This window comes from Bradyrhizobium sp. Ce-3, from assembly GCF_022835695.1.
GTDB lineage: Bacteria > Pseudomonadota > Alphaproteobacteria > Rhizobiales > Xanthobacteraceae > Bradyrhizobium.
This window is the reverse complement of sequence record NZ_BQUV01000001.1, coordinates 1199740-1257252: the sequence shown is the minus strand read 5'-3', so window position 1 is coordinate 1257252 and position 57513 is coordinate 1199740. Positions and strand designations below refer to the sequence as shown.

The window sequence follows — 57513 nt, the reverse complement described above, 5'->3', positions numbered from 1 at the left end:
GCCGGCCACGCCGGCTTCCAGCTCGCGGCGTCGCTGCGCCAGGCTGGCTTCGCCGAACGCATCGCCCTGCTCAATGACGAAGGCCATCTGCCGTATCAGCGGCCGCCGCTGTCGAAGGCCTATCTGAAGGGGACCGGCGGGCCCGAGACCCTGATGTTCCGGCCCGAGAAATTCTACCACGACAACAAGATCGAGCTGATCACCGATCGCGCGCACGCGATCGACCGCAACGCGCGAAAGGTGGCGCTCGCCTCCGGCACCTCGCTCGACTACGGCCATCTGGTGTTCGCGACCGGCGCGCGGAACCGGCTGCTCGATATTCCCAACGCCAAGCTCGACGCAGTCCGCTATTTGCGCATCCTCGACGAGAGCCAGGCGCTGCGCGACTTGATCGCACCCGGCATGCGCGTCGTGGTTATCGGCGCAGGCTTCGTCGGGCTCGAATTCGCCGCCACCGCGCGGGCCAAGGGCCTCGAGGTCGACGTGGTCGAGCTGGCCTCCCGCGTGATGGCGCGGGCGGTGACCGCGGAGATTTCCGAATTCTCGCAGGCGCGCCACGCTGCGGCCGGCATCCGGATCCATCTCGGCGTCCAGGTCACGGCGATCGAGGCCGATGGCGCCAGGGTCACCGGCGTCAGCCTGAGCAACGGCACGCATATCCCGGCCGATCTCGTCGTGGTCGGCGTCGGCGTGCTGCCGAATGTCGAGCTTGCCGCCCAGGCCGGGCTGCCGGTCGCATCCGGCATCATCGTCGACGAGCATCTGCTGACCGCCGATCCCAATATTTCCGCGATCGGCGATTGCGCGCTCTATGCCAGCAAGCGGTTCGGCGGATCGCTGCGGCTGGAGTCGGTGCAGAACGCGACCGACCATGCGCGCTGCGTGGCGTCGCGGCTGACCGGCAAGACCGAGGTCTATGACGGCCTGCCGTGGTTCTGGAGCGACCAGGGTCCCGACAAGCTGCAGATGGCTGGTCTCACCACCGGCTATGACCGCGTCGTGGTGCGCGGCGACCGTGCGGCGGGCGCGTTCTCGGCGTTCTGCTATCGCGGCGACAAATTGCTCGGCATCGAGTCGGTCAATCGCGCCGGCGATCACATGTTCGGCCGCCGGCTGCTCGGCGCCGGCGGTTCGATCACGCCGGAGCAGGCGGGGGATCCCGGGTTCGATCTGAAGGGTGCGCTGGCGCAAATGTAAGCCGTCGTCCCAGCCGAGTGCGCGATTGCGCACGGAGCCTGGACCCATACTCCGCAGCCTACGTTGTGAACGGGACTAGTCGTTCCGGCGCCGCACAACAATTAAGATTTGTGGTTATAAGTCCCGGCCTGCGCCGGGACGACGGGTGGAGAGAGCGGCCTTCACCTCTTCGACCGTCGGCATGGACGGTGCTGCGCCCATTCGCTGCACGCAGATCGACGCAGCGATGTTGGCGTAGGACATCGCGGCCTGGATCGGCTGTCCCTCCGCGAGCAGGGCCGCGACCGCTCCGACAAAGCAGTCACCTGCGCCGGTGCTGTCGACCGCCTTGACGGCGCGGCCCGGATCGACGTGCATGTTGCCGTTGACGAGGGCCACGATGCCGCGTTTGCCCAGCGTGACGCAGACGATCTGATCGTCGCGGGCTTGCAGCAATCGCGCGGCTTCCATGAAGGTCTCGTTTTTGTCGCCGTCCTTGAGCTCGCGCCCGGTCAGAAGGCCGAGCTCGGTCTCGTTGAGGATCAGGACGTCGACCAGATCGAGCAGGGCCTTGTCGGCCTGTTTCGCCGGCGCCGGATTAAGGATCGTGGTGGCACCGGCGGCGCGGGCGCGGCTGAAGAATGCGGCGATCGTCGGCAGCGGGATCTCGAACTGGCTGACCGCGACGTCACCCTTGGCGAGGATCGGTGCCGCCACATCATCGACATCGACCAGTCCGTTGGCGCCCGGCACGACGACGATCGTGTTGTCGGCATTGGCAAGCGTGATGATCGCCGTGCCCGAATGTGTGCCGCCGGTGTCCTTGACGAAGGAGAGGTCGACGCCTTGCGCGGCAAGGAAGGTTCTGAGCTCCCGGCCGAACGCGTCAGTGCCGAGCCGGCCGATCAGCGTGGTCGGCATGCCGAGCTTGGCCGAGGCCACCGCCTGGTTGGCGCCCTTGCCGCCTGGAAAATACAGCACGGCCTCGCCGGCGACGGTCTCGCCGATCCGCGGATGGCGCTCGGCGGTCGCCACCACGTCCATGTTGATGCTGCCGGCGACGAAGACGCGCCCCATGGCCTAGCCCCATTCACTATTGTCAGGCCTCGGTGCGGAACTCCTGCTTGACCGCCGCGATATCGGCGAGCGTCGGCAGGCCGGCTTCGTTGCCGAGCTTCTGGATCTTGTAGGTCGACGCCGCACGCGCGAACTTGAAATGCTCATGCCAGCCTTTGCTCGGATTCGAGAGGTAGGAATAGATGTAGGCGCCATGGAAGACGTCGCCGGCGCCGTTGGTGTCGATCACGCGCTCGCGGGGGATCGGAAACGCCGGCAGCGTGCGCACCGTGCCCGCCTCGTCATACCAGAGCAGGCCGCGCTCGCCCATGGTGACGCCGCCGACCTTGCAGCCGCGGCTCTTGAGATAGTCGAGCATCTGCTCCGGCGTCTTGTCCATCTGCTCGCACAGCCGCTCGGCGACGATCGCAACGTCGATGAATGCCAGCAACTCGTGGGTGTTGGTGCGCAGGCCGCCGCCGTCGAGCGAGGTCAGGATGCCGTCCTCCCGGCACAGCTTCGCATAATGGATCGCGGCATCCGGCTGGTGGCCGTCGATGTGAAGCGCACGGCAGCCCTTGATGTTCAGCAGCGGAAAGGGGTGGATGTGCTGGTCGTCGCGGCAGCGGACGATGGCGCGCTTGCCGTCATGGGGCATGATGAAGGACAGCGAGGACGAGTTCACCTTGCGCGGGTGGAACGAGATGCCGTAGCGGTCGGCCATGTCCCAGAACATCCGCCCCAGCCAGTCATTGGCCATGGTGGCGATCAGGTCCGGCTGGACACCGAGCTTGGCGCAGCAGAACGCCGCGGTCACCGCGTTGCCGCCGAACGACACCGCATAGGCGTCGGCGACGTGCTTCTCGTCGCCGACAGGCATGTGATCCGTGATGAAGGTGACGTCGATATAGGTCTGTCCGATGAAGAGAGCCTGCATTCGCTTTCCGTCGTCGCTTGGGTGGGCCCGGCCGACGATGAGAGTAGCACCGCTGGTCGGCTGATATCGCTGAAATTATTCGCAACCCTGCTTGGTTTACAGCTAGAGATGATGGAGCCGCCGGGCCATTCTGGCATGCGGCATAACGGCCGGCGCCAGTCCGTGGTTCCGGGGAGCGTCAGGGAGAGCACAATGACGGCAGATTCGGGGAGGCAGCAACCATGATCACCGGTCTCGATCACGTCGTCGTCCTGACCGGCGATATCGCCGCTGCCGGCGCCGCCTACGAGACGCTGTTGGCGCGGTCGCCGGCCTGGCGCAACAGCGGCGACGGCGCCGACCGTGTGCTGTTCACGCTCGACAACACCACGCTGGAATTGATGGCGCCGCGCGGCGACGACGAGGCAGCCCAGCGCGTCCGCAGTGCGCTGGTCACGCAAGGCGAGGGGCTCGCGAGCCTTTGCTTCCGCACCAGCGATATCGCCAGGACACACCGCAGGCTCGAGCGGCTGACGCTGAAGCCCGAACCGGTCGCCGAGGTCGAGAGCCGCGACGAGGCCAGCGGCACCACGCTGTCGTGGAAGCGCACCCGCGCGGCGACCGACGCGACGCGCGGCGTGCGCATGTTTTTTATGGAGCGCGAGCAGGAGCGGCCGCTGTCGGTGCGCACCACGCCGGCTTCGATCACTGCGATGGATCATGTGGTGGTCTCGACCGCCGACCCGGAACGCGCCGCCGCACTCTATGGCGCGCGGCTCGGGCTCGACATGGCGCTCGACCGCTCGCATCCGGAGTGGGGCCGACTGATGTTCTTCCGCTGCGGCGACCTCGTGGTGGAGGTCACGCACCGGCCGGGCAAGGAACACAACAAGGCGCAGGTCGATACGCCGGACCGGCTGCGCGGGATCTGCTGGCGCGTCACCGACATCGATGCCACGCGCGCGCGGCTGCTTGCCGCTGGCGTCGACGTCTCGGAGGTTCGCACCGGCCGCAAGCCCGGCACGCGCGTGATGACGGTGCGCAACGGCACATGCGGCGTGCCGACGCTCCTGGTGCAGCCCTCGCAGGGCAAGCCAGACTAGGCCGCGTTCGTTCTGCGTGTCGTCACGGCAGCGGGCGCGGAGGGGAAATGATTTTCTCGTCATTCCGGGGCTCGCGAAGCGAGAGCCCGGAATCCATCAAGCAACATGTTCCGTGGATGGATGGATTCCGGGCTCGTGCTGCGCACGCCCTCAGGTGCGCAATTGCGCACCGGGGAATGACGAAGGCGCGAAATATTCCCGCATGGCTGTCGCGACAACATTCGTTCTCAAACGGCGCGCGTCATGCTACACTCATCAGTTCAGCATCACCGGGCGATCGATTTTGGCGAAGGCAAAGCGAATACAGAGATGGCAGCGTGACCCCCAGGGGATGCGGCTGCGGATTCTCGAGGCGGCCAAGCAGGAATTCGCCGCCCATGGCCTCGCCGGCGCGCGGGTCGACCGCATTGCGGCCAATGCGGACGCCAACAAGCGGATGCTGTACTACCACGTCGGCAACAAGGAGGATCTCTATCTCGAGGTGCTGGAAGGCGCCTACGAGAAGATCCGCAGCGAGGAGCGCACGCTCGATCTCGAGCATCTCGATCCGCCCGAGGCGATCGGGCGCCTGATCGACTTCACCTGGAACTATTTTCTGCGCAATCCCGAGTTCCTGGCTTTGTTGAACACGGAAAACCTCGCCAAGGCAAAACACCTGAAGCGCTCGACCAAGGTCAAGTCGATGCACTCGCCGTTCGTCGAGATGATCCGCACCGTGGTGACGCGCGGGGTCGAGAGCGGCGATTTCCGGGTCGCGGTCGATCCGGTGCAGCTCTATATCTCGATCGCCGGGCTGGCATTCTTCTACCTCTCCAACAGCGCCACCTTGAGCGTGATCTTCGGCCGCGACCTGCTCAAGAAGGACGCTCGCGACGAACGCCTTGAGCACATGACCGCGCTGGTGCTGGCGGCGCTGACCGGCAAGTCTACCGCAGCGTTCGGCGGGGCCATGCCGCTTCTGCGCTCGGCAGAACACCGGGTGGTGTGAACGCGCGCCAGTTCCCCGTAGCCCGGATGCAGCGAAGCGTAATCCGGGAGGGCTCTCGCTGCGGATGGCCTGTCCCGGATTTCGCTGCGCTTCATCCGGGCTACGCAGCCCTTCATCGATAAAAATCTCGCCTGACGAAATCAGCATGTTCCGCCGTGATTTTGTCGCGTGCGAGGGGCTGGACAGTATTTATCCAACGGGTTAATTTCTAGCCGAACAACAGAGACTGCAAAGGGAGCGTGACGTGGCGGAGGCAAAGAGCCCTTCGGGCCTGTCGAAGGTGCTGAATGCGGCGTGGGTGCGCCCGTTCCTGTTCCTGGTCGTCATCGTGGCGGCGTGGGATCTCTCGATCCGGCTGTTCCACATTCCGGCCTATCAGATCCCGTCGCCCGGCGACGTCGTCGCGGTGCTGATCAGCGATTGGCCGGAACTGCTGCGGCAGTCCTGGCCGACCACCTACGCGACGATCTGCGGCTTCCTGCTCTCGGCGCTGTTCGGCATTCCCACAGCGATGCTGATCGCGGGCTCGAAGACGGTCGAGAGCTACGTCTATCCGCTCCTGGTGTTCTCCCAATCGGTGCCGAAGATCGCGATCGCGCCGCTGTTCGTGGTGTGGTTCGGCTTCGGCATCATCCCGAAGGTGATCTCCGCGTTCCTGCTCGGCTTCTTTCCCGTGGTGGTCTCGGCGGTGCAGGGCTTCAAGTCGGTCGATCCCGACATGGTCGATCTGGCGCGTGCGATGCAGGGCAGCCGCTTCAAGGTGTTCTGCGCGGTCAACCTGCCGCACGCGATGCCCGCGATCTTCTCCGGCCTGAAGGTCTCGGTGACGCTCGCGGTGGTCGGCGCCGTCGTCGGCGAGTTCGTCGGCTCCAATTCCGGCATTGGCTATGTGATGCAGCGCTCGATCGGCACTTTCGACCTGCCAACGATGTTCGCGGCATTGGTGATCCTGGCGCTGCTCGGCGTCATCCTGTTCTGGATCGTCGACCGCATCGAGCGGCTGGTGATCCCCTGGCACGTCAGCCAACGCGCCGACATCAGCTTCGCTTCCTAGCGCAGCAATCGAACAAGCGGCTCATTCAAGGGCCGGGGACAATCAAGGGAGAACAACCATGAAGCGTTTGATTGCGATCGCAGGCGCCGCATTGGCCTGGACCGCGCTTGCGGTGGCGCCGGCGTCCGCGGCTGACAAGGTCGTGCTGATGCTGAACTGGTACGTCTATGGCGAGCACGCGCCGTTCTATTACGGCAAGGCCAAGGGCATCTACGCCGCAGAAGGCATCGATCTGGAGATCCAGGAAGGCCGCGGCTCGGCTGCGACCACGCAGGCGGTCGCCGCAAAGACCGCCGATTTCGGCTATGTCGACGTGCCCACGATGATGCGCGCGGCGGTGAAGGGCGCACCTGTCATCGCAACCGGCGTGCTGTTGCAGACCAGCCCGATGTCGGCGATGGGCTTCGTCGACAAGAACATCAGGAAGCCGGAGGACATCAAGGGCAAGACGGTCGCGATCACCCCTGCGGATTCGATGACGCAGATCTGGCCGCTGTTCCTGAAGAAGACCGGGCTGAAGGAAAGCGATTTCACCACCGTCGCCGGCGACGGCCAGACCAAGCTCAACGCGGTCATCAACGGCCAGGCCGATCTCCTGCTCGGCTACGTCATGGACCAGTCGATGAAGATCAAGGACGCGACGGCTAAGGACGTCTATCCGATCAAGTTCGCCGACTACGGCATCAACATGGTGTCGTCGGGCATCATCGCGAACTCGGATTACGTGAAGGCCAATGCCGACCTGGTCCGCCGCTTCATGTCGGCGACGACAAAGGCGGTGGAAGCCGCCGAGAAGGATCCGAAGGCCGCGGCGCAGTCGATCCTCGACGCCAATCCGAAGGGCGGCAAGATCGACACGCTGACCCAGGGCTTCGAGCTGACGATTCCGCTCTATCGCACGGCGGAGACCAAGGACAAGCGGCCGTTCCAGGTCACCGACCAGAACATGACCGAGTCGGTCGATCTGATGGTCGAATATGGCGGCCTCGACGCCAAGGCCAAGGCCAATCCGAAGGCGTTCTACACCAACGACTATCTGCCGAAGGGTAACTCGTGAGCAGTCACCCCCCGCTGTCGTCCCTGCCGAGTGCGCGATTGCGCACAGAGCAGGGACCTATAACCACAGACCGCAATTGTTATGGAAGGTCTCTACCTAAGTGCCCGAACGAGAAGCCGCGGCGTATGGGTCCCTGCTTTCGCAGGGACGACGGGTGGAGAGGGCTGTGATGAACCCTGCAACCAAGCCAACCGATATCAACCAGCCAGCAGCCCATCTCCGCCTGGTATCGGACCGCGCCGCTGGTGCTGCGCCCGGGATCACGCTGTCGGGCGTGTCGAAGACCTACCGGTCGCGCGACGGCGATGTGCCGTCGCTGCGGCCGCTCGACTTCACCATCAATGACGGCGAGTTCTTTGTCGTGGTCGGGCCTTCCGGCTGCGGCAAGTCCACGCTGCTCAAGATGATCTCGGGCCTGCTGCCGCCGACATCAGGTGAGGTGCTGGTCGACGGTGAAGTGGTGACCAGGCCGCATGGCAATGTCGGCATCGTGTTCCAGAACGCCCTGCTGCTACCGTGGCGCAACATCCTCTCCAACGTGATGCTGCCGATCGACATGAAGCGGCTCGCCCGCGACAAGTATCTCGCTCGCGCCAAGGCGCTGCTGAAGCTGGTCGGGCTCGAAGGCTTCGAGAAGAAGTTGCCCTGGCAGCTCTCCGGCGGCATGCAGCAGCGCGCCTCGATCTGCCGCGCCCTGGTGCATGATCCCAAGATCATGCTGATGGACGAACCGTTCGGCGCGCTCGATGCCATGACGCGGGAGCGGATGAATGTCGAGCTGATGCGGATCCAGCGCGAGACCGGCAAGACGGTGCTGCTGATCACGCACTCGATTCCGGAAGCCGTGTTCCTCGCCGACCGCGTGCTTGTGATGACCGAACGTCCGGGCGCGATCGCGGCGATCTACGACGTGCCGATGCCGCGGCCGCGCTCGCTCGAAACCATGTCCGATCCCGTCTTCACCGAACTGGTGCAGCGGATCCGCAAGCATTTCTTCACGCAGGGATCGCTGGATTAACACCCGAGCCTTCGATGTCGCCTCGCCTCAAAGTCAATGATATCGCCTTCTTCGAACGGCCGCTGGCCTTCGCGCGGCCGTTCCGCTTCGGCGCGGTGACGATCACCGCGTCGACGCAGCTGTTCGTGCGGGTCGAGATCGAGGTGGAGGGCAAGGGCCGCGCGACCGGCGCCAGTGCCGAGATGCTGGCACCGAAATGGTTCGACAAGCGGCCGCATCTGACCGAGGCGCAGTCGCTCGACGGGCTTCGCCGTTCGCTCGCGATCGCGCGCGAGCTCTATCTGGCGAACGAGAGCTTTGATACCGCGTTCGGCCTGCATGCCGCGTGCATCGGGCCGCAGGTCGCGGCCTGCACTGCGGAGGACATTCCGCCGCTCGCCGCCGGCTTCGGCCCGGCCGAGATCGACAAGGCGATCCTGGATGCGCTGTTGCGCGCGACCGGCGTGAATGTCTTCGACGGCATGGCCGGCAATATTGCCGGCATCGATGCACGGTTGACGCCCGATCTCGACGATGTGGCGATCGCGCGGTTCCTGTCGGCGCGCCGGCGGCTCGATCGCGTGGCCGTCAGGCACACGGTTGGAATGGACGACAAAGTTGAAGGCGAGGGCGGTGTGGCCGACCGCAACGAGAACGCCGGTGCGCGCTATTTCAAGCTCAAGCTGAACGGCGATCCCGCCCACGACGCCGCGCGGCTGGCGCGGATCGGCAGCGAGCTCGCAACGCTGCCCCACGCCGTCAAGGTGACGCTCGATGCCAACGAGCAATATACCGACCTTGCCGCACTGAGCACGCTGGTCGACCGGCTCGATGATGACGCGGCGCTGCAGCCGATCGCGGCAAACCTGCTCTATATCGAGCAGCCGATGCCGCGCGATATCACGAAGGCGGCGCCGATCTGGCGGCTTGCCGCGCGCGACTTCATCATCGACGAGGCCGATGATTGCTACGATGCGTTCCCGCAGGCGCGGGCGCTCGGCTATCGCGGCATTTCCTCGAAATCGTGCAAGGGCATCTACAAGGCGATCATCAATGCCACGCGCGCGGCGGCATGGAACGCCGATGGCAACGGCCGGTATTTCATCAGCGGCGAGGACCTGACCTGCCAGGCCGGGCTCGGCGTGCAGCAGGACCTTGCGCTCGGTGCGCTGATCGGCGTCCCCCATGCCGAGCGCAACGGCCATCATTACGTCGACGGCTTTGCCGACACCCCGGCCGATGAGGCCGATGCGTTTCTCACCGCGCATCCCGATCTCTATGCGCGCGCGGGCGGCAAGGTCCGCCTCGCGATCCATGACGGCGATCTCCTGACCGGATCGATCGCCGCAGCATCAGGCTTTGCCAGTTCGGTCCATCCGGATTGGTCCACCATGCAGCCGCTCAAGCGGCCCACACCACGCCTTTCGCAGGAGCAGATAGTATGACGACCAAACGCCTCGGCCTGATCATGAACGGCATTACAGGCCGGATGGGTCTCAACCAGCATCTGATCCGCTCGATCGTCGCGATCCGCGAGCAGGGGGGCGTGCTGCTCGCGAACGGCGACCGCATCATGCCCGATCCGATCCTGGTCGGTCGCGACGCCGAGAAGGTCGCCGCGTTGGCAAGGCGCTACAATATCGAGCGCCACACCACCGATCTCGATCGCGCGCTCGCAGACAAGGGCGACACCGTGTTCTTCGATGCCGCCACCACGCAGGCGCGGCCCACACTGCTGACCAAGGCGATCAATGCCGGCAAGCATGTCTATTGCGAGAAGCCGATTGCGACCAATCTGGAGGAGGCCATCGCGGTGGTGAAGCTCGCCAACGCCAAAGGTCTCAAGCACGGCACAGTGCAAGACAAGCTGTTCCTGCCGGGCCTGAAGAAGCTCGCCTTCCTGCGCGACTCCGGTTTCTTCGGCCGCATGCTCTCGGTGCGCGGCGAGTTCGGCTACTGGGTGTTCGAGGGTGGCTGGCAGGAGGCGCAGCGGCCGTCGTGGAATTACCGCGCCGAGGATGGCGGCGGCATTATTTTGGACATGGTCTGCCACTGGCGCTACGTGCTCGACAATCTGTTCGGCGAGGTCGAGAGCGTGGTCTGCATCGGAACGACCGATATTCCCGAGCGCTACGACGAGAAGGGCAAGAAGTATCAGGCGACCGCCGACGATTCGGCCTACGCCACATTCAGGCTGAAGGGCGGCGTGATCGCGCATATCAACATGAGCTGGGTGACGCGGGTCTATCGCGACGACCTCGTCACCTTCCAGGTCGACGGCACCCATGGATCGGCGGTGGCGGGCCTCACCGACTGCGTGATCCAGGCGCGCCAGGCGACGCCGCGGCCGGTGTGGAATCCGGACGAGAAGCGGATGCACGATTTCTATGCCGACTGGCAGAAGCTGCCGGAGAATGTCGTCTACGACAACGGCTTCAAGGAGCAGTGGGAGATGTTCATCCGCCACGTCTGCGAAGATGCGCCCTACAAATGCACCCTGCTCGAAGGCGCCAAGGGCGTGCAACTTGCCGAATGCGCACTGAAGAGTTGGAAGGAGCGGCGCTGGATCGACGTCGCCCCGATCGTGGTCTGAGAGGGACTTTTGCCATGAACAAGCCAGTGCTGCCGACGTCCTCCCTGTCGCTGAAGCTGCCGACCGCTGACGGAGGCATCGAGACCTATCGCCTCGCGGCGTCGCGGACCTTTCCGACGAAGCTCGAGGGGACGCTCAATCGTGTTGCGTTCTCGGCCGCCCATGTGGTCGCCGATCCGCGGGCCGACGTCGATCCCTGGCTGACCGCTGCGATCGACTGGGACAGGACGATCGCGTTCCGCGAGCACGTCTGGGACCTCGGCCTCGGCGTCGCCGAGGCGATGGATACCGCGCAGCGCGGCATGGGGCTGGATTGGCCGGCCTCGCTGGAATTGATCCGGCGCTCGGTGAAGGCGGCGAAGGCCAAAGGCAACGCGCTGGTGTTCTCCGGCGCCGGCACCGATCATCTCGCGGTGGAGCATGCCAAATCGATCGACGACGTGATCCGTGCCTATGAGGAGCAGATCGCAGCGGTCGAGAAAGCCGGCGGCCGCATCATCCTGATGGCCTCGCGCGCGCTGGCCAAGCTCGGCAAGAATCCGGAGGATTACGCCAAGGTCTACGATCGTGTGCTGTCGCAGGTCCGTGAGCCCGTGATCATCCACTGGCTCGGCGACATGTTCGATCCGGCGCTGTCGGGCTATTGGGGGACGGCGGATCTCGACAAGGCGATGGATACGGCGGTTGCGATCGTCAACGCCAATGCCGCCAAGGTCGACGGGGTCAAGGTCTCGCTGCTCGACATGCAGCGCGAGATCGAGATGCGGCGGCGGCTCGATCCGCGGGTGAAAATGTATACCGGCGACGACTTCAACTATGCCGAGTTGATCGCCGGCGACGACAAGGGCTTTTCCCACGCACTGCTCGGTATCTTCGATGCCATCGCGCCCGCCGCGTCCTATGCGCTGTCGCGGCTCGCAGCCGGCGACGAGGCCGGCTTCCACGGCGTGTTGGGACCGACGGTTCCGCTGTCGCGCCACATCTTCAAGGCGCCGACGCGCTTCTACAAGACCGGCATCGTGTTCATGGCCTATCTCAACGGGCACCAGGATCACTTCACGATGGTCGGCGGGCAGGAGAGCACGCGCTCGACCCTGCATCTCGCCGAGCTGTTCCGGCTCGCCGACAAGGCCGGACTGCTCGCCAATCCGGAACTGGCGACGCAGCGGATGAAGACCGTGCTCGCGACGCGGGGCATCGACGCCTGATGCGCGACTTTTCCAACGACCATCGCTGGCTGTCGCTGAACACCGCAACCGTTCGCAAGCAGGGCGATCTCCTGGCCATCATCGAGGCCTGCGCACGCCACGGCATCCGCGCCATTGATCCCTGGCGCGACCAGGTCGCCAGCGTCGGCCTCGATCGCGCCGTGCGCGCGGTGAAGGATGCCGGGCTCGATCTCTCGGGCTATTGCCGCGGCGGCATGTTCACCGCCGATGGCGCGCATCGCGGCGAGGCGCGCGACGACAACCGCCGCGCGGTCGACGAGGCTGCGGCGCTCGGCGCCTCCTGCATCGTGCTCGTGGCCGGCGGCCTGCCGCAATATTCGCGGCCGGGCAGCGCGGCGTCCAAGGACATCGCGACCGCGCGCAATCAGGTGCATGACGGCATCGCCGAGATGCTCGACTATGCCAAGCAGGCAAAATTGCCGCTCGCGATCGAGCCGCTGCATCCGGCCTATGCAGCCGACCGCGCCTGCGTGAACACCACGAAGCACGCGCTCGACATCTGCGACGCGCTCGATCCCGCCCGCAGCGGTGCGATCGGGGTCGCGCTCGACGTCTATCACATCTGGTGGGATCCGGAGCTGACGGGCCAGATCGCGCGCGCCGGCAAGGATCGCCTGCTGGCGTTTCACGTCTGCGACTGGCTGGTGCCGACCAAGGACATCCTCAACGACCGCGGCATGATGGGCGACGGCGTGATCGACATCAGATCGGTCCGCGCGATGGTCGAGGCGCAGGGTTTTGCCGGCTATTCGGAGATCGAGATATTCTCGAACGACTGGTGGGGCCGGCCGCTGGACGAGGTGCTGCGGACCTGCATCGAGCGGCATCGGACGGTGGTTTGACCGAGCGACCGGGTCGGTGGACAAGGCGAAGCGTGCCCGTTATTGCGGGGGCTGTGGGTGGCAACGGCACTGCGGGCCGTTGAACCCCGCGGTCCGGACCATCGGAGCACGACATGCGCTTGAGCGATTGCCACAATTTCCATGATTTCCGTGACCTGGCGCGGCGGCGGCTTCCGGGGCCGATCTTCGACTATATCGACGGCGGGGCGGACGATGAGGCGACGCTTCGGCAGAACACCGCGAGCTTCGAGCGCTGCGACCTGGTGCCGAATATCCTGCGCGGCGTCGAGAACGTGGATCTCTCGGTCACCGTGATGGGCCAGAAGCTGGCAACGCCGTTCTATTGCTCGCCGACCGCGCTGCAGCGGCTGTTTCATCATGATGGTGAGCGGGCCGTCGCCGCGGCGGCGGCGAAATACGGCACGATGTTCGGCGTGTCCTCGCTCGGCACCGTGAGCCTGGAGGAATTGCGCAAGGCCTACGCGACGCCGCAGGTCTATCAGTTCTACTTCCACCGCGATCGCGGCCTGAACACGGCGATGATGCAGCGCGCCAAGCAGGCCGGCGTCAACGTCATGATGCTGACGGTCGACAGCATCACCGGCGGCAACCGTGAGCGCGATTTGCGCACCGGGTTCTCGATTCCGTTCCGGCTGACGCTCGGCGGCATGCTGCAATTCGCCATCAAGCCGGCATGGGCGATCAACTACGTCACCCATGAAAGCTTCAAGCTGCCGCAACTCGACGAGCATGTCGACATGAGCGGCGGTGCGATGTCGATCGGGCGTTATTTCACCGAAATGCTCGATCCGGCGATGACATGGGACGACGTCGCGCAAATGGTCCGGCAGTGGAATGGCCAGTTTTGCCTCAAGGGCGTCATGTCGGTGGACGATGCCAAGCGCGCGGTCGAGATCGGCTGCACCGGCATCATCCTGTCCAATCACGGCGGACGGCAGCTCGACGGCTCGCGGGCGGCGTTCGACCAGCTGGCCGAGATCGTCGATGCCGTGGGCGACCGGATCGATGTGATGATGGACGGCGGCATCAAGCGCGGCAGCCACGTGCTGAAGGCGCTGTCACTGGGGGCCAAGGCCGTCGGCCTCGGACGCTTCTACCTCTATCCGCTGGCATCGGCCGGCCAGGCCGGCGTCGAGCGCGCGCTTGGTCTGTTGCAGGCGGAGCTGGTGCGCGACATGCGGCTGATGGGGTGTTCCTCGATCAGCCAGCTCTCCCGCGCAAACCTGCGGTTCAGATAGAAGCGCGGCCGGCGACCTTAACTATCCAGCCGTCACGAAAGATCCTGCGTCAGCGCGGCGCCGATCTGCTCCAGCGCCCAATCGACCTGATCGGTTGTGATCACCAGTGGCGGGGCGATCCGGATGGTGTGGTCATGGGTGTCCTTGGCGAGGATGCCCTTCTCGCGCAGCGCCTCGCAATAGCGGCGCGCAGGACCGGCCTCAGGATGAAGCTCGACCGCGAGCATCAGCCCGCGTCCACGGACCTCGCGGACGATGTTGGCGCGCATGCTCCGCAATCCCTCGACGAAGTGCGCGCCTTCGACGGCTGCGTTCTCGATCATGTCTTCGTCGACCAGCACGCGGAGTGCAGCGCGCGCGACCGCGCAGGCGAGCGGATTGCCGCCGAAGGTCGAGCCGTGCTGGCCGGGCTTCAGCGTGCCGAGCACCTCGTTGTTGGAGAGCACCGCCGAGACCGGATAGAAGCCGCCGGACAGCGCCTTGCCGAGCAGCGTGACGTCGGCCTCGATGCCTTCGTGCTGCTCCGCCAGCAGCTTGCCGGTGCGGCCGAGCCCGGTCTGGATCTCGTCGAGCACCAGCATGATGTTGTGGCGCGTGCAGAGCGCGCGGACTTCAGTGAAATAGCCCGCGGGTGGAATGACGACGCCGGCCTCGCCCTGGATCGGCTCGACCAGGAAGGCAACGGTGTTCGGCGTGATCGCATCCGCCAGCGCCCTGGCGTCGCCGAACGGGATGATCCTGAAGCCCGGCGCGAACGGGCCGAAATGCGCGCGGGTGTCCGGGTCGGTGCTGAAGCCGACGATTGCAAGCGTGCGCCCGTGGAAATTGTCGGCGCAGACGATGATCTCGGCCGCACCGTCAGGCACGCCCTTGACCTCGTAGCCCCATTTGCGCACCGACTTGATGGCGCTCTCGACCGCCTCCGCGCCGCTGTTCATCGGTAGCACCTTGTGCGATCCGGTCAGCTCGGCGAGTTCCTCGTAGAACGGGGCGAGCTGGTCGTTGTGGAAGGCCCGCGAGGTCAGCGTCAGCCGGCCGGCCTGCGCCACCATGGCGGCGAGGATCTTTGGATGACAATGGCCCTGATTGACCGCCGAATAGGCCGACAGGCAATCGAGGTAGCGTTTGCCGTCGGTATCCCAAACCCAGACGCCTTCGCCGCGCGACAGCACGACGCCGAGCGGCGCGTAGTTCTGAGCGCCAAATTGCGCTTCCCTTGCGATGAAATCGGTGACTGGCGGACGCATGGTTCGTCACTCCAGTTGTGTCGGCACCAACGTTGCCGTCCTGCACATTATCACTGATTTGGGTATCGGCCCGCGCGGCTTAAAGGATTGCTGTGGACCAAATTCGGTCCATTGTGGCGGCGCGGCGCTACGAATCCTGGTCGCGGTGCGCGATCTCGAGCGTGACCAGCCGGGCGAGCAGTGTCGCCGGATAGAGCTGTCCGAAGATCGCCTCGACATTGCACAGGCTGCGCGCAATCGGGTGCAGCGGCGCGACGTCGCCATAGCCTGTCGTCGTCAGCGTCGCGAAGGAGAAATAGATCAGCTGGCTCGCGAGCGTCGGGCGATCCTCGACCTTCATGCCTGCGAATGCGTTCGGCACCAGCGTGCCGATGAAGGTGTAGAGCGACGAGAAGATCACCGCCACCGTGAGATAGAGCAGGACCGCGCCGATCACCCGGTGATAGGTGACGCGTCCCGGCGCGAAGGTCGCGCGTGCGACCGTCACCGCCATGGTGAGGCCGACCAAAAGCCAGGAGCCGGCGAACAAATTGAGGTCGAGGATCGAGGGCGAGCGCAGCCGCAGGATCGCGCCGGTCACGATCATCACAAGCGCCACCAGCATGGTGACGACGGCAACCGCGCTGCCCGACATTATGAACACGCCGCCGACCAGAAACAGGGCGAGCAGCAGCTCGAACACCTGGAACTCGAACAGGCCAAGCGCCTGCAGCGGCGCCACCACGAACATCATGACCAGCAGCAGCACGGTCAGCACCGTCAGCAGCGAATCGCCCCAGCGCTCGCGCAATTGCTCCGTGGTCATCGGATCACGCGCCGCGCCGGCATGGCACGCTGAGGAAGCCACGGAAGCGCACCCGACCGCCGCGCACTGGCTCGCCATCGAGTAGATAGTTCGGGAAGCGCTTGAGGAAACGCGAGATCGCGACGGCGCCTTCGAGGCGGGCCAGCGCCATCCCGGCGCATTGATGCGCGCCGGTGCCGAAGGCGAGGTGGCGGTTCGGCGTACGCGCGACGTCGAAGCCTTCAGGGTCGGGGAATTGCGCGGGGTCGCGGTTGGCGGCGCCGATGCACAGCGTGACCAGCGTGCCGGGCGGCAGCTTGATGCCGCCGAGCTCGGTCTCTTCCACGATCATGCGGTTGCCGAGCTGGTTCGAGCTTTCGTAGCGCAGCATCTCCTCGACCGCGGTCTTGATCAGCTCGGGCTGCGCGATCAACCGCTGCTTCTGCTCGGGGTGCTGGTTGAGCGTCACCAGCCCGTTGCCGATCAGATTGGTCGTGGTCTCGTGGCCGGCATTGAGCAGGAAGATGCAATTGTGCAGCAATTCCTTCGCGGTGAGGCGTTCGCCATTGTCTTCACCCTGGATCAGCCGGGTCAGCACGTCGCGTTCGGGATTGCCCGGCCTGGCGCGGCGGCGGTCGACGAGGGTTTCGAGATAGGCGAGAAAATCCTTCACCGCGTTGTTGCCGCGGTCGAACGCCTCCTTGCCGATCACCGGCTCCAGCGCGCCGAGAATCGCCAGCGACCAGTCGCGCAGCGGCTCGCGCTCGTCGTGCGGTACGTCGAGCAGATTGCCGATCACCTCGACCGGGATCGCGGAGGCGAAGTCGCCGATCAGCTCGAAGCGGTCTTTCGTGGCGATCCGGTCGAGCAGGCTGTCGACCAGCGCAATCAGGTCCGGCTCCATGCCGGCGATCGCCCGCGGCGACAACGCGCCCATGATCAGCCGCCGCACGCGGGTATGCGCCGGTGGATCGTTGAACACGAGGCTGGTCGTGTGGTGCTCGTAGAGCAGCGAGTCGCCGTATTTCGGCAAGAACTCCTTCTTCTTGTCGGAGGAGAACGCCTTGGTGTTCTTGTAGGCGGCGATCAGGTCGTCGTAACGGGTGAGGAAGTAGCAGCCGTTGGGCAACCGCTTGACCGGTGCGTGCTCGCGCAGCGCGCGATAGGTCGGGTAGGGGTTGGCGTAGAACTCCGGCGTCAGCTTTTCCAGGTCGAAGCCGTCAGCCAGCTCTCGCGCGTGCCCGGTCATGGCGAATCCAGCCCAATTGGTTTCATTTGCAACTATCGTAAGCCGCGGGCGGCGTCCGCGCAACATCATTTGCGGCGATCGGGAACGGCCCGCCGCACGCCGCGCGATGCGAGTAAATCGCAGAGCCATATGCGGTATTGCGCTTTGATGAAGCGCACGCGCCCCTCTACAGTCGCGGCCAAACAAGAGAGAGCCGGAAACGCCAATGCATGCCCGTGCCGAGACCGCGGCCTCCTGGCCGGAGGAGATCTTTTCGATATTGCAGCGCTTCGAGGTGCGCCAGGTGCCCTACGTGCCGGACGCCGGGCATTCCGAGCTGATCGAGCGCGTGCTTGGTTCGTCCTCGATGCGCGGTATTGCGCTGACCACCGAGGAGGAGGGCGTGGCGCTGCTCGCGGGCGCCTGGGCCGGCGGCCAGCGCGGCGTGCTGCTGATGCAGTCGAGCGGCGTCGGCAATTGCATCAACATGCTGTCGCTGGTGCAGATCTTCCGCCTGCCGTTCCTGACGCTGGTGACGATGCGCGGCGAATGGGGCGAGTTCAATCCCTGGCAGGTGCCGATGGGCTCGAACACCCAGGGCATTCTCGAATTGTCGGGGATCAAGGTGCTGCGCGCCTCGCACCCTGGCGAGGTTCGCGAAGTCGTCGAAGCCGGCGCGGCGCAAGCCTACAACGCCTGCACGCCAACCGCCGTGCTGCTGTCGCAGCGCCTGATCGGGGCAAAGGTTTTCACCAAATGAGCAAAGCCAATCTCCTCGACCGCCGCGCCGTGGTGTCCGAGCTGCTGCGGGATCGCAAGGGCGCCTTCGCCGTCGGCGGTCTCGGCGCCTCGACCTATGACATCGCCGCCGCCGGCGACCACGACCGCAATTTCTATCTCTGGGGCGGCATGGGCGGCGCGGTGATGATCGGGCTCGGCCTCGCGCTGGCCCAGCCGGCGCTCCCGGTCGTCGTGATCACCGGCGACGGCGAGATGCTGATGGGGATGGGGAGCCTCGCGACCGTTGGCCTGCAGCAGCCCAAAAACCTGGCGATCATCGTGCTGGACAACGAAGCCTATGGCGAAACGGGCGGCCAGGCCAGCCACACCGGTGGAACCGCCGACCTCGTCGGTGTTGCCAAAGCCTGCGGAATCTCCGATAGCCGGGCGATCTCCACGATGGCCGAGGTCGAAGCTTTTGCTTCGTCTTTGCAAGATGTTACGGCGGGGCCGCGGTTCGCCAGCGCGAAGATCGACGGGACCAATCTGGAGCGCGTGCTGTCCAGCCGCGACGGCACTTACCTCGTGAATCGGATCCGAGGGTCGATCGGCCACACTCCAATTTAAAGTGGCTTTCGCGGTGCAATAGAACCTTGACTTTTGGTAAAGTGAGTGATTACTCACGACCCAAATGTCTACCTTACGCATGACGAGTGACTTGCGGCGTCAGTTGATCCTGAGCGCGGCAAAGCGGTGTTTCGCCCGCAACGGCTTTGCCGGCACCACGACAAAGAGCGTGGCGGCCGCGGCTGCCATTTCGGAAGGTCTGCTGTTCAAGCACTTCCCGTCCAAGGCGGCGCTCTATGCCGAGATCCTTGCCGAGGAGTGCGAGGCGGATCCCGATCTCGCGCATCTGCTCGGCCAGGAGCCCTCGACCGCGACGCTGGTCGAACTGGTGGAAGGCATGGTCGGCCACTTCATGCGGCTGCGCGACGCGCCGGACCAGGAAGAGGCGCAGCGGATGCGGCTGATGGTGACGAGCCATCTCGACGACGGCGAGTTTGCGCGCCTGCTCTACGACAAGGTCGGCAAGCTGATCGGCCCGACCTTCGCCGCCTCGCTCGACCGGGCGATCGCCGCCGGCGAAGCGACCCGGATCGGCGACGAGCCTCTCAACCTGTTCTGGTTTGCGCACCACACCGTGCTTATGGGTGCGCTGACGCAGCTGCCTGCGACACCTTGTCTCCCCTATGGGGATGCCACCGCGGCCGAACGGCAGCTCTGCCAGTTCATTCTTCGCGGCATCGGACTTACCGAAGCCGCAATTTCAACTCATTTGGGCCGCCAGCCGTCGCCGAGCGCAGGACCGTCGGTAACTGCAGAAAGTGCATGACATGAACATTCAGACCGAAAGTCACATCTCCGGCCAACCGATCAAAGAGAAGCAAGCCAAGCGCCCCGTCCGCATGGTGCGCTGGTTCATCATCGTAGGCTTGTTGCTGGCCCTGCTGGTCGGCGCGCTGGTCGGCTTCAACGCCTTCCGCAGCCATATGATCGCGCAGTTCTTCGCCAACAATAAGCCGCCGCCGTCCAACGTCTCGGCGGTCGAGGCGAAGACCGAAGTGATTCCGAACCTCTTGACCGCGGTCGGCGATCTCGTCGCCGTGCACCAGGTCAACGTCACGACCGACGTGCCGGGCCGCATCACCGAGATCCAGTTCACCGCCGGCAGCCATGTGAAGGCAGGGACGCCGCTGGTGCAGCTGTTCGACGCTCCGGAGCAGGGCGACCTCGCCAACTACAAGGCGCAGGCGATCGTGGGCGAGCAGCAGCTCGACCGCGCCAAGCAGCTCGCGTCACGCCAGTTCGGGCCGCAGTCGACCGTCGATACGGCGCAGGCGACCTACGACCAGGCCAAGGCCGGCATTGCCAAGACCGAAGCGCTGATCTCGCAGAAGCTGGTGCGCGCGCCGTTCGAAGGCGATCTCGGCGTTCGCCAGGTCGAAGTCGGCCAGTATCTGACCGCCGGCACCCAGATCGTGTCGCTGACCGACCTGTCGGTGCTGTACGCCAACATGACCGTGACCGAGAAGCAGAGCTCGCAGATCAAGGTCGGCCAGGCCGTGCGGATTGCGGTCGACGCCTATCCGGGCCGCACCTTCGACGGCAAGATCACGACCATCGAGCCGCAGATCGCGACCGACACCCGCAATATCCGGGTGCAGGCCACGATCCAGAATCCGGACAGCATCCTCAAGCCCGGCATGTTCGCGACCGCCACGATCGTGCTGCCCGCGAAGCCGCCGGTCGTGACCATTCCGGAAACCGCGGTCGACTACACGCTGTACGGCGACTCCGTGTTCCTGATCACCGAGAAGAAGGGCGAGGACGGCAAGACCACCCTGACCGCCGACCGCACCTTCGTGAAGACCGGCAACCGCGTCGAAGGCCGCGTCGAGATCCTCAAGGGTCTGAAGGCCGGGGACAAGGTCGTCGCCGTCGGCCAGATCAAGCTGCAGTCGGGCATGGCGGTCGTGATCTCGACCGATCCGCCGCCGCCGGTACCGGCCGAGCCGCCGCGCTACTGATCCCGATCATCTGAACCCGGAGGGCCCGACGGCCCTCCGCCACTTGCGCCGGAAATCGGCAGACAACACGAATCGAGTTGGCGATGGCCTTCACTGATATTTTCATCAAGCGCCCGGTGCTGTCGGTCGTCGTCAGCCTGCTGATCCTGCTGATCGGCTTGCGCGCGGCGATGGTGCTGCCGATCCGGCAATATCCGAATCTCTCGAACACCGTCGTGACGATCACGACATCCTATCCCGGCGCGTCGCCGGAGCTGATCAACGGCTTCATCACCACGCCGATCGAGCAGGCGGTCGCGTCGGCCGAGGGCGTCGACTATATGACCTCGAACTCGGTGCTCGGCACTTCGACGATCCAGGTCTACGTCAAGCTCAATCACGATCCGAACCAGGCGCTGACTGAAGTGCTGGCCAAGGTCAACTCGGTCAAATACCTGATCCCGAAGGAAGCCTTCGACCCGGTCGTGAGCAAGGCGACCGGTGACACCATCGCCGTGATGTATCTCGGCTTCTCCAGCGAGGAGCTCACGGGCTCTGCGATCTCGGACTATCTGACCCGCGTCGTGCAGCCGGTGCTCTCGACGGTCGACGGCGTCGCATCTGCCGACATTCTCGGCGGCCAGACCTTCGCGATGCGCGTCTGGCTCGATCCGACCCGGATGGCCGGACGCGGCGTGTCGCCGAACGACGTTGCGGCAGCGATCGCTGCCAACAACTTCCAGGCGGCCGCCGGCCAGACCAAGGGCTTCTTCATCGTCTCCAACGTCTCGGCCAACACCGATCTTCAGAACATCGATCAGTTCAAGCGAATGATCGTGAAGGCGAAGGACGGCGGCTTCGTGCGCATCGAGGACATCGCGACGGTGGAGCTCGCGGCGCAGTCGACCGACGCCAGCGTCGCCTTCAACGGCGAGCACGCGATCTTCATCGGCATCAAGGCGACGCCGCAGGGCAACCCGCTGAGCCTGGTGAAAGGCGTGCGCGCGCTGTTCCCGGACCTCGAGCGTAACCTGCCGCCGTCGATGAAGATGAAGGTGGCCTACGATTCCACCAAGTTCATCCAATCGTCGATCGACGAGGTCGAGAAGACGCTCACCGAAGCGGTCCTGATCGTCGTCGTCGTGATCTTCCTGTTCCTGGCGTCGTTCCGCTCCGTGATCATTCCCGTGGTCACCATTCCGCTGTCGCTGGTCGGCGTCTGCATCCTGATGCTGGCCGCGGGCTTCAGCTTCAACCTTTTGACGCTGCTGGCGATGGTGCTGGCGATCGGCCTCGTGGTCGACGACGCCATCGTGGTGGTGGAGAACATCCATCGACATCTCGAGGAGGGCCTGCCACCGGTGCAGGCATCGCTGAAGGGTGCACGCGAGATCGTCGGCCCCGTCGTCTCCATGACGATCACGCTGGCGGCGGTGTACGCGCCGATCGGCTTCCTCGGCGGCGTGACCGGCACGCTGTTCCGCGAATTCGCCTTCACGCTGGCCGGCTCGGTGATCGTGTCGGGCGTGATCGCGCTGACGTTGTCGCCGATGATGTGCTCGGTGTTCCTCAAGAGCGCGGAAGAGGGGCGTTTCGCCAAGCTTGTTAGCCGCGTGTTCGGTGCGATGACCCGCGGCTACGGCCGCCTGCTCGACCGTTCGCTCGACTACCGCCCGATCACGGCGCTGTTCGCCCTGACCATCCTCGGCCTGGTCGGCTTCCTCTATATGCACATCCAGAAGGAGCTGGCGCCGCAGGAAGACCAGGGCATCGTGTTTGCGATCACCAAGGCACCGAAATACGCCAACATCGACTACATCGATTACTACGGCGACAAGATGGACAAGGAGTTCCAGAAGTTTCCCGAGACCGACCTGCGGTTCATCCTGAACGGCATCACCGGTCCGCAGGGCGGCTTCGCCGGCGCGCTGTTGAAGCCGTGGGATGAGCGCAAGCGTACCGCGCAGCAGCTGCAGCCGCTGATGCAGGCCGAGCTGTCGAAGCTTGAAGGCATCAGCGCGTTCGCGTTCAGCCTGCCGCCGCTGCCCGGCGGCCCCGGCGGTCTGCCGGTGCAGATGGTGATCTCGTCGACGGCCGGATTCCAGCAGGTTTTCGACGAGATGAACAAGCTGAAGGCAGCCGCGCGCAAGAGCGGCCTGTTCATCGTCACCGATAGCGACCTCGACTTCAACCAGCCGGTGGTCCGGGTGAAGGTCGATCGCTCCAAGGCCAGCGACCTCGGCATCACCATGCAGTCGATCGGCGGCGCGCTGGCGACGCTGCTCGGCGGCAACTATGTCAACCGCTTCAACCTGGAAGGGCGCTCCTATCAGGTGATCCCGCAGGTGCCGCGCGCCAGCCGGCTCGCGCCCGAAGCGTTCAACGATTACTACGTCCCGACTGCGACCGGGCAGCTGGTGCGGCTGTCGACCGTGGTGACGGTCGAGACCGGCGTCGATCCGAACGCGCTGACCCACTACAACCAGCTCAACTCGTCGACCTTCCAGGCCGTGCCGATGCCCGGCGTCTCGATGGGACAGGCGGTGGACTTCCTGACGGGCGAAGCCAAGAAGCTGCCGACCGGCTTCAGCTACGACTTCCTGGCCGACTCCCGGCAGTACGTCCATGAAGGCAACCAGCTGCTGGTCACCTTCGCGTTCGCCATCATCATCATCTTCCTGGTGCTGGCGGCGCAGTTCGAGAGCCTGCGCGATCCGTTCGTGATCATGATCTCGGTGCCGATGGCGATCGTCGGCGCCCTGATCCCGCTGTTCTTCGGCGTCGCCACCATGAACATCTACACCCAGGTGGGCTTGCTGACGCTGGTCGGACTGATCACCAAGCACGGCATCCTGATGGTGGAGTTCGCCAACGAGCTGCAGCTCAACGAGGGACTCGACCGCCGTTCGGCGATCGAGATGTCGGCCCGGATTCGTCTGCGTCCGATCCTGATGACGACGGCGGCCATGGTCACCGGCCTGCTGCCGCTGCTCACCGCCTCGGGCGCCGGCGCCGCCAGCCGCTTCTCGATCGGGCTCGTCGTCGTCACCGGCATGACGATCGGTACGCTGTTCACGCTGTTCGTGCTGCCGATGGTCTACACGGTGATCGCGACCGACCACCAGGCCGCGGCCCGTTCGGACCGTGCCAAGCAGATTGCCGACTACGAACTCGAAGGCCGCGGCGGCGCATTGAAACCGACCTGAGCCCTCCAAGCTCATGCTCGCAGGGAAGGCGGCACTGGCGAAAGCCACTGCCGCCTTTTCTTTGTCTCGTGATAGCCTCACCGCAAAGATCGGGAGGAGACAGCCATGGCGAGCGAGTTTGCGGCGGGCAATTACCGGTTCATTCCGGCGGTGTTCCAATATTCCAGCGGCGCCCAGGCGAACGCCGGCTACGAGATCGAGCGGGTCCGCTTCGACCGCCTGCTGCCGCTCGCTGAAGGTTTTGCGCGGATTGCGGCCTACATCAAGGACGCCGGCCGGCCGCTGACCGCGTTCTGCGCCTGCGAATTGCGGTCGCCGGCTGCCTTCACCGAGGACGGCTTCCGCGCCTTCAACCAGCACTACGTCAAGACGCTCGCCGAATGGGGCCTGTTCGACGGCACCACCAACCCGGTGGCGCGCAGCAATGTCTGTCCCGAGATCGATCCGCCGGCCGAGCCGTCATTCTACGCGTTCTCGTTCACGCGGCCGAGCACGAGCACCTCGCCGTCCTTCGTGATCGCGGGCGGCGCGGAGGCGCGCAGCGGCACTGCCAGCTATCCCGACCGCATCGTCTGCTATCGCGATCTCAGCCCCGGCGCGTGGCGGGAGAAGGTCCGCTTCACTGCCGGCGAGATGGAGCGCCGTCTTGCCGAGTTCAGCTTCGGCTGGGAGGCGACGACCGCGGTGCAGGCCTACACCGTGCACGACATCCATCCCGTGCTCGCCGACGAGCTGGTCCGCCGCGGCGCCACGCGCCCCGGCCTGAGCTGGCACTTCTGCCGTCCGCCGGTGGTCGATCTCGAATACGAGATGGATTGCAGGAGGGTGTTGCGGGAGGTGGTGGTTTAGGGCGAGTAATCTGAGGCGCGCACTGCTAGTGCCGTCGGTGGCCGTCGACCCTTCGAGACGCGCGTTCCGCGCTCCTCAGGGTGACGGGGGAGAATGGCGCTCGCCGCGGCAGGGCGGCGAACGGCATCACCGTGCCTTCGGATCGAGCGCGTCGCGCAGGCCGTCGCCGACCAGATTGAACGACAGCACGACCAGGAAGATCGCAAACCCCGGCCAGATCGCCATCCATGGCGCGCTGGTCAGGAAACGCTGCGCGGCGTTGAGCATGCTGCCCCAGGACGGCGACGGCGGCTGCTGGCCGAGGCCGAGGAACGACAGCGCAGCTTCGGCGATGATCGCGGCCGCGATCGACAGCGTCGCCTGCACCAGCAGCGCCGGCAGGATGTTGGGCAGGATGTGAACCAGCGCGATACGCCAGCGCGGATTGCCCATGGCGCGCGCCGCCTCGACATAATCCTCGACCTTGACGCCCATCACCTGACCGCGGGTCAGGCGGATGAAGATCGGGGTCGCCGAGACGCCGATCGCGATCATCGCATTGCTGAGGCTGGGTCCGAGGAATGCCGCGAGCGCGATCGCCAGGATCAGGAACGGGCAGGCCAGCATCGCATCTGTGATGCGGCTGATCAGCGCGTCGATGAAGCCGCCGCGATAGCCGGCGACGAGGCCGAGCGGCACGCCGATCGCAAGCGCGATGCCGACCGAGATCACGCCGGCAAGCAGCGAGGCGCGGGCGCCGAACACGACGCGCGCGAGCACGTCGCGGCCGAGCTCGTCGGTGCCGAACCAGTGCTGCAGCGACGGCGCCTTGCGCACCAGCGACCAGCTGGTCGCGACCGGATCATAGGGCACGATCAGCGGCGCGAACACGGCGAGCAGGATGAAGAGCGCGATCACGGCAAGCCCGAGCACGGCGCCCTTGCGCCGGATCAGCCGCCGTAAGGCACGCCGCGCCGGGCTCTCCAGGGTTTCGGCGACGGCAAGCGGTGCGAGCGGGCTGAGTGCAGCGTCGGTCATCCGGTCAGCCCCTCAGCCGCGGGTTGACCAGGATGTAGGCGATGTCGGCGATCAGATTGAGCGTGATGTAGATCGTCGCCGTGGTCAGGACCACGCCCTGCACCACCGCGTAGTCGCGGTTGAACACGGCATCGACGATCAGCTTGCCGAAGCCCGGGATCGAGAAGATCTGCTCGGTGAGAACCGCGCCCGACAGCAGCGTGCCGAGCTCGAGCGCGCCGAGCGTGATGATCGGCGTCAGCGCGTTGCGCATCGCATGCTTGAGGATCACCGTGCGCTCGGACAGGCCCTTCGCCCGCGCGGTGCGGACATAGTCGCTTTCCAGCACCTGCAGCATCGCACTTCTTGTATGCCGCATCAGGATTGCCGCGATCGCATTGCCGAGCACGAAGGCGGGCATCACGGATGCGGCGAGGCTGGCGCGCCAGTTTTCGCTGAGCGGCACGTAGCCGGAGGCCGGCAGCCAGCCGAGTTCGACGGAGAACAGGAAGATCAGCATGATGCCGAGCCAGAAATTCGGCGTCGAGATCCCCCACAGCGCGAATAAGTTGGCGCCATAGTCCCACGCCGTGCCGGTCTTCACCGCCGAGATGATGCCGGCGGGGATGCCGATCAGGAAGGCGACCACGATCGCCATGCCGGCGATCTGCATCGTGACCGGCAGCTTCTGAGCGATCAGGCTCGACACCGGCATCTTGTTGCGCAGGGACTCGCCGAGGTCGCCCGTGAGCACGCCCTTGACCCAATAGGCATATTGCACCGGGATCGGCTGATCCAGATGGTATTGCTGGCGGATCTGTTCGATCACGGCCGGATCGCGCTCCTCGCCGGCCATCACGAGTGCCGGATCGCCGGGCAGCAGATGTTGCAGCGAGAAGATCAGCAGCGAGACGAAGAACAGCGTCGGGACCAGCTGAACCAGCCGCTTGGCGAGGAAGTTCAGCATGGTCGGCCCCGCGTGTCCTGCGCTGTGGCGATCATTTCAATTTCAGCCCGACCACGCGCACCAATCCATCCGGCATCTGCCGGTAGCCCTCGACCTTGGTGGAGTGCGCGATCAGCAGTGTGCGGTGATAGATGTAGATGATCGGCTCGTCATTGAGCACGATCCTCGTCATCTTCTCGTAGATCGCCTTGCGCTGGGCGGGATCGTTGATCAGCCGCGCATCTTCCATCAGCTTGTCGGCTTCCGGGTTGGAATAGCCGCCGTCGTTCTGCGGCGCCTTGGTGTGCAGGAAGACATAGGAATTGCCGTCAGGATCGATCCGGCCGCTCCAGTTGATCTGGAACACCTGAAATTCGCCGGCCTGGGCCTGCTTGAACGTCGTCGCAAATTCGACCACGCGGATCTTGATGTCGAAGCCCGCTTCGGCCGCCATCGACTGCACGACCTGGGCCACGGCTTCGTTCTCGGCGCCTTTGGGGACCATGTAATCGATGGCAACGGGCAGCGTGACGCCGGCCTCCTTCAGCAGCGCCTTGGCCTTGGCAATGTCGCGGCCCCGAACCGGAAACGCCTTCTGATAATAAGGATGCGTCGGGCTGACCCATTGATTGCCCGGCGTGAACTCGCCGTTGAAGACGACCTGGTTGAGCGCCTCGCGATCGATCGACAGATCTAGCGCCTGCCGCACCTTCTCCGATTGGCTGAGCGGGCCCTTGCCCTTGTCGTTGGCGATGTTGATGGTGAGGCCGAGATAACCGAGTTCAGGTGCGGTCGACAGCACCAGGCGCTTGTCGGCGCGGACGTCCTTGATGTCGGTGGCGAGCACGCGCTCGATCAGATCGAGCCCGCCGGATTTCAGATTGGCGAGCCGCACCGTGGCGTCGACGATCGGGAGGAACACGATGCGATCGATGAAGACGTTGTCCTTGTTCCAGTAATCCGCAAACTTCTCGAACACCATGCGGTCCTGCTGCACGCGTTCGACGAATTTGTACGGGCCGGCGCAGACCGGATGCAGCCCGAATTTGTCGCCGGCTTCCTTCACCGCCTTCGGCGAGACCATCATGCCGGCGCGGTCGGTCAACTGGGCGATCAGCGGCGAGTAGGGCGTCTTGAGCACCAGCTTGATGGTCAGGGGATCGACGACGTCGACATGGTCGAGCGCGGCCAATTCCGGCTTGCGAAACGAGGTCGGCAGCGTCAGATGGCGCTCCAGCGAGAATTTGGCGGCTTCGGCGTCGAACGGTTCACCGTCGTGGAACTTGACGCCCGGCCGGAGCTTGATGATCATCTCCTTGCCGTCGGCCGAATTCTCGTAGGACAGCGCGAGCTGCGGGACGATGTTCAGCTTCTCGTCGATGTCGAACAGCTTGTCGCAGAACGCCGAAAACACGATGCGGCCGACATAGGTGCGCCCGATTGAAGGATCGAGGATGTCGGGGTCCTCGGCGAGCCCGATGCGAAGCGTCGTCTCGGCACGCGCGCTCGCTCCGCACCAGGCCACGAGGGCCGCCATCAGGACCGCCAAGCGCCAAAATCTCATCGCAAACCCCTTATTCCCTACGCCTCTGTTCCCTGTGAAATAACCCCGGGTCACCCCGAGGCTTCCGCCGCATTGAACGCCGCCACCAGCTTTTCCAGCGTCGGCGAGAAGGCGCCATCGGACGGCACGATCGCCTCCGCGCCGGGCAGATCACCCGTCCGGTGACAGGCCGTTGCATATCCGGTGCCATCTTCGCGCAATTGCGGCACTTCGCTGCGGCAGCGCGCAATCACATAGGGGCAGCGGGTATGGAAGCGGCAGCCGGAAGGCGGATTGAGCGCGCTCGGCAGCTCGCCCTCCAGCACGATGCGGCTGCGCCTGGCGCGCGGCTTCGGCACCGGGATCGCCGACAGCAGCGCGCGGCTATAGGGATGGCGCGGGGCGGCGAACAGCGCTTGTGCATCCGCGCTCTCGACGATGGTGCCGAGATTCATCACAGCGACGCGGTCGGCGATGTGCTTCACCACGGCGAGATCGTGCGAGACGAAGATGTAGGCGAGCTTCAACCGGTCCTGCAGGTCGCGCAGCAGATTCAGGATCTGCGAACGGATCGAGACGTCGAGCGCCGACACCGGCTCGTCGCAGATGATCAGCTTCGGTTCGACCGCGAGCGCACGGGCAATGGCGATGCGCTGGCGCTGGCCGCCGGAGAATTCGTGCGGATAGCGGCGTGCAAAGCGCGGCTCGAGCCCGACCAGGCGCAACAACTCCTCGACCCGGGCACGGCGGTCCGCGGCCGGGACGAGATCATGCAGCGCCAGCGGCTCGGTCAGGATCTGGCTCACCGTCATGCGCGGGTTGAGCGAGGCGTAGGGGTCCTGGAAGATCAGCTGCGCGTCGCGGCGGAATGCGCGCAATTGCCCGGCATTGAGCGCGCCGAGGTCACGGCCTTCGAAGCGGATACGGCCGGCGTCCGGCTCGATCAGCCGCAGCACCAGGCGGCTGACGGTGGATTTGCCGCAGCCGGATTCGCCGACCAGCGCCAGCGTCTTGCCGGCCTCGACCGTGAAGCTGACGCCGTCGACCGCCTTCACATGGGCGGTCGGCCGTCCGAACAGCGAGCGTTCGGCGACGAAATGCTTCACCAGCCCTTCGACTTCGAGCAGCGCGGTCATGACACCAGCTGCTCCAGCGGCGCGCGAATGCAGCGCGAGGCGTGGGTTGCGCTCAGCATCGCCAGCGGCGGCGGTGATCTTGTGCAGGCATCCTCCACGAACGGACAGCGCGCGGCGAAGCGGCAGCCCGCGGGCGGGTTCGCCATGTTCGGCACCATGCCCTCGATGGTGGCGAGATGGCTGGTGCGGCGGTCGAGCCGCGGGATCGAGCCGAGCAGGCCGACCGTGTAGGGATGCTGCGGACTGGCAAACAGCTCGTCGACCGGCGCGCGTTCGACGATCTCACCCGCATACATCACCGCGACCTCGTCGCAGACCTCGGCAACGACGCCGAGATCGTGGGTGATCAGGATGATCGCCGCACCACTCGCGGCCTTCAGCTCGCGCATCAGGTCGAGGATCTGGGCCTGCAGGGTGACGTCGAGCGCGGTGGTCGGCTCGTCGGCGATCAGGAGCTGCGGATCGCAGGCCAGCGCCATCGCGATCATCACGCGCTGGCGCATGCCGCCGGACAGCTTGTGCGGATATTCGTCGATGCGCTTCTCGGGCGAGGGGATGTGGACGCGGCGCAACAGCTCGATGGTGCGCTCGCGCGCTGCGCGGCGGGAGCCGCCACGGTGGCGCAATATCGTCTCGGTAATCTGGTCGCCGATGGTGAAGCTCGGGTTGAGCGAGGTCATCGGTTCCTGGAAGATCATGGCGAGCCGATTGCCGCGCAGGTCGCGCAGTGTCGCATCCGGCACCTCGAGCAGGTCGAAGCCATCGAAGCGGATCGCGCCGGACACCGCGGCGGACTGCTTTGGCAGCAGCCCCATGATCGCGAGCGAGGTCACGCTCTTGCCGCAACCGGACTCGCCGACCAGGCCGAGCGTGGCGCCGTTGGCGACGGAAAGATCGACGCTGTCGACGGCATGCGTAATGCGGCCGTCGTCGCCGTGGAATGTGACGCGCAGGCCCTCGATCTCGATCAGCGGGCCGGCGGTCATTCGCGGCTCCTGGTTGCAGCTGCGATACCGGCCTCGATCCTGGAGCGGTCGCTGGTTCCGGCCGGGTTGTCCCGGGTCGGCATGAAATTCCGGAACGGCACCCAGTGCTCGCGGCTGACCGCTTCAAGCCGCTCCAGCTCGCGCAAGGGATCGGTGTGGTCGTCGACCCGCAGGTCGAGCAACGGCCATTGCTCGGTGCCGTGGATCAGAAGTGCCGCCGATTGCTTGCCGCGCTTGTCGCCGCCGGCCGCTTCGCCGGCGAACATCGCCTTGATCAGCCGCTCCGCGAACGGCAGCTTCTCGCTTGCGGCATAGACGCGCGCGGTCTCGTCGAGCACATCAGGTCCCGCCAGCATATTGCCGGCGATCGAGAAGCCGTCGCCCGCGATATGACCGAACCAGTCGATGCAGTCCTTGCCGGAATGCGCCGCGATCCGGCCCTTGGCGTCCATGACGTGCACCTGCCGGCTCTCACGGCCGCTATCGGGCGCCAGCAGCGCTGCGATCGCGTCATGCGGGCTGGTACCGTCGCGCAGCAGCGCGAGGCCGTCGATGCCGTAATAGGGATTGACCAGTGCCTGCGTCGCAATCGCGCCGATCCCGGGTGCAATGTGCGGCACCAGCGCGCCGACCGCGAAGAACCGCGTCGCGACGGCGATGCCGAGCTGGCCGGTGGCGCTGTCGCGGGCGATGATCGACCAGGTCATCCCAAACCTCTAGCGCCCCGCGGCGTAGCCCTGCATGCCGCGCGGATTGGCGGCGGCACGGCGGCGGGGACCGACTTTCGAGGCTGCGGTGAGGCGGCCTTCCGACCAATCGGGGCCGATCTCGACCACATGGCCACGGCGCTTCAATTCGTCGATGGTGGATTTCGGAATGCGGTTTTCCAGCACCAGCACGCCGGGGCGCGAGGTGCGCGGCCAGAACGAGATCGGGAAATGCTCGGAGTGCCAGGCCGGCGCGTCGATCGCCTCCTGCAAATTGAGCTTGGCGTGGACATGGCGCAGGAAGAATTGCGTGATCCACTGGTCCTGCTGGTCGCCGCCGGGCGAGCCCCAGGCGAGATACGGCTCGCCGTCGCGCAGCGCCATGGTCGGCGACAGCGTGGTGCGCGGCCGCTTGCCCGGCGCCAGCGAGGCAGGGTGGTTCTCCTCCAGCCAGAACATCTGGGCGCGGCTGCCGAGGCAGAAGCCGAGCTCGGGAATGACAGGCGAGGATTGCAGCCAGCCGCCGGACGGCGTCGCCGAGATCATGTTGCCGGCCTTGTCGATGATGTCGAAATGCACGGTGTCGCCACGCACCTCGCCGAACCGGCCGACGGTCGGTTCGCCGGCGCCCATGGCGCCGACCGCCTCGCGATGCCCTTCGGCGTGGCGCAATTTGACGACGCCGCCGAAGCCTTCGAGCGAGCCGGGGCGGAAGTCGAGCGAGGCCTTGTCTTTCGAGATCAACTTGCGGCGTTCGTTGTTATAGGCGTCGGACAGCAGCGTCTCGATCGGGATCTCGGTGAACTTGGGATCGCCGTAGAACGTCTCGCGATCGGCATAAGCGAGCTTGGCGGCTTCGATCTGCAGATGGATGAAGTCGGGGCCCGCGGGATCGAGCCCGTCGAGTTCAAAACCCTTCAGCAGCGCGAGCTGCTGCAGCATCACCGGGCCCTGGCTCCAGACGCCGCACTTCTGCACCGCGTAGCGGCCGTAATCATAAGTCAGTGGCGCCTCTGTTGTCGGCTGCCAGCGCGCCATGTCGTCGGCCGACAGCACGCCGCGATGCGGCGATCCGGAGACGTCCATCACCTCCTGGGTGCGGCAGAACTTGTCGATCGCCTCGGCGACGAAGCCCTTGGACCAAGCCTGCCGCGCGCGCTCGATCTGCGCCACGCGGTCACTGCCCGCGCTCTCCGCCTCGTTGAGGATGCGCGTGTAGGTCTCCGCGAGCTTCTTGTTGGTGAAGATGGTGCCCGGCTTCGGCACCTCGCCATTGGGCAGATAGACCTCGGCCGATGTGCTCCAGTATTTCCGGAACAGCTGCTCGACGGTCTTGATGGTGGCGGAGGCGCGCTCGACCAGCGGATGGCCGTTGCGGGCATAGCCGATCGCCGGCTCCAGCACGTCGCGCAGCTTCAACGTGCCGTAGTCGCGCAGCAGCAGCATCCAGGTTTCGAACGTGCCGGGCACGCAGGCGGCGAGCAGACCGGTGCCGGGCACCATCTCGAGGCCCTCGCTGCGGTAATGCGCGATCGTCGCCTTCGCCGGCGCCGGGCCCTGGCCGCAGATCACTTCGGTTTTGCCGCGCTTGGCGTCGTGCACGATGATCGGAACGTCGCCGCCGGGGCCGTTCAGGTGCGGTTCGACCACTTGCAACGTGAATGCCGCCGCAACGCCGGCGTCGAAGGCGTTGCCGCCCTTCTCCAGCGCCGCCATGCCGACCGCGGTCGCGATCCAATGGGTCGAGGTGACGACGCCGAAGGTGCCTTCGATCTCGGGCCGGGTTGTGAACGGATCGGGGTTGACGTTGCTCATGGCGGTTGACCGTTTATCGGTTTGTCGTTGGGTTTCTTTGCGCGCGCACTTGATCACAGCCGGGCTGGCATGCCAACCGCCTGGTGCACATGGCCGCTCCCATCCGCGTGATCATGCCGGAACGGCGGCGGCAGGGCTGTTGACGGCGTGGCAGGCGACGCCATCGATCAGTTCCGGCGTCTTCTCGCGGCACAGATCGAAGGCGAGCGGACAGCGCGGGTTGAACGAGCAGCCCCGCGGCGGATCGATCGGGTTGGGAATCTCGCCCTTGACCGGGATGCGCTGGCGGCCGGACATCGCAAGGTCCGGAACCGCGCCGAGCAGCATCCTGGTGTAGGGCATCCGCGGGTTCTCGAACAGTTTCCGGCCCTCGGCGATCTCGACGATGCGGCCGAGATACATCACGCCGATCCGGCTCGCCATGTGGCGGACCACAGCGAGATTATGGCTGATGAACAGATAGGTCAGGCCGAACTTGTCCTGCAAATCGCGCATCAGATTGAGGATCTGCGCCTGCACCGAGACGTCGAGCGCCGAGGTCGGCTCGTCGCAGACGATGAACTCGGCTTCGGACGCCAACGCGCGGGCGATCGCGATGCGCTGGCGCTGGCCGCCGGAAAATTCGTGCGGGAATTTCTGGCCGTCGTCGGGGTGCAGGCCGACCAGCGAGAGCAATTCGCCGACCCGGGCCTTGATGTCGCGCTCGCCCTGGATCAGGTCGAAGGCGCGGATCGGCTCGGCGACGATCGCGGCGACGCGGTAGCGCGGATTGAGGCTGGCATAGGGATCCTGGAAAACCATCTGGATGCGCCGGCGCAGCCGGCGCCGCGCCTGGCCCTGCCGCGGATCGGTCATTGAGACGCCGTCGATGACGACTTCGCCCGAGCTCGGCGGCAGCAGGCCGACGACCATGCGCGCCACCGTGGTCTTGCCGGAACCGGATTCGCCGACCAGCGCAAAGGTCTCGCCGCGCTTGATGTCGAAAGAGACGCCGTCGACGGCTTTGAGATACTCGAGATGGCCGCCCTCGATCACACGGTTGAGCCACGGTTTCGAGACGTCGAAGACGCGGCGCAGATTCCTGACCTCGATCAATGTCCCGCTCATGCCGCCGTTTCCTTCGCCGGCTCGAACAGATGGCAGGCGACGGATTGGTCTCCTTGCCGGATCGGCTCGGGGCGCTCGACGCGGCAGCGATCGAAGACAAACGCGCAGCGCGGATTGAACGGGCAGCCCGGCGGGATCGCCGACAGCCGCGGCATCGCGCCCGGTATCTGCACCAGGCGCTTGTCCTCGCCCGCGAGCGTCGGGATCGCGCCCATCAGGCCCTTGGCATAGGGATGCAAGGGATTGCGAACCACCTCCTGCACCGGTCCGATCTCGGCGATGCGGCCGGAATACATCACCGCGACGCGGTCGCAGGTCTCGGCGATCACGCCCATGTCGTGGGTCACCAGCATCACGGCGGTGCCGTGGTCGCGGCCGAGTCGCTTGATCAGCGCGATGATCTGCGCCTGCACCGAGACGTCGAGCGCGGTGGTCGGCTCGTCGGCGATGATCAGCTCGGGCTCGGCGCAGATCGCAAGCGCAATGACGACGCGCTGGCGCATGCCGCCGGAGAATTCGTGCGGGTAGCCGTCGATGCGCTTTTCGGGCGCGGGGATGCCGACCTCGGCCAGCAGGTCGATGGCGCGCCGGCGCGCGGCGCTTTCGCTCAGATTGCTGTGGGTGCGGATGGTCTCGACGATCTGGTCGCCGATCCGGTAGAGCGGGTTGAGGCTGGTCAGCGGATCCTGGAAGATCATGCCGATCCGCTTGCCCCTGACGCGGCGGATCTCCTCCGGCGGAAGGTGGTCGATCCTTGTGCCCGACAGTTCGATCTCGCCGCTCGAGATGCGGCCGGGCGGATCGATCAGCCCGATCACGGCAAGGCCGGTGACCGATTTGCCGGCGCCGGATTCGCCGACCACGCCGAGCACCTCGCCCTTGGCGATATCGAACGACACGCCGTTGATGGCACGCAAGGTGGCGCGGCGGGTGACGAATTCCACCTCGAGATTGCGCACGGAGAGGACAGGCTTTGTCATCGGAGCTTTGGGTTGAGCGCGTCGCGCAGCCAGTCGCCGAGCAGGTTGATGGAAAGGATCAGGCCGGCCAGTGCAATGCCCGGGAAGGCGACGATCCACCATTCGCCGGCGAACAGATAATTGTTGCCGATCCGGATCAGGGTGCCGAGCGAGGGCATGGTGTCGGGCATGCCGGCGCCGAGGAACGACAGCGTCGCCTCGGTGATGATGGCGAGCGCGAGGTTGATGGTGGCGATCACGAGGATCGGGCCCATCGTGTTCGGCAGCACGTGGCGGAACATGATCTTCGGCGCCGGCAGGCCGATCAGCTGCGCCGCCGCCACATAATCCTTGTTCTTCTCGACCATGACCGAGCCGCGCACGGTGCGGGCATATTGCACCCAGAAACTGAGGCCGATCGCGATCACGAGCACGCCCAGCGTGCTCATCTCGTCGAGCCTGTTGCCGAGCAGCGATTTGGCGACGCCGTTGACCAGCAGCGCGATCAGGATCGCCGGGAAGGTGAGCTGTACGTCGGCGATCCGCATGATCACGGTGTCGATCACGCCGCCGAAGTAGCCGGCGACCAGCCCGAGCGCGATCCCGAGCGCGCCGGCGAACACCACGCCGGCAATGCCGACCGCAAGCGAGATGCGCAGGCCGTAGAGGATCGCCGAGAGCACGTCGCGGCCCTGCTCGTCGGTGCCGAGCAGGAACGGGCTCTGGCCGTCGGCGGTCCACAGCGGCGCGATCCGCGAGTTCATCAGTTGCAACTGCGCCGGATCGAACGGGTTCTGCACCGCAAGCCACGACGCTGATATCGCCAGCAGGAAGAACAGCAGCGTGATCGCGGCGGCGACCATCGTCAGCCTGGAGCGGCGGAACGAATAGAAGATGTCGCTATCGAGCGCGCGCCTGAACCAGCCGGCAGGTGCCCGGTGGTCTTCGGCGCGATGGGGGACGACGGCGTCGGACATCGGTCGGCCCCTCACGCCGCGCGGCCGACGGTCGAGCGCAAGCGCGGATCGACCACGGTGTAGAGGATGTCGACCACGAGATTGATGGTGACGAAGATCAACGAGACCATCAGGAGATACGCGGCCATGATCGGGATATCGACGTTCTGCACGGCCTGCACGAAGAGAAGTCCCATGCCCGGCCATTGGAACACGGTTTCGGTGATGATCGAGAATGCAATAACCGAGCCAAACTGCAGGCCGGCCACCGTGATCACGGGAACCAGCGTGTTCTTCAGCGCGTGGCCGAAATGGATCGCGCGCGTGGTCAGCCCGCGGGCGCGGGCGAAGCGGATATAGTCGGTGCGCAGCACCTCCAGCATCTCGGCGCGCACCAGCCGCATGATCAGGGTCATCTGGAACAGTCCGAGCGTGATCGCCGGCATGATGATCGCCTTCCAGCCGGAGACGGTCAGCAGCCCGGTCGACCACCAGCCGAGCTTCACCACCTCGCCGCGGCCGAAGGAGGGCAGCCACCCCAGGGTCACTGCGAACAGGTAGATCAGGAGGATGCCGATCAGGAAGGTCGGCAGCGAAATGCCGATCAGCGATATCGCCTGGAATAATCTGGCGAGCACGGTGTCGCGGCGCAGCGCCGAATAGACCCCCATCAGGATGCCGGCCACCATCGCAAAGATGGTGGCGACGATCGCAAGCTCCAGCGTCGCCGGCATGCGCTCCGCCAGCAGCGAGGAGACCGGCAGGCGGAACTGGTAGGATACGCCGAACTTGAACTGCAGCGCATTGATGAAGTAGCGGCCGAACTGCACCAGCACGGGATCGTCGAGGCCGAGCGAGTGCCGGATCTCGGCGCGCTGCGCGGCCGAGGTGTCGATCGAGACGATCTGGTTGACCGGATCGCCGGCGAAGCGGAACATCGCGAACGCAATGACGCCGACGGCGAGCATGACGCCGATCGCCTGCAGGAAACGGCGAAGAGTGAAAGCGAGCATCTCTACCTTTCACTGCTTTTGAGATTTGGCGCGCGGCTTTGCGCGACCGGAAAACGCGAGGTCCCGGAAGCTTGCGCTTCCGGGACCCAATTCGCTGGCGCCGCTACTCACCCTCTTTGGTCGCCCAGTACAGCAGCACCTGGTTGTCCGCGCGCTGGGTCAATTTGACCTTTTTCGATACGCCCCACACCAGCGGCTGCTGGTGCAGCGGAATGTAGCCGTAGTCCTTGATGACGATTTCGTAGGCCTGCTTGATCAGCTGATCGCGCTTGGCGGTGTCGCTCTCGACCAGCACCTTGTCGGTCAGCGCGTCGACTTCCTTGTTGCAATAGCCGCCGAGATTGGCCTCGCCCCGGGTCGAATCCTTCGGATCGTCGCGGCAGCCGAGGATGTCGTGCAGCACGTTGTGCGAGTCTGACGTCGCCGGGGTCCAGCCCAGCATGAAGAACGAGGTCTGGTAGCCACCGGGCTTCAGCACCTTGCCGAAATACTGTGCCTTCGGCTGCGCCAAGAGGTTCACCTTGACGCCGATGCGGGCCAGCATGCCGACCACCGCCTGGCAGATCGCGGCGTCGTTGACATAGCGGTCGTTCGGGCAATCCATCGTGACTTCGAAGCCGTTCGGATAGCCGGCCTCGGCCAGGAGCTTCTTGGCGCTTTCCGGATCGGGCTTCGGCCGGGTGAACTCCTTCGACAGCGGGTAGAGCTCGGGGGCGATCATCAGGGCCGAGGGCGTCGACATGCCGCGCATCACGCGGGTCTTGATCAGATCGACGTCGATCGTCTTGTAGAAGGCTTCGCGGACCTTGATGTCCTTGAACGGATTCTTGCCCTTGATGTTGGAGTACAGCAGCTCGTCGCGCGCCATATCCATGCCGATGAAGATGGTGCGGATCTCCGGCGCGGTCATCACGGTGGCGACGCCGCTGGAATTGACCCGCTGGATGTCCTGCAGCGGAACCGGTTCGATGACGTCGACCTCGCCCGAGAGCAGTGCGGCGACGCGGGTGGCGTCGGAGCCGATCGGGGTGAAGATGATCTCCTTGAGATTATGCTCCACCTTGCGCCAGTAGCCCGGGAAAGCCTTGAACACGGTCTTCACGCCGGGCTGATGGCTCTCGATCGTGAAGGGGCCGGTGCCGTTCTCGTGCAGCGCCGCGTAGCTCGGCGTGGTCGCCGAGGCCGGCGTCGGTGCGACGGAGTTGTTCTCCTCGCACCACTTCTTGTCCATGATGTACCAGCTATCCCATTGCGAGGTCAGGATGGGATTGGGCGAGTCCAGCGTCACGTCGACGGTGTAGTCGTCGACCTTGGTGAACTTGGCGTCGGCCGGGACGTTGCTGAGGAAATTGGAGCCCTTGGCGCGGACGCGGTCGGCGGAGAACAGCACGTCGTCGGCGGTGAAGGGATCGCCATTGTGGAATTTGACGCCCTTGCGCAGGTGGAAGCGCCATTTGGTCGGGCTCAGCGTCTCCCAGCTTTCCGCCAGTGCCGGGATGATCTTGAGGTCCTTGTCGCGCGCGGTGAGGCCCTCGTAGACGTGGGCGTGGTGCGCGATCGTCGTGGTTTCCTTCAGGGTGTACGGATCGAGCGACTTCAGCTCGCCCTGATTGGCATATTTCAGCGTCTGGGCCGATGCCGGCAAGGCAACGGCGACCAGCGCGACGGCAGCCGCCGCAAACAAACTCCAACGTACCGACATGTGATCCCGCGTCCCCGTTTTTGTCCGCCGGCTGCTTTGTCCGGCTGGTATTATTGATGCATGTTGCCAGAGTTTGCCGGCCGCGCAAGCGCGATTTCCCAAAGGGTTAACCTGCTCGCGCGGGTGCAGCGCAATGGCTGGGATTCGAGAGTAAGCGGCCGGCGCGAACGCGTGACATTCGACTTTCGGAGTGCTGGCTGTCGGGCACAGGAATGATCACCGGCGCGCCCCGCTTATGCCGATCGCTCCGAAGCAGTTTGGTTGACCATAACGGATGATTGAGGCCGACTGCACCCGGGGGCGGGTGGGGCCGACTTGCGCAACGTACCCCGTCGCGGCGATACTGAGCCGGCGAAGGCGCATTTGAGGAGGCGGATATGAAAGTCAACGTCGAGATAGATTGTACGCCCCTCGAAGCGCGGCAGTTCTTCGGCCTGCCCGACGTGGGGCCGATGCAGACCGCCGTCATGGACAAGCTGCAGCAGCAGATGACGTCGAACATCGACAAGATTTCACCGGAATCGCTGATGCAGAGCTGGTTCACCTTCGATCCCAAGCTCGCCGAGCGCTTCCAGGACATGTTCGTGGCGATGGCCGGCTTCGGCGGCTCGAGCAAGAAGAAATAGTGGCCGCCATGGACAGGAGCGTTGATGGGACCGAACGCCGGTTGCGCCCGCCCAGCCTGTTCCTGATGCTGGCGGAAGCGCGCGGCGTGCTCGAGCTGAATTCGAGCCTGCTGCTGTCGCCTTTGCTGATGCAGGCGCCGAAGGGCGACGGTCATCCGGTGCTGGCGCTGCCGGGTTTCCTCGCCAGCGACCTGTCGATGGCGCCGATGCGGCGTTATCTGAAGGAGCTCGGCTACGACGCCTATGCCTGGAACATGGGCCGCAATTTCGGCGGGATTTCCAGCCGGCGGGCTGCGCTGCGCGACCTGCTGAAGCGGGTCCATGAGGCGACCGGACGCAAGGTCTCGATCATCGGCTGGAGCCTCGGCGGCGTCTATGCGCGCGACCTGGCATCGCAGATGCCGGAGCTGGTGCGCTCCATCATCACGCTCGGCAGCCCGTTCGCCGACGACATCCGCGCCACCAACGCGACCCGGCTGTACGAGCTGCTGTCCGGCGAGGCGGTCGGCGATATCCCGGAGATTCGCGCCGCGATCGCCGGCGACATGCCGGTGCCGGCAACCTCGATCTATTCCCGCACCGACGGCATCGTGAACTGGCGGACCTCGCGGCTGCGGCCGTCGGCGACTGCCGAGAACATCGAGGTGCATTTCGCCAGCCATATCGGCCTCGGCGTCAACCCCGCGGCGCTATGGGCGATCGCCGACCGGCTGGCGCAGCCGGAAGGCGAGTTCCGGCATTTTGACCGCTCGGGCCCCTTTGCCATTGCCTACGGGCCGGCAGAACAGGCACTATCCTAAACCAGACGACGAGAAGCGCCGCCAAGGCGCCCGCGTGAGTTGGCTCTCGGGAGGAGATCATGAGCGACGCCAAGAAGCTGTCCTCGCTGGACGCATCGTTTCTGTATCTGGAAACGCCGGAAATGCCGATGCATGTCGGCAGCATGGCGATCTTCCGGCTGCCCGACGGCTACAAGGGCGACTTCTTCGAGGAGTTCAAGGCGATGATCGCCTCGCGGCTGCACGTCGCGCCGATCCTCAAGGCGCGCCTGCAGAAGGCGCCGCTCGACATCGATCACCCGTCCTGGGTCGAGGACGACCAGTTCGATATCGACCGCCACATCTTCCGCGCCAGCCTGCCGGCGCCGCGCGACCGCGCCACGCTGGAGCGCATCGTCGGCTGGATGCATGCCAAGCTCTTGAACCGTGCCCGCCCGCTCTGGGAGTTCTATGTCTTCGAGGGCATGAAGGACAACGAGATCGGGCTGTATTCCAAGATGCACCATGCCTGCATCGACGGCGGCGCGGGCGCTGCGCTGACCAGCATGATCTACGACCTGACGCCGGTGCCGCGGCAGATCGAGCCGCCGAGCGCGAAAAAGGTGGCGCAGGAGCCGCGCGACATCGCGGCCAATCTGATCGACGCCTATCAGCAGCTCTGGACCCAGCCGTTCGAGGCGGCCGCCGCCGCGCAGAAGAGCCTGGAGCTGCCGCGCTCCGGCAAGAGCGACCTCGGCTCGATCCTGTTCGACAACGCGATGTTCCAGATCGAGAGCGCGGTGAAATTCGCCGGCTCGATGCCGACCGTGCTCAAGAGCCTCTCTGATGTCGTCGCCAAGGTCGCCGATCCCAGGTCGCGCGAGAGCCTGCAGGCGATGGCCTCGCCGCCGACCATCCTCAACAAGGCGATCTCGTCGGAGCGCAGCTTCGCCGGCACCTCGATCTCGCTGTCGCGCGCCAAGGCGTTGGCGAAGGCGTCGGGCGGCAAGCTCAACGACGTCGTGCTGGCGCTCGCCTCCGGCGTGGTGCGGCGTTATCTGATCGGCCAGGGCGCGCTGCCGAACAAGTCGCTGACCGCCGGCGTGCCGATCTCGCTGCGCGAGGAGGGCAACGCCGAATCCAACAACCAGGTGTTCGGCATGATCTGCTCGATCGCGACCGACATCGAGGACCCCAGGAAGCGGCTCGAGACCATCATCGCGCAGTCCACCAAGTCCAAGGAGATGTCGCATCCGCTGCGCGCCCTGATGCCGCAGGTCTCCAACATCTCGCTCTTGGGCGCGCCGATCGTGGTGCAGGTTTTGGCGCTGCTCTACAGCCGCTCCGATCTCTCCAACGTGCTGCCGCCGGCGACCAACATCACGGTCTCCAACGTGCCGGGACCGCGGCAGACGCTGTACGCGGCGGGCGCGGAGCTGCTGCACATCTTCCCGGTTTCGATCTCGACCCACGGCGTTGCGCTCAACATCACCGTGCAGAGCTACCGCGATCAGCTCGATTTCGGCTTTATCGTCGGTGCCAACATCATTCCCCATGTGCAGGTGATGTGCGACATGCTGCCGGTCGAGTTCGAGGCACTCGAGGCGGCGTTCGCGCCGCCGCCTGCGGACATCAAGGGCGCGGCCGAATAGGAATTCCTGCAATGATCGATATGCCACCGCTGCAGTTCGCCGAGACGAACGGCATCCGCATGGGGTTTTACGAGGCGGGCCCCAAAACCGATACGCCGCCGGTGGTGCTGTGCCACGGCTGGCCCGAGCTGGCGTTCTCGTGGCGTCACCAGATCAAGGCGCTGGGTGAGGCCGGCATCCGGGTGATCGCACCTGATCAGCGCGGCTATGGCGCGACCGACCGGCCGGAGCCGGTCGAAGCCTACGACATGGAGCACCTGACCGGCGACCTCGTCGGCCTGCTCGACCATCTCAAGATCGACAAGGCGATTTTCGTCGGTCACGACTGGGGCGGCTTCGTCGTCTGGCAGATGCCGCTCAGGCATCCCGCCCGGGTCGCCGGCGTCGTCGGCGTCAACACGCCGCATTGGGACCGCGCGCCTGTCGATCCGATCGCGCTGTTCCGCCAGCGCTTCGGCGACCACATGTACATCGTCCAGTTCCAGGATCCGGCGCGCGAGCCGGACCGGATCTTCGGCAGCCGGGTCGAGCAGACCTTCGATGCCTTCATGCGCAAGCCGGCGCCGCGCGCCGCGGATGCGCCACCCGAGCAGCCGATCGCCGGCGTCGGCGCTTCGGCGCGGCTCAATCTGGCATTCCCGCAGATGATCGCGAATTACGACGCCAGGCATGATCCGCGGACGCCGATCCTGTCGGCGGACGAGAAGAAGGTGTTCGTCGACACCTTCAGCAAGACCGGCTTCACCGGCGGCATCAACTGGTATCGCAATTTCACCCGCAACTGGGAACGCTCGGCGGGGCTCGACCATCACGTCCGGGTGCCGTCGCTGATGATCATGGCCGAGAACGACGCGGTGCTGCCGCCGTCGGCCGCCGACGGCATGGAGCGGCTGGTGCCGGACCTCGAGAAATACCTGGTCAAGGACAGCGGCCATTGGACGCAGCAGGAAAAGCCTGACGAGGTCAGCGCCAAGCTGATCGAATGGCGTAAGCGAAGATTCGGCTAGGCGTCATCCTGAGGTGCGCGCCGGCTTCGGCGCGCCTCGAAGGATGAGAGGGACTGGAGCAAGCGGCCATTCTTCGAGACGCGCGTGTTGCGCGCTCCTCAGGATGACGGCGCGTAGTGAGGGGGCACTTCGACAATGGCGTCCGGCAACAGACTGAGTCCGATCCCGCATCCGCCGACGAAGCCGGTGGTCGGCAACATGCTGTCGCTGGATTCGACCGCGCCGGTGCAGCATCTGGTCAAGCTCTCCAAGGAGCTCGGACCGATCTTCTGGCTCGACATGATGGGCGCGCCGATCGTGATCGTGTCCGGCCACGATCTGGTGGACGAGCTCTCCGACGAGAAGCGCTTCGACAAGGCGGTGCGCGGTTCGCTGCGCCGGGTGCGCGCGGTCGGCGGTGACGGGCTGTTCACGGCCGACACCAGGGAGCCGAACTGGAGCAAGGCGCACAACATCCTGATGCAGCCGTTCGGCAACCGCGCCATGCAGTCGTACCACCCGAGCATGGTCGACATCGCCGAGCAGCTGGTCAAGAAATGGGAGCGCCTCAACGCCGACGAGGAGATCGAGGTCGTCCACGACATGACGGCGCTCACCCTCGACACCATCGGGCTGTGCGGCTTCGACTATCGCTTCAACTCGTTCTACCGCCGCGACTACCATCCCTTCGTGGAATCGCTGGTGCGCTCGCTCGAAACCATCATGATGACCCGCGGCCTGCCGCTCGAAGGGCTGTGGATGCAGAAGCGGCGCAAGACGCTCGCCGACGACGTCGGCTTCATGAACAAGATGGTCGACGAGATCATCGCCGAGCGGCGCGGCAACACCGCCGCGTCCGACGACAAGAAGGACATGCTTGCCGCGATGATGACCGGCGTCGACCGCGCGACCGGCGAGCAGCTCGACGACGTCAACATCCGCTACCAGATCAACACCTTCCTGATTGCCGGTCACGAGACCACCTCCGGCCTGCTGTCGTGCACGATCTACGCGCTGTTGAAGCATCCTGAGGTGCTGAAGAAGGCCTATGAGGAGGTCGATCGCGTCCTCGGTCCCGACGTCGATGCGCGGCCGACCTACCAGCAGGTGACGCAGCTCACCTACATCACCCAATGCCTGAAGGAGGCGCTGCGGCTGTGGCCGCCGGCGCCGGCTTACGGCATCGCGCCGCTCAACGACGAGGCGATCGGCGGCAAGTACAAGCTGAAGAAGAACACCTTCATCACCATCCTGGTGATGGCGCTGCATCGCGATCCCACGGTCTGGGGCCCGAACCCCGACGTGTTCGACCCGGAGAATTTCAGCCGCGAGGCCGAGGCCAAGCGCCCGCTCAACGCGTGGAAGCCGTTCGGCAACGGCCAGCGCGCCTGCATCGGCCGCGGCTTTGCCATGCACGAGGCGGCGCTCGCGATCGGAATGATCCTGCAGCGCTTCAAGCTGCTCGACGTGCATCGCTACCAGATGCACCTGAAGGAGACGCTGACCGTCAAGCCCGACGGCTTCAGGATCAAGGTGCGGCCGCGCGACGACAGGGATCGCGGCGCGTTCGCCGGCAGCACCAGCGCGGTTGCGGCCGCACCGAAGGCCCCGCGCGCTCCGACCACGCGCCCCGGCCACAACACGCCGATGCTGGTGCTGTACGGGTCCAACCTCGGTTCGGCCGAGGAGTTGGCGACCCGCATGGCCGATCTCTCCGAGATCAACGGCTTTGCCACCCGGCTTGGTCCGCTGGACGATTATGTCGGCAAGCTGCCGGAGGAGGGCGGCGTCCTGATCATCTGCGCCTCCTACAATGGCGCGGCGCCCGACAACGCGACGCAGTTCGTCAAATGGCTCGAAAGCGACCTGCCGAAGGATGCCTTCGCCAAGGTGCGCTACGCGGTGTTCGGCTGCGGCAACAGCGATTGGGCGGCGACCTATCAGTCGGTGCCGCGCTTCATCGACGAGCAAATGACCAGGCACGGCGCGCGCGCGGTCTATCCGCGCGGCGAGGGCGATGCGCGCAGCGATCTCGACGGCCAGTTCCAGAAATGGTTCCCGGAGGCCGCCAAGGTCGCGACCAAGGAATTCGGCATCGACTGGAATTTCACCCGCACCGCCGAGGACGAGCCGCTTTATGCGATCGAGCCGGTGGCGCAGGGCGCGATCAACACCATCGTGACGCAGGGCGGCGCGGTGCCGATGAAGGTGCTCGCCAACAACGAGCTGCAGACCAAGGACGGCGCCCATCCGTCGGAGCGCTCGACCCGGCATATCGAAGTCGAGCTGCCGGCCGGTCTGAAATACCGCGTCGGCGATCATCTCAGCGTGGTGCCGCGCAACGATCCGACCCTGGTCGATTCCGTCGCGCGCCGCTTCGGCTTCCTGCCGGCCGACCAGATCCGCCTGCAGGTCTCGGAAGGCCGCCGCGCGCAGCTGCCGGTCGGCAACGCGGTGTCGGTCGGCCGGCTGCTCACCGAGTTCGTCGAGTTGCAGCAGGTTGCGACCCGCAAGCAGATCCAGATCATGGCCGAGCACACCCGCTGCCCGGTGACCAAGCCGAAGCTGCTGGCCTATGTCGGCGACGACGACGCCTCGGCCGGGCGCTACCGCACCGAGGTGCTGGGAAAACGCAAATCGGTGTTCGACCTGCTCGAGGAATATCCGGCCTGCGAGCTGCCGTTCCACCTCTACCTCGAAATGCTGTCGCTGCTGGCGCCGCGCTATTATTCGATCTCGTCGTCTCCGGCGGGCGAGGCGCAGCGCTGCAGCGTCACCGTGGGCGTGGTGGAAGCCCCCGCAAGTTCGGGCCGCGGCATCTACAAGGGGATCTGCTCGAACTATCTGGCGCGCCGCCGCGCCGGCGACACCGTCCACGCCACCATCAAGGAGACCAAGGCCGGCTTCCGTCTGCCCGACGACAACGCCGTGCCGATCATCATGATCGGGCCGGGCACGGGCTTGGCGCCGTTCCGCGGCTTCCTGCAGGAGCGCGCCGCGCGCAAGGCGCAGGGCGCGACGCTGGGGCCGGCGATGCTGTTCTTCGGTTGCCGGAATCCGGAGCAGGACTTCATCTATGCGGATGAGCTGAAGGCGTTCGCGGCCGACGGCATCACCGAACTCCACACCGCCTTCTCGCGCGCCGACGGACCGAAGACCTATGTGCAGCACCTCGTTGCCGCGCAGAAGGACCGGGTCTGGGAACTGATCCAGAAGGGCGCGATCGTCTATGTCTGCGGCGATGGCGGCAAGATGGAGCCCGACGTCAAGGCGACGCTGATGTCGATCTATCGCGAGCGCACCGGCACCGATGCCGACGCCGCCGCGCGCTGGACCGAGGAGATGGGAACAGGGAACCGCTACGTGCTCGACGTCTGGGCCGGCGGCTAGGCTTGCAGTTGGGATGACCTTGATGCATCCCGATAGTCGTCCCGGCGAAAGCCGGGACCCATAACCACAGGGTTGTGTTGTTGAAGAGGGCTGTGGCCCCAGCATGGCGCAACGGTGTTGCGCCGCTGCTGAGCCTTCGTAGCCCGGATGAAGCGCAGCGAAATCCGGGGCCGGTCGACCCGCATTTGAGGCTGTCCCGGATTACGCTGCGCTCCATCCGGGCTACGGCAGACGTGCCGCCCATGCTACAAGCCGCCGCATGATTCCATGGGAAAAGATCGATACCGCGCGCATTCCCGGCACTGAAGGTGAATTGCGTCTGATGCGGCGTGGCCGCGAATTCTCGATCATGCTCGGCACCAACGAGCTGATGAACAGCCGCCTGTCGGGCTCGGAGGAGGCGCTGGCGACGCTCGCCGCAAAGAAGATCGACAAGGTTGCAAAACCGCATTTCCTGATCGGCGGCCTCGGCATGGGTTTCACGCTGCGGGCCGCGCTCAAGGTGCTCGGAGCCGAGGCGAAAATCACGGTGGCCGAGCTGGTGCCATCGGTCGTCGCCTGGGCGAAAGGCCCGATGGCTGAGATCTTCGGCGACAGCCTCAACGATCCGCGCGTGAGCATCCAGGAGGTGGACGTCGCCGATGTGATCGGGCGACACCCGTCGACCTTCGATGCCATCCTGCTCGATGTCGACAACGGCCCCGAAGGCCTGACGCGCAAGGCCAATAACGCGCTGTATGATATCTCCGGGCTCAAGATCGCACACACCGCCCTGCGGCGCCGCGGCGTGCTCGCCGTGTGGTCGTCCGGTCCGAATGCCAAATTCCCGAAGTCGCTGTCCCGGGCCGGGTTCGCGGTCAACGAAATTGCCGTCCGTGCCACGGGCCGCGGCCGCGGCGTGCGCCACGTGATCTGGCTCGCGGCCAAGGACTAGCAGGCTTCGCTATTGCGGCGCAGCACGGCTGCCAGGACCTCGCCCGGTTCGATGTATTGAAAATCGGGGGCCGTTGGGTTTCACTCGCGGCACCGAAGCCTCGAGCCCTTGGTCTGTCGGATGCAGGCGACGTCGAATTTTGGGGTGCAGGAGACGCACGGGATCCTGAACCGCTTCCAGGCCGATTTCCGCGGCTCGAGCGAAGGGCTCGGCTGGTCGTCGGCGTTTGCCTCGGTGCAGCGCGAGCGGCCGTTTGATGGACATTTTCACGCGCTCTCCGACAACCTCATGGTGCTGCATCGGGGCGGTCCAGTCGACATCACCTATGTGATGGACGGCAAGTCGGTGGCCCGGCACATCCCGCGCGGCGGCGTGTTCTTCCTGCCGGCCGGGCACGCCTGCAACGTGGTGCTGCGCGAGGCGCTCGAATCCACCCACATCTATCTGCGTTCCGATCTGTTCGCGGGTCGCGACGGGGCGCCGAGCCTGATCAGCGGGCTGGCGCCGATGCTCGGCGATCAGGATGCCGTGCTCGAGCATCTCGCGGCGGCGATCGGCGACACCATCACCGGCGCCCTGCCGGCCTCGTCGCTGTTCGTCGATCCGATCGCGCAGGCGATCGCCAACCGCTTCGTTGCGATCAATTTCCACAAGCCGAGCGTGGAGGCCGGCAAGCATCCGAACCTGCTGAGCGTCAGGCAGATGGCGCGGATTCGCGAATTCGTCGACGCCAACCTCGATACCGATATCCGGCTCGACCAGCTGGCGGAGTTGTGCGGCCGCAGCACCGAATATTTCGTGCGCCTGTTCAAGGCGACCAGCGGCGTCTCGCCCTACCAATACGTGCTCAATCTGCGGATCGAGCGCGCCAGAGCGCTGCTCGCCGACGAGACGCAGAGCCTTGCCGACATCGCGCTGGCCTGCGGCTTCTCGCACCAAGAGCATTTTACGCGCATGTTCCGGCGCTTCACCGGCGTGACGCCGGGGCGATACCGGCGCAGCCACTAGCTCGCTGCCCGTCCACGGCCAGGCGGGGCGAGGGGCGATACCCAGACGATTTTTCCGGTTTTGTGCAGATTCTCTCCGGTTTCGTGCAGGCGAGCGACCGCCGCCTGCCGCTAGCTTTCTCCCAACAAAGCGAAATTTGCCGGTTCGCCGGCTGGGAGAAATGCCATGAGTACGGCGATGCCGGATGCCGGAAGTGCATCCATCGCACCTCTAGCGGCAGCCGGCGATGCCGGCCTGGGCGCCTTTTCCTACTGTTCGCAGCAATATCGCGTAGTGTTCGGCGCCGGCACCTCCGCGCGGCTCGGCGAGGAGAGCGAGCGCCTTGGCATCAAGCGGGCGCTGGTGCTCACCACACGCGAGCAGCAGGATCTCGGGCGAAGGCTCGGCGCCGGCCTCGGCGACAGGCTCGCAGGCCTCTACGCCGGCGCACGCATGCATACGCCGGTCGAGGTCACCAACGAAGCGCTCGGCATCGTGGAATCCCGCGACATCGACGGGCTGGTCGCGATCGGCGGTGGCTCGACGGTCGGGCTCGGCAAGGCGCTGTCGTTGCGCACCGGGCTGCCACACATCGCGATGCCGACCACCTATGCCGGCTCGGAGATGACGCCGATCCTCGGCGAGACCAGCAACGGCATCAAGACCACGCAGCAGTCCCAGGACCTGGTGCCTGATACCGTCATCTACGATGTCGATCTCACCGTCAGCCTGCCGCCTCAGATCTCCGCCGCCAGCGGCCTGAATGCGATCGCCCATGCCGTCGAGGCGCTCTATGCGCCCGAGGCCAATCCGCTGACCTCGCTGATGGCGGAGGAGGGCATCGCCGCGCTCGCCCGCGCGCTGCCGCGCATCATGACGGCACCGGCCGATATCGGGGCGCGGCGCGACGCACTCTATGGCGCCTGGCTGTGCGGCGTCTGCCTCGGCGCGGTCGGGATGTCGCTGCACCACAAGCTCTGCCACGTGCTCGGCGGCATGTTCGACCTGCCGCACGCCGAAACCCACGCGGTCGTGCTGCCGCATGCAGCGGCCTACAACGCCGCCGCCGCGCCCAACGCGATGGCTCGCGTTGCGCGCGCGCTGCACAGCGCCGATGCCCCGCAGGGGCTGTTCGAGCTTGCCCGGCAGCTCGGACTGCCGCGCGCGCTGTCCGAGATCGGGATGCCCGAGGCCGGCATCGCGCGCGCCGCGGAGATGGCGGTGCGCAACCCCTATGCCAATCCAAGACCGGTCGAGCGCGCCCCGATCGAGCAACTGATTGCGGCGGCCTGGCGCGGCGACGTGCCCGCGCCGCACTGAACCTCAGAGATCAAGGACAACAAGATGGCCAATTTCAACGAGCATGACCTCACCGACGAGGTGATCCGCAGCTTCGCCAATACGCCCAACGCGCGGCTGAAATTCCTCGTCGAGGAGACGGTCAAGTCGCTGCACGATCTGGTGCGCCGCACTGAGCTCACCTTCGAGGAATGGAATCAGGCGATCGAGTTCCTGACCCGCACCGGACAGACCTGCACGCCGCTGCGCCAGGAGTTCATCCTGCTCTCCGACGTGCTCGGCGTCTCGATGCTGGTCGACGCGGTCAATCATCGCGAGCGCGAGGGCGCCACCGAGACCACGGTGCTCGGCCCGTTCTATGTCGGCGAGCATCGCGTCACGCCGCACGGCGCCAACATCTCGGAGGGCATCGACGGCGAAGTGATGTTCGTGCAGAGCCGCGTCACGGATCTGGCCGGCAAGCCGCTCGCCGGCGCCGAGATCGACGTCTGGCACGCCGACGACGACGGCTTCTACGATTCGCAAAAGGCGGACTATGCGACGCACGGCCCATCGCTGCGCGCGCGCTTCGTCACCGATGCCGACGGTCGCTTCTCGTTCCGCACCATCCTGCCGTGCAGTTATCCGATCCCGACCGACGGGCCGGTGGGCGATCTCATCACCGCCACGCAGCGGCATCCGATGCGGCCGGCGCATGTGCACTTCCTGGTCAAGGCCGAGGGCTACGAGCCGCTGATCACCCACGTCTTCCTCGATGGCGACGAGTATCTGCGCAGCGACGTGGTGTTCGGCGTCAAGGACGAGCTGATCGCCCGCGTCGCGCCGAAGAGCGAGCCTGCGCTGCCGAACGGCGACCGCGTCTCCGGTCCGTGGCACCTGATGACCTACGATTTCCAGATGAGGCCGGGCGCCGGCCTGGTGCCGCGGCCGATGATGGCCGCGGAATGACGATCGCAACCAACACGACGACCAGGGAGAGGACCATGACCAGCAAACCCATCGAGACCGACGTGCTTGTCGTCGGCAGCGGCCCGGCCGGCGCGACGGCGGCGGCGCTGCTCGGCATGTACGGTGTCAAGCACATCATGGTGACCAAATACGGCTGGCTGGCCGACACGCCGCGCGCCCATATCACCAACCAGCGTGCGATGGAGGTGCTGCGCGACCTCGGCCTCGAGGACAAGGCGGTGGCGCAGGCGGTGCCGCAGCATCTGATGGCCAACAACGTGTTCTGCGAGAGCCTCGCCGGCGAGGAGTTCGGCCGGCTCTATTCCTGGGGCAATCATCCCGCGCGCAAGGCGGATTACGATCTCGCCAGCCCGACCCGGATCTGCGACCTGCCGCAGAATTTCCTCGAGCCGATCCTGATCGAGGCCGCCGGCCAGCGCGGCACCTCGCTGTGCTTCAACACCGAGTTCGTCGATCTGGTGCAGGACGCCGACGGCGTCACCGCAACCGTCAAGGACCGCCTGTCCGGCGAGACCTACTTGATCCGCGCCAAATATCTCATCGGCGCCGACGGCGGCCGCAGCCGGGTCGCCGAGGTGATCGGGCTGCCGATGGAGGGCCAGATGGGCCGCGCCGGCAGCATGAACATCATCGTGCAGGCTGACTTGAGCAAATACGTCGCGCACCGGCCGAGCGTGCTGTACTGGGTGCTGCAGCCGGGTGCCGAGATCGGCGGCATCGGCGCCGGCCTGATCCGCATGGTGCGGCCGTGGAACGAATGGCTGATCATCTGGGGCTACGACATCGAGCAGGGCGAGCGCAAGCTCTCCAACGACGAGGCGATCTCGATCGTGCGCAATCTGGTCGGCGACGAGACGCTCGAGGTCAAGGTGACCTCGACGTCCACTTGGACCGTGAACGAGATGTATGCCGGCCATTATGCGTCCGGTCGTGTGTTCTGCCTCGGCGATGCCGTGCATCGCCATCCGCCGACCAATGGCCTCGGCTCCAACACCTCGATCCAGGACGCCTATAATCTGTGCTGGAAGCTCAAGCTGGTGCTCGAAGGCCATGCGGCGCCGTCGCTGCTCGAAACCTATTCGGCCGAGCGCCAGCCGGTCGGCAAGCAGATCGTGACCCGCGCCAACAAGAGCATCGGCGATTTCCCGCCGATCTTCGAGGCGGTCGGCCTCGTTGCCTCGACCGATCCTGCGGAAGCGCGCAAGGCGATCGCCGCGCGCAAGGCGCCGACCACCGAGGGCAAGGCGCGCCGCAAGAAGCTCTATGAAGCCATCGCCAACAAGAGCTACGAGTTCAATTGCCACGGCGTCGAGCTGAACCAGCGCTACGGATCCACCGCCGTGGTGTCGGACGGCACGCCGATGCCGGCTTTCACCAGGGATCACGAGCTCTATTATCAGGCCACCACCTGGCCCGGCGCGCATCTGCCGCATGTCTGGGTCGAGCATCAGGGCCAGCGCAAGTCGACGCTCGATCTCACCGGCAAGGGCCGCTTCACGCTGCTCACCGGGATCGGCGGCGACGGCTGGAAGACCGCCGCGGCAGCGGTCGAGCAGGCCTACGGCCTGCCGGTCGATGTGGTGACCATCGGGCCGCAGGGCTGCGATGCGCTCGACATCTATGCCGACTGGTATCGCCAGAGCGAGGTGGACGAGGACGGCTGCGTGCTGGTGCGGCCCGACATGTATGTCGCCTGGCGCGCCAGGGAGGCCGCGGCTGACGCCACCGATGTGCTGCTCGACGTGTTCGGCCAGATTCTCGGCCGCGGTGCGAAGGCGCAGACGACGTCCGTCGCCGCCGCGTGATGCGGCGCGGCGCCGGTACTCCATTTCAGAACGAAAGCAACGGCAGCCGGCATGCCACCGGCTCGCCATCAAGGAGGGGAACATGAGCAGGGACTTTTTGAACACGACATCCTTCGATCGTCGTCGCGTGCTGCAGGGAATTGCTGGCGGCTTTGCCGCCGCAGGCACGACGACGCTGTTCGCGCCGTCCGTGCGCGCGGCCAACAAGCCGATCAAGATCGGCTATGTCTCGCCGAAGAGCGGACCGCTCGCGGCCTTCGCCGAGGCCGACGATTTCGTGCTCGGTGAATTCCGCAAGTTCATCAAGGACGGCGTCAAGGTCGGATCGCAGACCTATCAGGTCGAGGTGGTCACCAAGGACAGCCAGTCGAATCCGAACCGCGCCGCTGAAGTCGCCAAGGAGCTGATCACCCGCGACAATGTCAGTTTGATCGTGGTTGGCGCCACGCCCGAGACCAACAATCCGGTTGCGACGCAGTGCGAGCTGGAGCAGGTGCCGTGCATCTCCTCGGTCGCGCCATGGCAGACCAATTTCATCGGCCGGCAGGCCAATCCTGGCGATCCCAAGAGCTGGAAGCCGTTCGACTACACTTTCCACTATTTCTGGGGGCTGGAGGACGTGATCGGCGTCTTCACCAGCATGTGGAGCCAGGTCGCAACCAACAAGTCGGTCGGTGCGCTGTTCCCGAACGATGCCGACGGCAATGCCTGGGGCGACACCACGATCGGCTTCCCGCCTGTGCTGGCCAAGCAGGGCTTCAAGCTGACCGATCCCGGCCGCTTCCAGAATCTTACGGACGATTTCAGCTCGCAGATTGCTGCATTTCGTGGCGCCGATGCCGAGATCATCACCGGCGTGATCATTCCGCCCGACTTCACCACGTTCTGGAATCAGGCGCGGCAGAAGGGGCTGAAACCGAAGGTCGTGTCGGTCGCCAAGGCGTTGCTGTTCCCGGCATCGGTGCAGGCGCTCGGCAAGGGCGGCAACAACATCTCCACTGAAGTCTGGTGGACGCCGACGCATCCCTACAAATCGAGCCTCAGCGGCGTCAGCGCGGCCGATCTCGCCAAGGGCTATGAGCAGGCGTCCGGCAAGCAATGGACCCAGCCGATCGGCTTCGTGCATTCGCTGTTCGAGGTCGCGATCGACGCCATCAAGCGCTCCGGCGATCCGAGCGACGGCGCGGCGCTGGCGAAAGCCATCGGTGCCACCAAGCTCGATACCATTGTCGGCCAGGTCGCGTTCGGCTCCAGCGCGGTGCCGCCGTTCGCGGTGAAGAACATCGCCAAGACGCCGCTGGTCGGCGGCCAATGGCGGCTCAACGGCGACAAGTACAATATGGTGATCACCGACAACAAGTTGGCGCCGCAGATCCCGCTCGGCGGCGACATGCAGGCGCTGAGCTAGCGGGCGCGTTGCGGACAAATTGTTGATCGGAGATGCGCGGACCCCTGCGCATCTCCTCGAAACCAATGGATGCGGTGCGCGGCCATGCTCGAACTCCATTCCGTCTCGAAACGGTTCGGTGCCATCGTCGTCGCCGACACGATCGATTTGACCCTTTCGTCCGGCGAGGCGCTCGGCGTGATCGGGCCGAACGGTGCCGGCAAGTCGACGCTGTTCAACCTGGTCACCGGGCTGCTGCGGCCGGATGCCGGCCGCATCGTGCTCGATGGCGTCGACATCACGGGCCTCTCTCCGGAAGCGCGCTGCCGCGCCGGAATCGGGCGTTCGTTCCAGATCCCGCAACCGTTCGATCATCTCTCGGTGTTCGAGAATCTTGCGGTCGCGGCGCTGTTCGGCGGCGGTCTCTCGGAGGTCGACGCCGTCCAGCATTGCGGCCGCATGCTTGCGCTGACTGGCCTTGAAGCCAAGGCCAACCGGCTGGCGGGGAGCCTGCCGCTGCTCGATCGCAAGCGGCTCGAGCTGGCCCGCGCGCTCGCCACCAGGCCACGCACGCTGCTGCTCGACGAGATCGCCGGCGGCCTCACCGACGCCGAATGCCACGAGCTGGTCGAGACGATCAGAACCATTCATGCCGAAGGCGTCGGCATCATCTGGATCGAGCATGTGGTGCATGCGCTGCTCGCGGTGGTGCAGCGGCTGGTGGTGCTGAACTTCGGCAAGGTGGTCGCGCAGGGCGCACCGGTCGAGGTGATGCGCTCGCGCGAGGTCGAGACCATCTACATGGGAGTGCCGGCATGACCGCGCTGCTCGATGTCTCCGCGCTCGATGCATTCTATGGCGACTTCCAGGCGCTGTTCGGGATCGATTTCGAATTGGCGGAGGGCGAGGCGGTCGCGGTGATCGGCGCCAACGGCGCCGGCAAGTCGACCATGCTGAAGTCGCTGGCCGGTCTCGTCCGCAATCGCCCCGATGCGATCCGCCTCGGCGGGCGGGCGATCGGCGATGCGTCCGCCGCCAGCATCGTGAGGCTCGGCCTTGCGCTGGTCCCCGAAGGCCGCCAGCTGTTTCCCTCGCTCAGTGTCGAGGAGAACCTCCTGATCGGCGCCTATGGCGGCGAGCGCACCGCGCCGTGGGACCTTGCCGCGGTGTACCGGATGTTTCCGGTGCTGCAGGAGCGGCGGCGCGGCGCCGTCACGGCGCTGTCGGGCGGCCAGCAACAGATGGTGGCGATCGGCCGCGCGCTGATGTCCAATCCACAGGTCCTGCTGTGCGACGAGATCAGCCTCGGCCTCGCGCCGATCGTGGTCGAGGACATCTACCGGATGCTGCCGCAGATCCGTGCTGGCGGCACCGCGGTCGTGCTGGTCGAACAGGACATCGCCCGCGCGCTGCGGGCCGCCGATCGCTTCTACTGCCTGCAGGAGGGACGGGTGACGCTGAGCGGACGGCCCACGGATGTGGATCAGGAAACGATCCGCGCGGCCTATTTCGGAGCATGAGGGCGCCATGAGCGGATTCGACACCATCATCGAGGGCGTGCTGCTGGGCGGCGTCTACGCGCTGTTCGCGCTCGGCCTGTCGCTGATCTTCGGCATCATGCGCCTGGTCAACCTGGCGCATGGCGATTTGATCCTGCTCGCGGCCTATCTGGTGCTGAGTGCCACCACGGCGCTCGGCCTGCCGCTTGCAGCCGCAGCCCTGCTGGTGGTCGCGACGATGTTCGTGCTCGGCTTCTTGCTGCAGCGGCTGGTGCTGGAGCGCGTGCTCGGCGACGATATCCTGCCGCCGCTGCTGGTCACCTTCGGCCTGTCGATCGTGATCCAGAACGGCCTGCTGCTCGGCTACGGTGCGGACAGCCGCCGGCTGCAGGCGGGCGCCTTCGAATCCTCGTCGGTGACGCTGGCCCCTGGCCTGAGCGTTGGCCTCGCGCCGCTGACCGCGCTGGTGACGGCGATTGCCGCCGTCGCGCTGCTGCAGCTCATCTTCTACCGCACCTCGCTCGGCCGCGCCTTCCGCGCCACCGCCGACAATCCCGCGATCGCGCAATTGATGGGGGTCAACGAGCGCAATGTCTACGCGATCGCGGTCGGGCTCTCGCTCGCGGTGTCGGTGATCGCCGCGATCGTGTTCGGCATCCGCGCCAGCTTCGATCCGTCGATCGGCCCGGCGCGGCTGCTCTATGCGTTCGAGGCCGTGATCATCGGCGGTCTCGGCAGCCTGTGGGGGACTCTGGCGGGCGGCATCGTGCTCGGGCTTGCGCAGGCGATCGGCGGCCGGATCAATCCGGAGTGGCAGATCCTGGCCGGCCATCTCGCCTTCCTTGCCGTGCTGATGGTGCGGCCGCGCGGCCTGTTTCCGGCGAGGCGGACATGAGCGTCGAAAGCATCCCGATCCCGGCGAGCCGAGAGGAGTGTGTGGTGGAAGCGCCGGTGTGGCAGGTTCGGGTCGGCACACGCCTGTCGCGCGTTGCGGCGGTGGCCGGCATCCTGCTGGTGGTGGCGCTGGCCGCGCTGCCCGCGTTCGCCTCGCGCAATCTGATCCAGGATCTGATCTTCGTTCTCACCATGCTGACGCTGGCGCAGCTCTGGAACGTGCTGGCCGGGTGGGGCGGCCTGGTGTCGGTCGGACAGCAGGCCTTTGTCGGGCTCGGCGCCTATGCGCTGTTTGCCGGCATCGTAATGGCCGGGCTCGACCCCGTTGCGGCGATCCCGCTGGCCGGGCTGTTCGCGGCGCTGGTCGCGGCCGTGCTCGGGCCGCTGCTGTTCCGGCTGGAAGGACCATATTTTGCGATCGGCAGCTGGGTTGCCGCCGAGGCGCTGCGGCTGATCTGCGCCCAGTTCAAGTCGCTCGGCGGCGGCACCGGGATGTCGATCTCGCCGGGTGAGCTGTCGCAGATGGTCGGGCTGAAGGCGGTGCAGGCGCTGCTCGGCCTGCGGCCCGCGGCTGCGCGCGACGTGCTGGTCTACTGGCTGGCGCTGCTGCTCGCCGTGCTGGTCACGCTCGGCATCTACGCTTTCATCCGCTCGCGCCACGGCCTCGCGCTGGCGGCCAGCCGCGACAATGCGGCCGCGGCGCGCAGCGTCGGCGTCCGCACCGCGCGGATCCGTCACGTGCTGTGGATCGCGGTCGCCTTCGCCACCGGCATGGTCGGCGCGGTGGTCTATCTGCAGAAGGCGCGCATCTCGCCTGATGCGGCCTTCAGCGTCACCGACTGGACTGCGTACGTGATCTTCATCGTCGTGATCGGCGGCGTGCGTACCATCGAAGGCCCGATGGTCGGCGTGCTGCTGCTGTGGGGGCTCGTCACCTGGCTCGCCCAGTACGGCAGCCTCTATCTCGTCGTGCTCGGCACGCTCGCCATCCTGATCATGCTGTTCATGCCGAGGGGCGTGTGGGGCGCGGCGGCGCGACGCTGGCAGGTGCAGCTGTTTCCGACCCAGCGCTGGCTCGGCCGCAGCCAGTAGCTCGGCTGCGCGATCCGCGTCCTCAACCCTCACCCTGAGAGTGTGTGGATGTATGGCTCGCAAGCGGCATCAATCAGCGTCGTCCCGGCGAAGGCCGGGACCCATAACCACCGATGATCATTGTCGCGCGCCGGTGGAACGACGAGTACCGCCCGCCACATCTGCCGCGGAGTATGGGTCCCGGCCTTCGCCGGGACGACAGCGGAGAGTGTGGCTCGCTCTCGCCTGCGCTCGGCGCGCCCTCAGAACATCGTGTTGCTGTTCGCCGGATTCTCCGGCACCGGCTGCACCACGTCCCAATGCTCGACGATCTTGCCGTCCTCGAGCTTGAAGATGTCGATGATCGCGTTGCCGCGGGTGCCGGGCTCGCGCACCGCGTGGACGTGCAGGATCACATAGTCGCCGTCGACGAACGAACGCTTGATCTCGCTATGCGAGTCCGGAAACTTCTCGCGCAGGAAGCCGATGAACTTGCGGAATCCTTCGGGGCCGTCGGCG

50 protein-coding genes (2 of these 50 cut by a window edge) are annotated in these 57513 nt (G+C 65.7%); 32 read left to right on the top strand and 18 right to left on the bottom strand.

Features of this window, described 5'->3' with window-relative positions:
* A protein-coding gene (locus tag BRSPCE3_RS05710; protein ID WP_244064753.1) for an NAD(P)/FAD-dependent oxidoreductase crosses the window boundary here: on the top strand, positions 1–1197 show its 3' portion. The gene continues 27 nt to the left of window position 1, outside the view; 1197 of the gene's 1224 nt are visible here — the last part of the coding sequence; its start codon lies beyond the left edge, outside the window; it ends in the stop codon at positions 1195–1197.
* 114 nt (positions 1198–1311) lie between these two features.
* Here the strand turns inward: BRSPCE3_RS05710 and BRSPCE3_RS05705 are convergent, their stop codons facing one another.
* Positions 1312–2253, bottom strand: coding sequence for a ribokinase (locus BRSPCE3_RS05705; protein WP_244064751.1), 942 nt, complete (start codon positions 2251–2253; stop codon positions 1312–1314).
* Positions 2254–2275: 22 nt separating this feature from the next.
* Complete coding sequence (locus tag BRSPCE3_RS05700; protein WP_244064750.1) at positions 2276–3169, bottom strand: sugar kinase; 894 nt, start codon at positions 3167–3169, stop codon at positions 2276–2278.
* Between the two features lie 221 nt (positions 3170–3390).
* On the opposite strand from BRSPCE3_RS05700, the gene BRSPCE3_RS05695 reads away from it, so the two are divergent.
* The 10 genes from BRSPCE3_RS05695 (at position 3391) to BRSPCE3_RS05650 (ending at position 14270) form a co-directional block, all read left to right on the top strand.
* Complete coding sequence (locus tag BRSPCE3_RS05695) at positions 3391–4251, top strand: VOC family protein (protein WP_244064747.1); 861 nt, start codon at positions 3391–3393, stop codon at positions 4249–4251.
* A 283-nt stretch (positions 4252–4534) separates the two neighbouring features.
* Complete coding sequence (locus tag BRSPCE3_RS05690; RefSeq protein ID WP_375709860.1) at positions 4535–5239, top strand: TetR/AcrR family transcriptional regulator; 705 nt, start codon at positions 4535–4537, stop codon at positions 5237–5239.
* Positions 5240–5483: 244 nt separating this feature from the next.
* A complete protein-coding gene (locus BRSPCE3_RS05685) occupies positions 5484–6293 on the top strand; it encodes an ABC transporter permease (protein WP_244064744.1) in 810 nt (269 codons plus the stop codon).
* A gap of 58 nt (positions 6294–6351) precedes the next feature.
* The gene (locus tag BRSPCE3_RS05680) at positions 6352–7350 is read left to right on the top strand and encodes an ABC transporter substrate-binding protein (protein ID WP_244064742.1); all 999 of its coding nucleotides are present in this window, start codon (positions 6352–6354) and stop codon (positions 7348–7350) included.
* Between the two features lie 169 nt (positions 7351–7519).
* Positions 7520–8368 (top strand): ABC transporter ATP-binding protein, encoded by an 849-nt coding sequence (locus tag BRSPCE3_RS05675; protein ID WP_244064741.1) that lies wholly within the window; start codon positions 7520–7522, stop codon positions 8366–8368.
* A 14-nt stretch (positions 8369–8382) separates the two neighbouring features.
* Positions 8383–9792, top strand: a complete 1410-nt coding sequence (locus BRSPCE3_RS05670) for a hypothetical protein (protein WP_244064740.1) — start codon at positions 8383–8385, stop codon at positions 9790–9792.
* Positions 9789–10940: a Gfo/Idh/MocA family protein gene (locus BRSPCE3_RS05665; RefSeq protein ID WP_244064738.1), complete on the top strand. Its 1152-nt coding sequence runs from the start codon at positions 9789–9791 to the stop codon at positions 10938–10940. Before BRSPCE3_RS05670 ends, BRSPCE3_RS05665 begins: the two co-directional genes overlap by 4 nt.
* 14 nt (positions 10941–10954) lie before the next feature.
* Complete coding sequence (locus BRSPCE3_RS05660) at positions 10955–12148, top strand: dihydrodipicolinate synthase family protein (protein WP_244064736.1); 1194 nt, start codon at positions 10955–10957, stop codon at positions 12146–12148.
* A complete protein-coding gene (locus BRSPCE3_RS05655; protein WP_244064735.1) occupies positions 12148–13011 on the top strand; it encodes a sugar phosphate isomerase/epimerase in 864 nt (287 codons plus the stop codon). The genes BRSPCE3_RS05660 and BRSPCE3_RS05655 overlap by 1 nt, the downstream gene beginning before the upstream one ends.
* A 113-nt stretch (positions 13012–13124) precedes the next feature.
* Positions 13125–14270, top strand: coding sequence for an alpha-hydroxy acid oxidase (locus BRSPCE3_RS05650; protein WP_244064734.1), 1146 nt, complete (start codon positions 13125–13127; stop codon positions 14268–14270).
* A gap of 32 nt (positions 14271–14302) precedes the next feature.
* Here BRSPCE3_RS05650 and rocD read toward each other — a convergent pair whose 3' ends face one another.
* The 3 genes from rocD to BRSPCE3_RS05635 all read right to left on the bottom strand — a co-directional run bounded on the left by rocD (position 14303) and on the right by BRSPCE3_RS05635 (position 17550).
* Positions 14303–15517: an ornithine--oxo-acid transaminase gene (gene rocD, locus BRSPCE3_RS05645; RefSeq protein WP_244064733.1), complete on the bottom strand. Its 1215-nt coding sequence runs from the start codon at positions 15515–15517 to the stop codon at positions 14303–14305.
* Between the two features lie 127 nt (positions 15518–15644).
* Positions 15645–16322: a potassium channel family protein gene (locus BRSPCE3_RS05640; RefSeq protein ID WP_244064732.1), complete on the bottom strand. Its 678-nt coding sequence runs from the start codon at positions 16320–16322 to the stop codon at positions 15645–15647.
* Positions 16323–16326: 4 nt separating this feature from the next.
* Positions 16327–17550, bottom strand: a complete 1224-nt coding sequence (locus tag BRSPCE3_RS05635) for a cytochrome P450 (protein ID WP_244064731.1) — start codon at positions 17548–17550, stop codon at positions 16327–16329.
* Between the two features lie 205 nt (positions 17551–17755).
* Here BRSPCE3_RS05635 and BRSPCE3_RS05630 point away from each other — a divergent pair, with 205 nt between their 5' ends.
* From BRSPCE3_RS05630 to BRSPCE3_RS05605, 6 genes are all read left to right on the top strand, one after another.
* Entirely contained in the window at positions 17756–18289 is a 534-nt protein-coding gene (locus BRSPCE3_RS05630; RefSeq protein ID WP_244064730.1) for a thiamine pyrophosphate-binding protein, read from the top strand.
* Positions 18286–18876: a thiamine pyrophosphate-dependent enzyme gene (locus tag BRSPCE3_RS05625; RefSeq protein ID WP_244064728.1), complete on the top strand. Its 591-nt coding sequence runs from the start codon at positions 18286–18288 to the stop codon at positions 18874–18876. The genes BRSPCE3_RS05630 and BRSPCE3_RS05625 overlap by 4 nt, the downstream gene beginning before the upstream one ends.
* 64 nt (positions 18877–18940) lie before the next feature.
* Positions 18941–19642 (top strand): TetR/AcrR family transcriptional regulator, encoded by a 702-nt coding sequence (locus BRSPCE3_RS05620; protein WP_244064726.1) that lies wholly within the window; start codon positions 18941–18943, stop codon positions 19640–19642.
* A 1-nt stretch (position 19643) separates the two neighbouring features.
* Entirely contained in the window at positions 19644–20837 is a 1194-nt protein-coding gene (locus BRSPCE3_RS05615; protein WP_244064724.1) for an efflux RND transporter periplasmic adaptor subunit, read from the top strand.
* An 83-nt stretch (positions 20838–20920) separates the two neighbouring features.
* A complete protein-coding gene (locus tag BRSPCE3_RS05610; RefSeq protein ID WP_244064723.1) occupies positions 20921–24022 on the top strand; it encodes a multidrug efflux RND transporter permease subunit in 3102 nt (1033 codons plus the stop codon).
* 105 nt (positions 24023–24127) lie between these two features.
* On the top strand, positions 24128–24871 hold the full coding sequence (locus tag BRSPCE3_RS05605; RefSeq protein ID WP_244064722.1) for a hypothetical protein: 744 nt from the start codon (positions 24128–24130) through the stop codon (positions 24869–24871).
* A gap of 126 nt (positions 24872–24997) precedes the next feature.
* Here BRSPCE3_RS05605 and BRSPCE3_RS05600 read toward each other — a convergent pair whose 3' ends face one another.
* From BRSPCE3_RS05600 to BRSPCE3_RS05545, 12 genes are all read right to left on the bottom strand, one after another.
* Positions 24998–25888, bottom strand: coding sequence for an ABC transporter permease (locus BRSPCE3_RS05600; protein WP_244064721.1), 891 nt, complete (start codon positions 25886–25888; stop codon positions 24998–25000).
* Positions 25889–25892: 4 nt separating this feature from the next.
* Positions 25893–26834 (bottom strand): ABC transporter permease, encoded by a 942-nt coding sequence (locus BRSPCE3_RS05595; RefSeq protein WP_244064720.1) that lies wholly within the window; start codon positions 26832–26834, stop codon positions 25893–25895.
* A 31-nt stretch (positions 26835–26865) separates the two neighbouring features.
* Positions 26866–28377, bottom strand: a complete 1512-nt coding sequence (locus BRSPCE3_RS05590) for an ABC transporter substrate-binding protein (protein WP_244064718.1) — start codon at positions 28375–28377, stop codon at positions 26866–26868.
* A gap of 50 nt (positions 28378–28427) precedes the next feature.
* The gene (locus tag BRSPCE3_RS05585; protein ID WP_244064717.1) at positions 28428–29492 is read right to left on the bottom strand and encodes an ABC transporter ATP-binding protein; all 1065 of its coding nucleotides are present in this window, start codon (positions 29490–29492) and stop codon (positions 28428–28430) included.
* Positions 29489–30478 (bottom strand): ABC transporter ATP-binding protein, encoded by a 990-nt coding sequence (locus tag BRSPCE3_RS05580; RefSeq protein ID WP_244064715.1) that lies wholly within the window; start codon positions 30476–30478, stop codon positions 29489–29491. Before BRSPCE3_RS05580 ends, BRSPCE3_RS05585 begins: the two co-directional genes overlap by 4 nt.
* Positions 30475–31185 carry a DUF1028 domain-containing protein gene (locus tag BRSPCE3_RS05575; RefSeq protein ID WP_244064713.1) on the bottom strand — a complete coding sequence of 237 codons (711 nt, stop codon included), beginning with the start codon at positions 31183–31185 and terminating at the stop codon, positions 30475–30477. The genes BRSPCE3_RS05580 and BRSPCE3_RS05575 overlap by 4 nt, the downstream gene beginning before the upstream one ends.
* A 9-nt stretch (positions 31186–31194) precedes the next feature.
* A complete protein-coding gene (locus BRSPCE3_RS05570) occupies positions 31195–33000 on the bottom strand; it encodes a gamma-glutamyltransferase family protein (RefSeq protein WP_244064711.1) in 1806 nt (601 codons plus the stop codon).
* Between the two features lie 111 nt (positions 33001–33111).
* Positions 33112–34107 (bottom strand): ABC transporter ATP-binding protein, encoded by a 996-nt coding sequence (locus tag BRSPCE3_RS05565; RefSeq protein ID WP_244064709.1) that lies wholly within the window; start codon positions 34105–34107, stop codon positions 33112–33114.
* Positions 34104–35087 (bottom strand): ABC transporter ATP-binding protein, encoded by a 984-nt coding sequence (locus BRSPCE3_RS05560; protein WP_244064708.1) that lies wholly within the window; start codon positions 35085–35087, stop codon positions 34104–34106. Before BRSPCE3_RS05560 ends, BRSPCE3_RS05565 begins: the two co-directional genes overlap by 4 nt.
* Entirely contained in the window at positions 35084–36043 is a 960-nt protein-coding gene (locus tag BRSPCE3_RS05555) for an ABC transporter permease (protein WP_244064707.1), read from the bottom strand. The genes BRSPCE3_RS05560 and BRSPCE3_RS05555 overlap by 4 nt, the downstream gene beginning before the upstream one ends.
* An 11-nt stretch (positions 36044–36054) precedes the next feature.
* Positions 36055–37035: an ABC transporter permease gene (locus BRSPCE3_RS05550; protein ID WP_244064706.1), complete on the bottom strand. Its 981-nt coding sequence runs from the start codon at positions 37033–37035 to the stop codon at positions 36055–36057.
* A 103-nt stretch (positions 37036–37138) separates the two neighbouring features.
* Positions 37139–38737, bottom strand: a complete 1599-nt coding sequence (locus BRSPCE3_RS05545; protein WP_244064705.1) for an ABC transporter substrate-binding protein — start codon at positions 38735–38737, stop codon at positions 37139–37141.
* Positions 38738–39114: 377 nt separating this feature from the next.
* Between BRSPCE3_RS05545 and BRSPCE3_RS05540 the strand changes: the two genes are divergently transcribed.
* The 15 genes from BRSPCE3_RS05540 (at position 39115) to BRSPCE3_RS05470 (ending at position 57015) form a co-directional block, all read left to right on the top strand.
* Complete coding sequence (locus BRSPCE3_RS05540; protein ID WP_244064704.1) at positions 39115–39363, top strand: DUF6489 family protein; 249 nt, start codon at positions 39115–39117, stop codon at positions 39361–39363.
* Between the two features lie 8 nt (positions 39364–39371).
* Positions 39372–40163, top strand: a complete 792-nt coding sequence (locus tag BRSPCE3_RS05535; protein WP_244064703.1) for an alpha/beta hydrolase — start codon at positions 39372–39374, stop codon at positions 40161–40163.
* Between the two features lie 59 nt (positions 40164–40222).
* A complete protein-coding gene (locus BRSPCE3_RS05530) occupies positions 40223–41773 on the top strand; it encodes a wax ester/triacylglycerol synthase family O-acyltransferase (RefSeq protein WP_244064701.1) in 1551 nt (516 codons plus the stop codon).
* Between the two features lie 11 nt (positions 41774–41784).
* Positions 41785–42780: an alpha/beta fold hydrolase gene (locus BRSPCE3_RS05525; RefSeq protein WP_244064699.1), complete on the top strand. Its 996-nt coding sequence runs from the start codon at positions 41785–41787 to the stop codon at positions 42778–42780.
* A gap of 135 nt (positions 42781–42915) precedes the next feature.
* A complete protein-coding gene (locus BRSPCE3_RS05520; protein ID WP_244064698.1) occupies positions 42916–46149 on the top strand; it encodes a bifunctional cytochrome P450/NADPH--P450 reductase in 3234 nt (1077 codons plus the stop codon).
* A gap of 259 nt (positions 46150–46408) precedes the next feature.
* Entirely contained in the window at positions 46409–47083 is a 675-nt protein-coding gene (locus BRSPCE3_RS05515; RefSeq protein WP_244064697.1) for a spermidine synthase, read from the top strand.
* 144 nt (positions 47084–47227) lie between these two features.
* Positions 47228–48091, top strand: coding sequence for a helix-turn-helix domain-containing protein (locus BRSPCE3_RS05510; protein ID WP_244064695.1), 864 nt, complete (start codon positions 47228–47230; stop codon positions 48089–48091).
* 177 nt (positions 48092–48268) lie between these two features.
* Positions 48269–49390: a maleylacetate reductase gene (locus BRSPCE3_RS05505; RefSeq protein WP_244064961.1), complete on the top strand. Its 1122-nt coding sequence runs from the start codon at positions 48269–48271 to the stop codon at positions 49388–49390.
* A 24-nt stretch (positions 49391–49414) separates the two neighbouring features.
* Positions 49415–50317, top strand: a complete 903-nt coding sequence (locus BRSPCE3_RS05500; protein WP_244064693.1) for an intradiol ring-cleavage dioxygenase — start codon at positions 49415–49417, stop codon at positions 50315–50317.
* A 35-nt stretch (positions 50318–50352) separates the two neighbouring features.
* Positions 50353–52143 (top strand): FAD-dependent monooxygenase, encoded by a 1791-nt coding sequence (locus BRSPCE3_RS05495; protein ID WP_244064692.1) that lies wholly within the window; start codon positions 50353–50355, stop codon positions 52141–52143.
* 82 nt (positions 52144–52225) lie between these two features.
* Entirely contained in the window at positions 52226–53551 is a 1326-nt protein-coding gene (locus BRSPCE3_RS05490; RefSeq protein WP_244064690.1) for an ABC transporter substrate-binding protein, read from the top strand.
* An 84-nt stretch (positions 53552–53635) separates the two neighbouring features.
* Positions 53636–54349, top strand: coding sequence for an ABC transporter ATP-binding protein (locus BRSPCE3_RS05485; protein ID WP_244064688.1), 714 nt, complete (start codon positions 53636–53638; stop codon positions 54347–54349).
* The gene (locus BRSPCE3_RS05480) at positions 54346–55050 is read left to right on the top strand and encodes an ABC transporter ATP-binding protein (protein ID WP_244064687.1); all 705 of its coding nucleotides are present in this window, start codon (positions 54346–54348) and stop codon (positions 55048–55050) included. The genes BRSPCE3_RS05485 and BRSPCE3_RS05480 overlap by 4 nt, the downstream gene beginning before the upstream one ends.
* Before the next feature lie 7 nt (positions 55051–55057).
* The gene (locus BRSPCE3_RS05475; protein WP_244064686.1) at positions 55058–55924 is read left to right on the top strand and encodes a branched-chain amino acid ABC transporter permease; all 867 of its coding nucleotides are present in this window, start codon (positions 55058–55060) and stop codon (positions 55922–55924) included.
* Entirely contained in the window at positions 55921–57015 is a 1095-nt protein-coding gene (locus BRSPCE3_RS05470; protein ID WP_244064685.1) for a branched-chain amino acid ABC transporter permease, read from the top strand. The genes BRSPCE3_RS05475 and BRSPCE3_RS05470 overlap by 4 nt, the downstream gene beginning before the upstream one ends.
* Before the next feature lie 242 nt (positions 57016–57257).
* Here the strand turns inward: BRSPCE3_RS05470 and BRSPCE3_RS05465 are convergent, their stop codons facing one another.
* Positions 57258–57513 carry the 3' portion of a nuclear transport factor 2 family protein gene (locus tag BRSPCE3_RS05465; RefSeq protein WP_375709868.1) on the bottom strand. 140 nt of this gene lie beyond the right edge of the window, so 256 of the gene's 396 nt are visible here — the last part of the coding sequence; its start codon lies off the right edge, out of view — the gene reads right to left on this strand; its stop codon occupies positions 57258–57260.

Coding starts and splice junctions, on each gene's coding strand:
- BRSPCE3_RS05705 (WP_244064751.1), bottom strand. CDS start 2,253: ATGGGGCGCGTCTTCGTCGCCGGCAGCATCAACATGGACGTGGTGGCG.
- BRSPCE3_RS05700 (WP_244064750.1), bottom strand. CDS start 3,169: ATGCAGGCTCTCTTCATCGGACAGACCTATATCGACGTCACCTTCATC.
- BRSPCE3_RS05695 (WP_244064747.1), top strand. CDS start 3,391: ATGATCACCGGTCTCGATCACGTCGTCGTCCTGACCGGCGATATCGCC.
- BRSPCE3_RS05680 (WP_244064742.1), top strand. CDS start 6,352: ATGAAGCGTTTGATTGCGATCGCAGGCGCCGCATTGGCCTGGACCGCG.
- BRSPCE3_RS05675 (WP_244064741.1), top strand. CDS start 7,520: ATGAACCCTGCAACCAAGCCAACCGATATCAACCAGCCAGCAGCCCAT.
- BRSPCE3_RS05670 (WP_244064740.1), top strand. CDS start 8,383: ATGTCGCCTCGCCTCAAAGTCAATGATATCGCCTTCTTCGAACGGCCG.
- BRSPCE3_RS05665 (WP_244064738.1), top strand. CDS start 9,789: ATGACGACCAAACGCCTCGGCCTGATCATGAACGGCATTACAGGCCGG.
- BRSPCE3_RS05660 (WP_244064736.1), top strand. CDS start 10,955: ATGAACAAGCCAGTGCTGCCGACGTCCTCCCTGTCGCTGAAGCTGCCG.
- BRSPCE3_RS05655 (WP_244064735.1), top strand. CDS start 12,148: ATGCGCGACTTTTCCAACGACCATCGCTGGCTGTCGCTGAACACCGCA.
- BRSPCE3_RS05650 (WP_244064734.1), top strand. CDS start 13,125: ATGCGCTTGAGCGATTGCCACAATTTCCATGATTTCCGTGACCTGGCG.
- rocD (WP_244064733.1), bottom strand. CDS start 15,517: ATGCGTCCGCCAGTCACCGATTTCATCGCAAGGGAAGCGCAATTTGGC.
- BRSPCE3_RS05640 (WP_244064732.1), bottom strand. CDS start 16,322: ATGACCACGGAGCAATTGCGCGAGCGCTGGGGCGATTCGCTGCTGACG.
- BRSPCE3_RS05635 (WP_244064731.1), bottom strand. CDS start 17,550: ATGACCGGGCACGCGCGAGAGCTGGCTGACGGCTTCGACCTGGAAAAG.
- BRSPCE3_RS05630 (WP_244064730.1), top strand. CDS start 17,756: ATGCATGCCCGTGCCGAGACCGCGGCCTCCTGGCCGGAGGAGATCTTT.
- BRSPCE3_RS05625 (WP_244064728.1), top strand. CDS start 18,286: ATGAGCAAAGCCAATCTCCTCGACCGCCGCGCCGTGGTGTCCGAGCTG.
- BRSPCE3_RS05620 (WP_244064726.1), top strand. CDS start 18,941: ATGTCTACCTTACGCATGACGAGTGACTTGCGGCGTCAGTTGATCCTG.
- BRSPCE3_RS05615 (WP_244064724.1), top strand. CDS start 19,644: ATGAACATTCAGACCGAAAGTCACATCTCCGGCCAACCGATCAAAGAG.
- BRSPCE3_RS05610 (WP_244064723.1), top strand. CDS start 20,921: ATGGCCTTCACTGATATTTTCATCAAGCGCCCGGTGCTGTCGGTCGTC.
- BRSPCE3_RS05605 (WP_244064722.1), top strand. CDS start 24,128: ATGGCGAGCGAGTTTGCGGCGGGCAATTACCGGTTCATTCCGGCGGTG.
- BRSPCE3_RS05600 (WP_244064721.1), bottom strand. CDS start 25,888: ATGACCGACGCTGCACTCAGCCCGCTCGCACCGCTTGCCGTCGCCGAA.
- BRSPCE3_RS05595 (WP_244064720.1), bottom strand. CDS start 26,834: ATGCTGAACTTCCTCGCCAAGCGGCTGGTTCAGCTGGTCCCGACGCTG.
- BRSPCE3_RS05590 (WP_244064718.1), bottom strand. CDS start 28,377: ATGAGATTTTGGCGCTTGGCGGTCCTGATGGCGGCCCTCGTGGCCTGG.
- BRSPCE3_RS05585 (WP_244064717.1), bottom strand. CDS start 29,492: ATGACCGCGCTGCTCGAAGTCGAAGGGCTGGTGAAGCATTTCGTCGCC.
- BRSPCE3_RS05580 (WP_244064715.1), bottom strand. CDS start 30,478: ATGACCGCCGGCCCGCTGATCGAGATCGAGGGCCTGCGCGTCACATTC.
- BRSPCE3_RS05575 (WP_244064713.1), bottom strand. CDS start 31,185: ATGACCTGGTCGATCATCGCCCGCGACAGCGCCACCGGCCAGCTCGGC.
- BRSPCE3_RS05570 (WP_244064711.1), bottom strand. CDS start 33,000: ATGAGCAACGTCAACCCCGATCCGTTCACAACCCGGCCCGAGATCGAA.
- BRSPCE3_RS05565 (WP_244064709.1), bottom strand. CDS start 34,107: ATGAGCGGGACATTGATCGAGGTCAGGAATCTGCGCCGCGTCTTCGAC.
- BRSPCE3_RS05560 (WP_244064708.1), bottom strand. CDS start 35,087: ATGACAAAGCCTGTCCTCTCCGTGCGCAATCTCGAGGTGGAATTCGTC.
- BRSPCE3_RS05555 (WP_244064707.1), bottom strand. CDS start 36,043: ATGTCCGACGCCGTCGTCCCCCATCGCGCCGAAGACCACCGGGCACCT.
- BRSPCE3_RS05550 (WP_244064706.1), bottom strand. CDS start 37,035: ATGCTCGCTTTCACTCTTCGCCGTTTCCTGCAGGCGATCGGCGTCATG.
- BRSPCE3_RS05545 (WP_244064705.1), bottom strand. CDS start 38,737: ATGTCGGTACGTTGGAGTTTGTTTGCGGCGGCTGCCGTCGCGCTGGTC.
- BRSPCE3_RS05540 (WP_244064704.1), top strand. CDS start 39,115: ATGAAAGTCAACGTCGAGATAGATTGTACGCCCCTCGAAGCGCGGCAG.
- BRSPCE3_RS05535 (WP_244064703.1), top strand. CDS start 39,372: ATGGACAGGAGCGTTGATGGGACCGAACGCCGGTTGCGCCCGCCCAGC.
- BRSPCE3_RS05530 (WP_244064701.1), top strand. CDS start 40,223: ATGAGCGACGCCAAGAAGCTGTCCTCGCTGGACGCATCGTTTCTGTAT.
- BRSPCE3_RS05525 (WP_244064699.1), top strand. CDS start 41,785: ATGATCGATATGCCACCGCTGCAGTTCGCCGAGACGAACGGCATCCGC.
- BRSPCE3_RS05520 (WP_244064698.1), top strand. CDS start 42,916: ATGGCGTCCGGCAACAGACTGAGTCCGATCCCGCATCCGCCGACGAAG.
- BRSPCE3_RS05515 (WP_244064697.1), top strand. CDS start 46,409: ATGATTCCATGGGAAAAGATCGATACCGCGCGCATTCCCGGCACTGAA.
- BRSPCE3_RS05505 (WP_244064961.1), top strand. CDS start 48,269: ATGCCGGATGCCGGAAGTGCATCCATCGCACCTCTAGCGGCAGCCGGC.
- BRSPCE3_RS05500 (WP_244064693.1), top strand. CDS start 49,415: ATGGCCAATTTCAACGAGCATGACCTCACCGACGAGGTGATCCGCAGC.
- BRSPCE3_RS05495 (WP_244064692.1), top strand. CDS start 50,353: ATGACCAGCAAACCCATCGAGACCGACGTGCTTGTCGTCGGCAGCGGC.
- BRSPCE3_RS05490 (WP_244064690.1), top strand. CDS start 52,226: ATGAGCAGGGACTTTTTGAACACGACATCCTTCGATCGTCGTCGCGTG.
- BRSPCE3_RS05485 (WP_244064688.1), top strand. CDS start 53,636: ATGCTCGAACTCCATTCCGTCTCGAAACGGTTCGGTGCCATCGTCGTC.
- BRSPCE3_RS05480 (WP_244064687.1), top strand. CDS start 54,346: ATGACCGCGCTGCTCGATGTCTCCGCGCTCGATGCATTCTATGGCGAC.
- BRSPCE3_RS05475 (WP_244064686.1), top strand. CDS start 55,058: ATGAGCGGATTCGACACCATCATCGAGGGCGTGCTGCTGGGCGGCGTC.
- BRSPCE3_RS05470 (WP_244064685.1), top strand. CDS start 55,921: ATGAGCGTCGAAAGCATCCCGATCCCGGCGAGCCGAGAGGAGTGTGTG.